Raw genomic sequence first — 57,420 nt, forward strand, 5'->3', positions numbered from 1 at the left:
TCATCGGAGTCGGACGAGGCGCTGCCTGCCCAGCAGGTCCTCGGTCGTGTCCGGCACCCGGACCAGGTGGGCCCGGCCCCGGTGGACGAGGACCTCGGCCGGGTAGCCGTGGCTGAGGAACAGGCCGGGGGAGGCGGTGGGACCGTAGGCGCCCGACCGGCCGATGCCGACCAGGTCGCCGGGGCGGATCTCTGGCAGGGCCGCCTTCTTGACGATGAGGTCGTTGGGGGTGCACAGCGGCCCGGTGACGGAGTACCGGTGCGTGGCCGGGGCCTCGGGCGCGCCGAGGTGGCGTACCGGGAAGTCGCGTTTGACGAAGCTGCCGATGCCCACGGCCGCCATGTGGTGGTTGGTGCCTCCGTCGGCCACGGCGAAGAGTTCGCCCATGGACTCCTTGACCTCGCGGATCCGGACCACGTAGGTCCCGGCCCGGGCGGTCAGGAAGCGTCCGGACTCCATCATCAGCCGGCAGCGGGGGTTGCGTTCGCGGAAGCCGGCGACGACCTCGTGCATCCCCTGGCGCAGCCCGGCCATGTCGGGGTCGCTCTCGCCCGCGAAGTAGGCCACGCCGAGTCCGCCCCCGAAGTCGACGGCCTCCAGGTCGATGCCCAGGTCGGCCGCCAGGGACTCGGCCAGGCCGAGGATGCGTTCGGTGTTGCCCACGACGCTGGCGTGGTCGAGGAACCGCGTCCCCATGTAGGCGTGGACACCGGTGACGCGTACTCCGGTGAGGTCGGCCAGACGGTGTTTGGCGTCGCGGACCGCGGCCTCGTCGATGCCGAACTGCCGGGGTTTGCCGCCCATGGCCAGACCCTGGCCCTTGGCGGTGAAGGACGGGTTCACCCGCAGCATCACGGGGAAGGGCGCCGAGCCGCTCCGCCTGACCAGCGCGTCGACCCGTTCCACCTCCTCGAGTGACTCGCACACCAGCGCCGCGATCCCGGCGTCGACGCACGCCCGCAGCTCCTGGTCGGACTTCCCGGGGCCGAGGAAGATGATGTCCGAGGGCGCCACCCCGGCACGGAGCGCGGTCACGAGCTCGGTGTGCGAGCTGACCTCGGCTCCGGCCCCGAGCGAACCGAGCAGCGCGCAGACGCTGATGTTCGGGTTGGCCTTGAGCGAGTACATGATGTCGACGCCGTCGGGGAGCGCCTGTCTGAGCTGGGTGTGGGACTGTTCGAGTACGTCGGCCTCGTAGACGAAGAGCGGGGTTCCGAACTCCTCCGCCAGTCCGGCGTAGTCGGTCCCGGGGGACTCCGTGGTGTGCACCGTTGACCTTCCGTCGGGTTGGGGTGTCGCGCGCCGTCGGCCGCGCCTACTGCCAGCCGGAGTCGTCGGACTGCCAGCCCGAGTCATCGGCCGCGTTGGTGTACACGGCCGGGGCCTCCGTCGACTGCCCGGAGAAAGGAATTGTGAAGGCTATCGAAAGAATTGCGAAACCCGTGGCGGAGAAGGCGGAGATCCTGGCGGCCATGGTACTTCCCTTCATTTCTTCGGTGTGCCTTGCGATGTGTTCATTATGGGCACCCGCTTTGGCTGAAGTGAAGGATTCGCCGCTGTCCTAAACGGTCCATGGCCCTTTTCGTCCACGGCTCTGTGGGGTTCTGGGCGCCCGTTCGGCTCAGGGGAGGATGCCGTCGATGAGGGGGACCTCGCACCTGAAGAGCTGGTATTCATCCAGTTCAGGGTGGCTTCCGGCGGTCCTGTGCCAGATCCGGGCGGCGGTGTGCTCGGCGTCGGCGAGGCTGCGGGAGCGCAGGAAGAGTCCGATGGTCGGGTCCGTGTCGACCCTTCGGTGCACGCTGACGTGCTCCAACCCGTCTCCTGATTCCGCTGCGCATTCGACCATTTCCCTGACGTAGTCGGGAAAGCGTTCGCGATGGGGGTGGAGAAAGGTCAGGTGGACCAGGTACATGTGTGACCTCGGCTTTATCGACATCCCTGCGGCGGCGAGGGTTTGCGTAGCCCCGGGAGATACGCGCGAATCCCGGTGGGGGGAGGCGCCTTTCGGGGGCGAACGGGGCGCCACCGGGCCGCGGACACCAGTCTTCAGCGCGCTTGCCCGCCCTGACAGTGGCTTGAAGGTCAACGTGCGCAAGGTTTCAGCCAAGGCCACCGTCCCGGGCGCCGGGACCGATGGTGCCGATCGCGGGCCCGACCAGGCCGAATCCGCTTCGAGCGGTAGGCGTACGCTGGGAAGATGCGCACCGAGCCGGTGACCATGTTCCTCTGCGGCGACGTGATGCTCGGACGCGGCGTGGACCAGATCCTGCCGCACCCCGGTGACCCGGCGCTGGAGGAGTGCTACGTCCGGGACGCGCGCGGCTACGTCGAACTGGCCGAGCGGGCCAACGGGCCGATCCCGCGCCCCGTCGACTTCACCTGGCCCTGGGGTGACGCGCTCGGCGTGCTGGAGGACGCCTCCCCGGACGTGCGGATCCTGAACCTGGAGACCAGCGTGACCCGGGACGGGGAGTTCGCGCCGGGCAAGGGGATCCACTACCGCATGCACCCCGACAACCTCCCGTGCCTGGCCGCGGTGCGTCCGGACGTGTGCTCCCTCGCCAACAACCACGTCATGGACTTCGGTCCGCGCGGCCTGGAGGACACGCTCGACTCCCTGTCCACCGCGGGACTGCGCTTCGCGGGGGCGGGGCGCGGCGCGGCGGCGGCCCGCGCCCCGGTGGCGGTGGACCTGGACGGGGGCGGGCGGGTCCTGGTCGCCGCCTTCGGGACCACGTCGACGGGTATCCCGCCGGCCTGGTCGGCGCGTGAGGACCGGCCCGGGGTCCACCTCGTGTCCGAGAACGCGGAACTGGGCGCCCCCGGAGTCGTCGAACGGGTGCGCCGGCAGCGCGGCCCGCGCGACGTGGTCGTCGCCTCGGTGCACTGGGGCACCAACTGGGGCTACGACGTCACGGAGCAGACGGATCTGGCCCACGCGCTGGTCGACGGCGGTGTGGACGTGGTGCACGGCCACTCCTCGCACCACCCCCGGCCGATCGAGGTCTACCGCGACCGGCTCGTCCTGTACGGCTGCGGCGACTTCGTCAACGACTACGAGGGCATCCAGGGCTACGAGCGCTACCGGGACGACCTCCGATTGATGTACCTGGTGTCCGTCGACCCCGGCAGCGGGCGGCTGCTCTCCCTGCGGATGGTGCCCCTGAGGTCACGGCGGATGCGACTGGAACCGGCCTCCCCCCAGGACGCGTGGTGGCTCCAGGAGGTCCTCGACGACGCCTCCCGCGACCTCGGCTCCCGGGTCGTCCCCGAGGGCGGTGGACTCGCGCTGCGGTGGACCTGACCCGTCACACGTGGGTGAGCTCGCCGAACTCCTCCAGGACGCTCTCCCCGGTGTCCACGAAGGCGGCCACGGCCTCCTCCGCCTGCTCCAGTGTCACGTCGAGCCCGGCCGAACCGGTCTGCTCCATCCAGAGCGTGGGCGGCCCCCCGCGCGTGTCCCACATCATCTGGAGGGACTGTCCGCTGCCCAGCCCCCGGAAGATCATGAACGATCCGTCGACCGGGGTGAGCCGGTACATCGCCTCCCGCCACGTGCGGTCGGCCACGTCCGTCGGCGTCTGCCGCCAACCGAGCACCGGCCACCGCTCCTCGCGGTGTTCCAGACGGACCACGGGCGCGCCTCCACCGGTCGTCTGGCCGTCGGGCGCACCCGGGTACCGGGCGGCGGAACCGAACCGGCGCCGCCTCCCGGAGAACCCCCGCCCCGATCGGTGATCAGGGTGTCCAGTTCGTCGCCGAGGACGGTGCTCCGGGTCAGGGCGGAGTAGGGGTCGGTCATGGCGGTGTTCCTTCACACGGACGGCGGTGACGGGGCCGGTCGGCTCCGGGAGGTCGGGCGTTCCCGGCCCCGGCGCGGTTCACGCCGCCCGTGTGGGCACGCGGTCCCGCCACAGCATGGTGGCGGCCGCCGCCGAGGCGAGTGCCAGCAGCGCGAACACGCCCAGGGTGAGCGGCTGCCCCGCACGTGCTCCCAACCACCCCGCCAGGGGATAGGTGAGCAGGAAGCACGCGTGGGAGAGCGCGAACTGGGCGGCGAACAGTGTCGGAAGGGGGTGGGGGCCGCCGGAGCGGCGCAGCAGGCGGCCGGTGGGGGTGAGGACGAGCGACGTACCCGCGCCGAGGAGGAGCCAGCACGCGAGCACCCCCAGCCACGCCGTGGCCCCGGCCGACGCGGACAGCGTGAGGGCGGCGCCCGCCAGCCCGAGGGCGAGGACGAACCCGGCGGGCAGCATCACCGTGCGGTCACCGGCCCTCTCCAGGACCCGGGGCAGCAGCAGGGCCACCGCCATCGACCCGGCGCCGAACGCGCCCAGCGCCAGTGCCACCGCCGACTGCTCCCGGCCCAGACCGTCCCGCACGATGACCACCGTGTTGACGAGGACGACGGCGGTCGCGGACGCCACGGCGAGGTTCATGGCCAGCAGGGCGCGGAGCCGGGGGACGCGCAGGAACGGGCCGACGCCCAGCGGCGAGCCGGTCCGGGCGGGTGCTCCGTCGCCGCGCGTACCGGGCAGGTGTGCCGCGAGGACCAGGACGGACGCGGCGAGGAACCCGGCCCCGGTGCCGAGGAACAGGGTGTCGTACCCCACCACGGTGAGGAGGGCGGCCGCGATGAGCGGACTGGCGAGGCTCTCCAGGTCGTAGGCGAGTCGGGACAGGGAGAGGGCCCGGGTGTAGTCGCCCTCGTCGGTCAGGACGTCGGGGATCGTGGCCTGGAAGACGGGGGTGAAGGCCGCCGAGGCCGTCTGGAGCAGCAGGATCAGCAGGTAGACCTGCCACACCTCGTCGACCAGAGGCAGCCCCAGGGCGCAGACCGCGCGCAGGGCGCTGGCGGTCGCCAGGAAGACGCGGCGGGGGAGCCGGGCGGCCACCGCTCCGACCAGCGGTGACACGCTGACGTAGGCCACCATCTTGATGGTCAGGGCGGTGCCCAGGACGGTTCCGGCGTCGGCGCCCGCGAGGTCGTAGGCGAGCAGGCCGAGGGCGACGGTCGCCAGGCCGGTGCCGAGCAGGGCGAGCACCTGGGCGGTGAACAGGCGGCGGTAGGTCGGATGGGTGAGGACGCGGAGCATGGGCGGGGCTCCCGGGGGTCGGCGACAGTACGGGAAAGTATACGTGCGCACTTGCGCACGTGTCACTCCTTCGACTGTCGTGCGTCCGAGGGCCCGCTGGTCGCTTCGGCGATGCCCGGTCGGCGAACCGGGGAGGGCGCCGTGGACGTCGTTCGCCGTGTGGGGAGTGCGTGTTCGCGGAACACGCCTAGACTGCGCGCATGCCCGATCGTGAGCCGCCCTCCGCCCCGAGCCTGTTCCACGCGCAGCCCCCGGGCCCCGAGCGGCTCACCGTGGCCGCCGACGTCTTCCGGATGCTCTCCGACCCCACGCGCCTGTGCCTGCTCTGGACGCTGGCCCAGGGCGAGGCCGACGTCGGCCAGCTCACCGAGGCGAGCGGAGCCTCGCGGACGGCGGTGTCACAGCACCTGGCCAAGCTCCGCCTCGCGGGCCTGGTGGAGGCGCGCCGCGAGTCCCGGCACTCGATCTACCGCATGCGCGACGGCCACCTGCGCCGACTCGTCCTGGAGGCGCTCAACCACGCCGACCACGTCGTCACCGGTGAGCCGCCGCACGAGTGACCCCGGCCCTGGCGGCGCGCCGGGGCGGCCGCGCGGTCGGCTACCCCCGGTACGGCGGGACGGGGCCGTGCGGCCACGGGTGTTGCTGACGCCGCCTCAGGTCGGCCTTGCGCGACAGGCGCGTGAGCAGGGTGACCAGGAAGATGATCAGGCCGGCGAAGAAGCCGACCATGGGGATGAGGATGCCCGAGACGACCCCCAGGCCGAGCCGGGCGTCCGCGCTCCGGACCACGTCGACGCCGCCCACCGCGTAGGGGGTGGTGGCGGAGCCGCCGCCCCAGACCATGCTCGCCGAGCAGGTGATGCGGTGGGTGCCGGGCTCGCGGGTGTCCAGTGTGGCGACGTACTCCCACTCCCCGTCGTCGGACTGGTACGAGTACCGGTCCGCCAGCAGTTCGAGGCTCTCGCCCGAGGGGGACCGGTGCTCACAGGGGACGACGTCGGTCGACCGGGCCGAGTAGAGCGCCCAGTCACGGGATTCGCCCTCACCGACCTCGAAGGTGGCGGACGACTCGCCGTCGAACTCCGCCTGGAAACCGGGGCTGGGGTTGGGGCGTTCGGGACTGGTGCCGAAGACCAGGATGCAGGTCCCCGCCGCCAGGCAGAGCACGAGAACGGAGGCGGCCACCCAGTACCAGAGCGTGCGCGGTCTGATCTCGGGTGCGGGGGTGTTCGGGGCCGCGGTGGCGCGGGGCGCGGGAGGCGGTACGTGAGGGGTGGACATGTGCCGAATTGTGTCATGGTGGTGTGACCGAAAGTGACCCGAGGGAAGCCGGTCCGCCGCCCCGCCGGTCCTCCGCGCGCGGTGACCGGCCTCGCGCCGGGGCCGGTCGGAGGAGTCACCCCTGGTACGGGGACCGGCCCCGCTCGCCGAGCAGGCGCCGCCTGTGCCGGTTGCGGCGCGCCGCCGTCACGATGAGGATCGGCGCCCCGACCAGCAGTCCGGTGAGCGGCGCACCGAGGATCGAGGCGAAGGCGCCCATGAGGTTGGCGAGGAAGGTCCGTTCGCCGTCCTGGATGTCGGTGACGCCGAAGGCGGTGTCCGCTCCGCCGTCGCACGCGAGCGCGTACTCACCGGCCCCGGCGGTCTCGGCGTCGCCCGCCAGCGCCCAGCTCTCCGACAGTGTGTCGACACTGTGGCTGTAGGGCGGGAAGCCGAACTCGCGCTCCTGGCCGTCGGGGAGGACCAGCACACAGGAGTACCCGTCGGCGTCCCACGGGCTGGCGTACAGCCCCAGCCTCCCGACCCCCTCGTCCAGGGTGAACGTGACCTCGCCCGAGCCCCGCAGCTCCGCCTCGAACTCCGGTGGCGCCAGCATCCGGACCATCATCACCGCGAAACCGGCGATCCCCACGAGAATCCCCAGGGTGATCACCCCCGTGCCGAGGACGTACCACACGCGGCGCGGGCGCAGCTCGCGCGGATCGACCAGCGGTCTTCTCAGTGGGTGTGCGGACATGTCCACTCCTCGTCTCGGTGCCTCCACGGTGGGACGGCGCGCCGCGCGCGGCGGTTCGGCCCGGCGCGTACCCGTCGGAGCGGTGGAGCGGAGGAGGCCGTGATCCCCACGTCCCGGTCCTTCACGGCGCGTCCGAACTCGTCCCCACCGTGCGAGAAGTCGTCCGTTCGGGCCCGGGTTCCCGTGGAACGCGTCGCCCCGAGCGCTCCGGTGACCGGCAGACCGGTCCCGCGCGTGTCCCCCACCCCTTGCCAAGCGCCCCGTGCGCGGTTTCACTCGGGGTGACGGGACGGGCCGCGGCCGCGGCGCGCTTCCCGTCCGGGTGAGGGGAGACAGCGGATGGCCGACGGGTGGATCGCCTGGTCACGGGGGGCCGACCCCGACTCCGTGCGCCGCGACGTGGCCGCGGCCCACGAGCGCTTCACCGACTCCGGGCAGGTCGGTGACCGGGTCCGCGCCGTCGTCGGCGACTCCTGGCGGCGCAGTGTCCGGCACGGCGTCGACCCCGACCGGACGACCCCCCGCGTGGAGCTCACCGGCCACGCCCTGCACGACCACCGCGCCGCCCACCCCCTCGCCCCCGTCATGCCCTTCCTGCGCCGACTCCTCGTGGACGCCGCCCCCGGCCCCCAGATCGTCGCGGTCGGGGACGCCTCCGGCCGACTCCTGTGGGTCGAGGGAGACCACCGGCTGCGTGACAGCGCCGAGGCCATGTGCTTCGTCGAGGGCGCCAACTGGCACGAGCGGTCGGCGGGGACCAACGCGCCCGGCGTCGCGCTCACCCTCGACCACGAGGTCCAGGTCTTCGCCGGCGAGCACTTCGCCCGGGGCGTGCACCGATGGAGCTGTTCGGCGGCGCCCCTGCACGATCCCGACACCGGCGCGCTGCTCGGCGTCCTCGACCTCACCGGGGAGGACCACGTCGCCTCGCCGCACGCGTTGGCCCTGGTCCGCACCGCCGCGGCGGCGGCCGAGGCGGAGCTGCGCGCGCTGCGCCTCGTCGGCCGGGTTCCCCCGCCGTGCCCGGACTCCGGCGCCCCGCTCCCCGGCCGCGCCCGCCTGAGCGTCCTCGGCCGTGACGGCGCCGGACTCGCCCTCGACGGGCGGACCGTCGCGCTCAGCCTCCGCCACGCCGAGATCCTGCTGCTGCTCTCCCGCTGTCCCGGCGGCCTGACCGGCGCCGCACTGGGCGCACGCCTGCACGAACGCGACGCCGCCCCGGTCACCGTCCGCGCCGAACTGGCGCGGCTGCGGCGCCTGCTCGGCCCGGGGTTGCTGGACTCCCGCCCCTACCGCCTGCGCCGCCCGGTGGGGACCGACGTCGACGACGTGCGCCGCCACCTCGCCGCCGGGGACCACCGAAGCGCCCTGGACGCCTACCCCGGCCCCGTCCTGCCGCGCTCCGAGGCGCCGGGCGTGGTGGAGGTTCGCGAGGCCCTCCAAGCCGAGGTGTGCGCGGTCCTGACCGACCACGCCTCCCCCGACGTGCTGCTGGACTGGGCGGAGCGCCCGGGGTGGCGCGACGACCCCCGGGCCGTGGCGGCGGCGCTCGGCGCGGCCCCTCCCGGCACTCCGAGGCACGCGGCCCTGCGCGGGCGGCTCCTCTGGCTCGGCCGCTGACCCGCCGCGCCCTCCGACCGCGCCTCCCCCTCCGGCCACACCGGCGCAACGTACTCGCAACGTCGAGGTGACTAGCGTCACGTCCCGCAGCGGCGGCGCCGGGACCGGACATCGGCGCCGACGGAGACGAGGAGGCAGACATGACGATCTACACACCCCCCGGTGAGCCCGGCAGTGTCGTGGAGTACGCCCCGCGCTACGAGAACTGGATCGGAGGGGAGTGGGTCCGCCCCGTGAAGGGGCGCTACTTCGAGAACCCCACCCCGGTCACCGGCCGGACCTTCACCGAGATCGCCCGCAGCGGCGCCGAGGACGTCGAACTCGCCCTCGACGCCGCCCACGGCGCCGCGCCCGCCTGGGGCCGCACCTCCGCCGCCGAGCGCGCGCTCGTGCTCAACCGGATCGCCGACCGGATCGAGGAGAACCTGGAGCGGCTCGCCGTCGCCGAGTCCTGGGAGAACGGCAAGCCGGTCCGTGAGTGCCTGGCCGCCGACCTCCCGCTGGCGGTGGACCACTTCCGCTACTTCGCCGGGGCCATCCGCGCCCAGGAGGGGCACACCTCCCAGATCGACGAGGACACCGTCGCCTACCACTTCCAGGAGCCGCTGGGCGTGGTCGGCCAGATCATCCCCTGGAACTTCCCCCTGCTCATGGCCACCTGGAAGCTGGCCCCCGCCCTGGCCGCCGGGAACGCCGTCGTGCTCAAGCCGGCCGAGCAGACCCCGGCGTCGATCCTCCTGCTCGTCGAGCTCATCGCCGACCTGCTGCCGCCCGGCGTGGTCAACGTCGTCAACGGCTTCGGCGCCGAGGCGGGCCGCCCGCTCGCCTCCAGCCCCCGTGTGCGCAAGGTCGCCTTCACCGGGGAGACCACCACCGGGCGCCTCATCATGCAGTACGCGTCGGAGAACCTCATCCCGGTCACCCTGGAACTGGGCGGCAAGAGCCCGAACCTCTTCTTCGCCGACGTCGCCGACCGCGCGGACGCCTTCTACGACAAGGCCCTGGAGGGGTTCACCCTCTTCGCGCTCAACCAGGGTGAGGTGTGCACCTGCCCGTCCCGGGCGCTCGTCCAGGGGTCCGTCTACGACCGCTTCCTCGGTGACGCGCTGGAGCGGGTCGGCGCCATCGTCCAGGGGAACCCGCTCGACACCGGGACCATGGTCGGAGCTCAGGCCAGCAACGACCAGCTGGAGAAGATCCTGTCCTACATCGACATCGGGGTCCAGGAGGGCGCCAAGGTGCTCGCCGGGGGCGGGCGCGCCGACCTCGGCGGTGACCTGTCCGGCGGCTACTACGTCGAGCCGACGGTCTTCGAGGGGCGCAACGACATGCGGATCTTCCAGGAGGAGATCTTCGGCCCCGTGGTGTCGGTGACCCGGTTCGACGACTACGCCGACGCGATCAAGACCGCCAACGACACCCTGTACGGGCTCGGCGCGGGCGTGTGGTCGCGCGACGGCAACACCGCCTACCGGGCGGGCCGGGACATCCAGGCCGGACGCGTGTGGGTGAACAACTACCACGCCTACCCCGCGCACGCGGCCTTCGGCGGCTACAAGCAGTCGGGGATCGGCCGGGAGAACCACCGGATGATGCTCGACCACTACCAGCAGACGAAGAACCTGCTGGTGAGCTACTCCGACTCGGCACTGGGGCTGTTCTGATGCCCCTCCCCGCGGACGGTGCGGGGGCGGAGCGGGTGGCGGTCACCGACGAGGCCGCCGCCCTGCTCCGCGACCTGCGCGCCGAGCACGGACCGCTCATGTTCCACCAGTCCGGAGGATGCTGCGACGGGAGCTCGCCGATGTGCTATCCGGCGGGGGAGTTCCGCACCGGCGCGTCGGACGTCCACCTGGGCGACCTGGAGGTCGGCGGGCCCGAACCGGTTCCGGTGTGGATGTCCCGCGCCCAGTTCGAGCTGTGGCGGCACACCCACCTGACGATCGACGTCGTCCCGGGGCGCGGGGCGGGGTTCTCCCTGGAGGCGCCGACCGGGCGGCGCTTCCTCATCCGCTCGCGGCTCATGACCGACGAGGAGGCCGAACGGCTGGCGTGAGCCGGTCACGTCCTCAGGACCGGTCACCCCAGGGGGTTACCGTTCGGGCGCCGGCAGGGTGCTTATGGATAGGGCTGCGCCGTAGGCGTCCGTTGAGGGTGGTGGCGGGCGACGGGCGGGCGAGGCGAGCCGCGTAGCGAGGAACGAGTGATAGGCGCAGCCGAGGATGAAGCATCCCTGCCTCTTCGGGCGCCCGAACACGGGCCAAAGCGAAGCGGAAGCCCAGAAAAGGCACAGACTCAGACCCGGCGGTCCCCCGCCCCGGCGGGGGGACCGCCGCCCCGCCGCTCGGTGATCCGCTCGGCCAGCTCGTCGGTCACCAGCAGGTCGTCGCGGATCCGTCCGGTCCGGTAGGCCACCCGGGCGGCGATGTGCCCCGCCACCGGCACCGTCAGCACCTGGAAGATCCCCACCAGGATCAGCGTGCCCGTGTTGAACACACCGGTCTCCTGCGGGGCGATGCGCAGACCGATCCCGACGAGGACGAGGAGCAGCCCGAGCACCTGGGGCTTGGCCGCCGCGTGCATCCGGGACAGCAGGTCGGGGAAGCGGACCAGACCGACCCCCGCCACCAGGGACAGCGCCGCCCCGGCCAGCAGGCACAGCACCGCGATCCAGTCCAGGACCGCGACCAGTGGTTCGCTCACGCGTTCCTCCCCTTCCCACCGGTGTCCGCCGTGCCTCCGGCGCCTCCCGGTCCCCCGGCGATGGAGTCCCCGGGGTGCTCGCCCAGGTGTCGGCGGGCCACGAACTTGGAGACGCTGACCGAGCTCACGAACCCGATCAACGACAGCACCAGCAGGATCGGCAGCACCGACGGGTCGCGGTTGAACGCCGCGTAGGCGCCGATGCCGGTGAGCGCCGAGGCCACGAGCACGTCGACGGACAGCGCCCGGTCCAGGATGCTGGGACCCAGCATCAGCCGTGCCGTGCCGAGCAGGGCGGCCAGCCCGAGCAGCACGGCGATGGCGATCCACAGAGCGGTCACGCGTCCTCCCTCCCGGCCGCCGTCGCGGCCTCCAGATCGGTGATGTCCCGACCAGTGCCGAAGGCACGCACGATGCGCTCCTCCAGCCGCAGCGTCCCCCGGCGGGCCCGCTCGGTCCCCTCGTCGTCGACCGCGCCGAGGACGTGCACGTACAGCATCCGGTTCGGCTGCTCGACCTCCACGACCACGCTTCCGGGGATCACGGTCAGGATGATCGACGTGAACACGAGCATGAGGTCCGAGTCGGTGCGTAGCCGCACCGCGATCACGGAGCTGCGCACCGGCGGGCCGGGGGCGAACACGTACCGCGTGACCTGGAGGCTGGCCACGACCATCTCCGAAACGACGAACACCAGCAGCCTCAGCGCGCCCAGCGGACGCAGCCGCAGTCCTGGACCGATCGGCGGCAGCGGGAACACCACCGTGACCAGTACCGACACGCCGAATCCCAGCACCGCCAGGCCCAGTGACTCCTCCCGCCACCGGAAGCCGTTGAACAGCAGCATCCACACCAGGGTCATGCCGAGCGCCACGGGCAGCTGCACCTTGCCCAACCGGCGGCGCAGCGCCCGCAGGGCCCGGCCGCCGCCGGCCGCGGCTCCGCCCCGTCGACGCGGTTCCTCCACTGTCATCGGCTGCCTCCCAGCACGGCGTGGATGTACGGAGTGCGCTCGATCAGCTCCATCGCGGTGTCCGAGGAGTAGGCGATGAGCGGACCCGCGAACACGGTCAGGGCCAGCCCCATGGCGACCAGCGCCATCGTGGCGCCGACCATGCTCCGGGGCAGGACCACCGACGTGACCACCCGCGTCGCGGCCCGGGTCGCGGTGTCCTCCAGGCGGGACGAGGGACCGACCGCCTCCTCCGGGCCGAGGGCCGCGGTGGACGTGTCGCCGCCCCCCTCCTCCTCGCTCTCCTCCAGGACCGTGCCCGGTTCGGCGACCACGCCCTCGGCGGGCGCCCGCCAGAACGCGTAGTTCCACACCCGCGCCATGACGTACAGCGTGAGCAGACTGGTCACCACCGATGCCACGACCAGCGCGTACGCCATCGGCGTCCCGGCCTGCACACCGGCCTGGAGCAGGCCGAGCTTGCCGAGGAACCCGGACAGCGGCGGGATGCCGCCCAGGTTCATCGCCGGGATGAAGAACAGCACCGCCAGCACCGGAGCGATCCGCCCCAGCCCGCCCAGGTCGTCCAGCGACGTGGACCCGCCGCGCCGTTCGATCAGCCCCGTGATGAGGAACAGCGTCGTCTGCACGGTGATGTGGTGGGCGACGTAGAACACCGCGCCGGAGAGCCCCAACTCGTTGCCGATCGCCACCCCGAACAGCATGAACCCGATATGACTGACCAGCGTGAAGGACAACAGGCGCTTGATGTCGTTCTGGGCCACCGCGCCCAGCGCGCCCATGATCATGGTGGCCAGGGCGACCCACAGCAGGAGAGTGTCGATCTGCGTCCCGGGGAACATCAGGGTCTGCGCGCGGATGATCGCGTACACACCCACCTTGGTCAGCAGGCCCGCGAACACCGCGGTGACCGGGACGGGCGCGGTCGGGTAGGAGTCGGGCAGCCACGCCGACAGCGGGAACACGGCGGCCTTGATGCCGAAGGCGACGACCAGGATGACCTCCAGCACGAGCCGCAGCTCGGTGGAGACGTCCCACAGCCGCTCGGCCAGCAGTGCCATGTTCACCGTCCCGGTCGCCGCGAAGACGAGCCCGATCGCGATGAGGAACAGCACCGAGGACAGCAGCGACACCACCACGTAGATGGCGCCCGCGCGCATGCGCGGCTGGGTCCCGCCCAGGGTCAGCAGGACGTAGCTGGCGGTCAGCAGGATCTCGAAGCCGACGTAGAGGTTGAACAGGTCACCGGCCAGGAAGGCGTTGGAGACCCCGGCGACCAGGATCAGATAGGTCGGCTGGTACACCGACAGCGGCGCCACCTCGGCCTTGCCCGCCATGCCCTGCCCGATGGAGTACACGAGCACGGCCAGCGTGATGGCCGCGGACACGGTCACGAACAGGGCCGCCAGCCGGTCGGCCACCAGGGTGATCCCGAGGGGAGCCTCCCAGCCGCCGAGTTGGACCGCCAGCGGCCCGAGGGTGTCGGCGCCGACCATGAGCGCGAACCCGATCAGGAGCACCGCCGTGAGCGCGGCGACGCTGACCCACTGCTGGAACCGGGGCCAGCGGGTACCGAGCGCGAGCTTGACCCCGGCGGCGAACAGCGGAAGGACCACCGGCAGCGGGACGAGGTGGTGCACGCTCGAGGCGAAGAGGGTTCCGTCGTTCATCAGTCGTTCCCCTGCAACTCGCTGTCCTCGGCGCGGGCCAGGCGTTCGCGCTCGGCTCGCATGGTCTGGCGCATCCGCCGCCGCTGGGCGCGGACCCGGCGCCGCAGTTCCCGCCACAGCTCGCGCTCGGCGGCCCGGTCGGCGCGGCGGTGCTCCCGCAGCTTCCTGCGGCCCCGGCGGATGCGCCCGCGCAGTTCGGCCACCTGCTCGACCATCGTCTGCGTGCGGTCGGTCAACCGCCGCACGGTCTCCTGGGAGTGCTCGTCGGCGCCGCTCTCCTCGGCGTCGACCTCGAACCGGGCGAGTTCGGCCTGCGCGGCGGCGATCTCCGCCTTGATCCGCGCCTGCTCGGCCAGCTCCTGGGCGTCGGCGGCCGCGATGGTCGCCTGGAGCTCGGCCCGCTGGGCGCGGATGTCGGCGCGCAGACGGCGGCGTTCGCGGCGGAACCGCCTGCGGACGGCGCGGATGCCCTCGCCCCGGACGATCCGGAGGTCCTCGGCGTCGTCCTGGACCTCGTCGTTGCCCTCCAGCTGCCAGCTCCGGTAGGCCATGGCCAGCAGGAACGCGGTGATGCCGAGGGTGATGACGATGGCGGTCAGGATCATCGCCTGCGGGAGGGGGTCGGCCATCTCGTCCGGGTCGGTGAGCCAGAGGATCGGCGGGCCCCCGGCCGCGCCGCCCGCGGCGAGGATCATCAGGTTGACGCCGTTGCTGAGCACGACGAACCCGAGGAGGACGCGGGTCAGGCTGCGCTCCAGGAGGAGGACGACGCCCACCGCGACCAGGACGCCGACGACGAGGACGAGGACGAGACTGGGGGTGTCGTTCACGACGTGACCTCCTCGGCCGGGGACTCGGCCCCGCGTCGGGCGGCCTCCGCGGTGTGCGCGGCGTCCCGTTCGATCTGTTCGTCGATACGAGCGCCGAGACTGCGGAGGATGTCCAGGATCAGGCCGATGACCAGCAGGTACACGCCGGTGTCGAACACCAGGCTCGTGGTCAGGTGCAGGTGGCCCAGGAACGGGACGTGCACGTCCAGGGAACCGCCGGACAGGATGTCGTCGCCGAACAGCGGCCCGGCCAGGGCCATCCCGGTCGACAGGGCCAGCCCCGCGCCGATGAGGGCGCCGGGCTGCACCCAGGCGGTGGCGTACAGCTCGAACCGGCCGCCGGCCAGGTAGCGGACGATGAGCGCGAGCCCGGCCACGATGCCCCCGGCGAAACCGCCGCCGATCGCGGAGTGTCCGGTGAGCAGCAGGTACACGGAGATCACCATGATCACCGGGAAGAGGAAGCGCGAGATCACCTCGAAGATGACCGACCGCCGCTCCGTGGGCAGGGCCTCGGCGCCGGTCAGCCACGTCCACGTGGCGGCGGGCCGGATGTGCGCCTCGCGCGGCGCGGTGCGCAGCCCGCCCAGGTCGATGGACTCACTCCCGACCGGAGGGGCGTGCGGCGCGGTGTGCGAGACGGGGCGGAGCCCGTGGGGGCCGCCGCGCGGCTGGGCGCGCCGGCGCACGAACATCAGGCTGGCCACGCCCGCCGCGGCAGCGCCGAGGACGGAGATCTCGCCCATGGTGTCCCAGGCGCGCACGTCGACGAGCAGGACGGAGACGATGTTCTCCCCGCCGGCCTCGTGGGCGGCGCCGACGAAGCCGGGTGAGACGGACTCGTCCTGGCGTCCGGCGAGGGCGAAGTAGGTCATGCTCGCCACGAGCGCCCCGGTGGCCGCACCGATCACCAGGTTCCACATGCGGCGGCCGCGCAGGGCCGGGGTGGAGAACCGGGCGGGCAGGCGGCGCAGGACCAGGACGAAGACGACCAGGCTCACGGTCTCCACGAGGAACTGCGTGAGCGCGAGGTCGGGCGCGCCCTGGAGGAAGAACAGCACCGCGCACCCGTAGCCGGTCATCCCGACGAGGACGACCGCGAACAGGCGGCGCCGGACGAACAGGACGAACAGGCAGGTGAGGATGATGATCACGGTCGGAATCACCTGCACGGGGGTGTCCCACACCCGCACGGGCGGGGCGGGCAGGTCCCACAGGCGGCCGGTGAGGATCGGCCAGCCCGACACGGCCACCACGGTGACCAGGATCGTGCCGAGGTAGACGGGCAGCGAACCGCGCTGCGTCCCCCCGGTGAGCTGGAGGGCGACGTTCTCCAGGGTGGCGAGCATCCGCCGGTAGATCCGGTCGGGGTCCACGAACGCCGTGCGCACGCCCAGCCGCACCACCCGGTGGCGCAGGAGGAAGAGCACGTAGCCCAGGGCCAGGCAGAGGGCGGACAGCAGGAGCGGGAACTCGAACCCGTGCCACAGGAGCAGGTGGGTGGTCTCGGCGCCGGGCGTCAGGGGGACGGTGTCGGCGTAGGCGGCCAGGAGCGGGTCGAGCAGACCGGAGAACGGGCCGCCGAGCAGGCCGAGCAGGCCGAGGATCACGGCGGGCGCCAGGAACAGCGGCCCGGGCGCGTGGACGGGGGTGCCGGGGACGTTCTCCTTCACCGCGAAGGCGCCCCACAGGAAGCGCAGGCTGTAGGCGACGGTGAGGGTGGACCCGGCGACCAGGCCGACGAGCACGGCGGCGTCGATCGCTCCGCCCCCGGTGAAGGCGCCGAAGGCCAGTTCCTTGGCGGCGAAGCCGACGGCGGGCGGCAGACCCGCCATCGAGACGAGGGCGAGGAGCGCGGTCCAGAACGTGCCGGGCATCGCCGTGCGCAGACCCGAGAGCTCACGCAGATCGCGGGTGCCGGTGGCGTGGTCGATGATCCCGACCACGAGGAACAGCGCGGCCTTGAACAGGGAGTGCGCGACGAGCATCGAGACGCCGGCGAGCGCCGCGGCCCGCGTCCCGGCTCCGAGGAGGGCGACGAGGAAGCCGAGCTGGCTGATGGTGCCGTAGGCCAGGACGAGTTTCAGGTCGAACTGGCGCAGCGCCTTCCACCCCCCGAGCAGCATGGTGAGCACGCCGAAGGCCAGGGCCATGGACTGCCAGACGGCGGCGTCGTGGAAGGCGGGGGTGAGGCGGGCGGTGAGGTAGACGCCGGCCTTGACCATCGCCGCGGCGTGCAGGTAGCCGGAGACCGGTGTGGGCGCGCGCATGGCGGCGGGCAGCCACAGGCTGAAGGGGGTCAGGGCCGACTTGGACATGGCGCCGATCATGATGAGCGCCAGGGCGATGTTGAGGGCGGTGCCGCCGGGCGGCGGGTCGGCGACGATCTCGGAGATGACGAAGGTGCCCGCCGCCCGACCCAGCATGATCAGGCCGACGAACATGGTCAGCCCGCCCGCGGTGGTGACCGTCAGCGCGGTCATGGCGGCGCGGCGGCTCTCCTTCTGCTCGGTGCTGTGCCCGATGAGCAGGTAGGAGAAGACGGTGGTCAGCTCCCAGTACACGAAGAGCTGGATGAGGTCGTCGGCCAGGACCAGGCCGAGCATGGCGGCGGCGAAGGCGGTGAACACGCCCGCGAACCGGCCGAGCCCGGGTTCGGAGTCCTCGAAGTAGCGGGAGCAGTAGACGAGGATGAGCGCGCCGACACCGGCGGCGATGAGCGTCATCACCAGTCCGAGCGCGTCCATGTACAGGCCCAGCCGCAGCGAGAACTGCGGCGCCCACGCGACCGACGTCGAGAGCGCGTCGCCGCGCGTGATCGCGGGGGCCTGGAGGAGGGCCCAGACGGTGGCGGCGCCGGGGACGGCGGCGAGCGCGATGAACGCGCTTCGGCCCCATCGCCGTACGAGCAGGGGGGCGAGCGCCGCAGCGATGAAGTGTGCGACGAGCACGGTGGTCAATGCGTCCCTCCCGGATGGGTCCGGGCCCGCTTGCATCCGGAGCGGACACCCGCCCCGGGGCCGGGGCGACGATTCCGCGGGCGGAGGTGTCGGTTCGGCCTCGGCGGGGCATGGATCATCGTGAAATTGCGTACCTTGGCTATCTAATAGCTAGACTACACAATAATCAAACCGCCGCGCGCGTCCAGGTGTGTGGCCCGCGCCCAGTCAGCGAGGATCGTTTCGTGTCTGACGAGACAGCCGAACCCGGAGTCGAGCCGCCCGACTCCGAAGCACGTGACGCCGAGCCGCCCGACGCCGGACTCGACGAGTTCCAGCGCGCTTGGACCGAACTGATCAACGCCGCGATACACGCCCGTTCCCGCAGCGGCCAGGGACACGAGGAGCTCACGCTGACGCAGGCGCTCCTGATGGAGGCCGTACGCGGCATGGACGAGCCGAGCGTCGGCGCGGTCGCCCGGGTCGTCGGCGTGTCGTCCCCCTCCGCCACTCGCATGATCCAACAGCTCGAGCGCAAGGGCATGATGGCGCGCCGTCGGTCCGAGCGGGACGAGCGCAGCACGGTGGTGCACATCACCGAGGAGGGTGAGCGGATCCTCTCCGTCCGTCGGAGTGCGCTGGAGCTCAAGCAGCGCAAGATGTACGACGCGATCCGGCCGTCGCTGCGGCCGCACGTGGTCACCATCCTGCGCGACCTGCGCGAGGCCCTCGACGACGTGTGAACCCGCCCCGCGGCGCACGATGCCGTGGAGCGGATCACGGGGTCCTGGCCAGGATGTTTCCCCACGTGCCGCCCAGGGTCTGCCGTGGGCAGATCTGCCCCGGGCCGAAACGGTGGAAGTCCCCGGGCGCGCCGCCGCAGGGTGGAACCACCGGCCGGGCGGACGAACGCTCCGCCGACCGGTGGAGGAGAGTTCCATGCTGACCCACGAACGGCCCGTCGCCGAACAGGACGCCGCGGGTGGCGCCTTCGACGACCAGTTGGCCGCCCGCCTGCTGCGCAGCCGCATCGTGCTGCTGGGCACACAGGTGGACGAGACCAGCGCCAACCGGGTGTGCGCCCAGATGCTGCTGCTGGCCGACGAGGACCCCCGGCGTGACATCACCCTCGCGATCAACAGCCCCGGCGGCTCCGTTTACGCGGGAATGGCCGTCTACGACACGATGCGGTTCATCCCCAACGACGTGTCCACGCTGGTGATGGGGTTCGCCGCCAGCATGGGCCAGTTCCTGGCCTGTGCCGGGACGGCGGGCAAGCGCTACAGCCTGCCGCACGCGCGGATCATGATGCACCAGCCCTCGGGCGGGCTCGGCGGGACCGCCGCCGACATCGCCATCCAGGCGGAGAACCTCGCGCACACGAAGCGGACCATGGTTCGGCTCATCGCCGAGCACACCGGTCAGAGTGAGGAGACCGTCGCCGAGGACCAGCACCGCGACGCGTGGTTCACCGCCCAGGAGGCCAAGGACTACGGCTTCGTGGACCACGTGGTGACGTCGGTGTCGGAGTTGTCGGGATCCGGGTTCCGCCTCGGGACCGCGGCGCCCGGGTTCGCGAACCGGATCGGGGGAGAGGACAAGTGAGCGGACGTTACACCGTGCCGATGGTCGTGGAGCGCACTCCCCGGGGCGAGCGGTCCTCCGACGTGTTCAGCCGACTGCTGTCGGAGCGGATCATCTTCCTGGGGACGCCGATCGACGACGACGTCGCCAACGTGGTCATGGCGCAGATGCTGCACCTGGACTACGAGTCGAGCGAGACCGACATCCAGCTGTACGTCAACTCGCCGGGCGGATCGTTCACGGCGCTGACCGCCATCTACGACACCATGCGGTTCGTGCGGGCCGACGTCGCCACGGTGTGCATGGGCCAGGCGGCCTCGGCCGCGGCCGTGCTGCTCGCGGCGGGAACGGCGGGCAAGCGGATGGCGCTGGAGCACGCGCGGGTGCTGCTGCACCAGCCGTCGACCGAGGGGCAGGGGGTCGCCGCCGACCTGGAGATCCAGGCGGAGGAGATCCTGCGCGTGCGTTCGCAGGTCGAGACGATCCTGTCCCGGCACACCGGACAGACGGTGGAGCGGCTGCGGGCCGACACCGACCGGGACAGGATCTTCACCGCCGGACAGGCCAGGGACTACGGACTGGTGGACGGGATCGTCACCACCCGCGAACTGTCGAGCGGGGCACGCCAGGCCGCGTGAGAGGGCCGGGGCCGCGGTACCGTCCGATCCCCGCCGGGCCGGACCCCTCTGGCCCGGCGGGATCGGACTCTTCCGACACGCCGCCGGGGGAGGGGGAGCTACATGGGCGCACTCTCGCGGGCACGGGAACGCCCGGAGGCGGGCGACGTTTCCGTGGCGATGAACGATTTTCGCGACTCGACCGACGCCCCGTCCCCCACGGACCCGGCCTCCTTCGTCGCGGACCGGGCGCGGATCATGGGCTTCGACCGGTCGGCCGAGGCGGGCCGGGGCCTCGCCGCCCGGCCCGACGGCCCGGCCGCGGTGCACGGCGACCGTTTCCGCTGATCCGGAGGCGGTGCCGCTCAGGCGGCCAGGGACATGACCTGAGCCCCGTGCGCGGGCGCGGGAACGGCGGTCGCGCCGGCCCGACGGAAGTCGCCCAGGCCGGTGCCGGTCCGGAACGGGGTCGTCAGGACGGTGCTCTGGTACAGCTCGGCGAGGACGTCGGTGAGGCTCAGGCCCAGGGAGCGGTACACCGCGGCGAGTACCTCGGAGGAGGCCTCCTTGCGGCCCCGTTCGATCTCCGACAGGTAGGGGAGCGAGACCTGGGCGTCCTCGGCGACGTCCCGGAGCGTTCGCCCCTGCTCGGTCCGAGTGCGTCGCAGCAGGTCGCCGATGAGGTCGCGCATGAGCGGCTCACCGCGCTCCGCGGGCTCCCCACGCGTCTCCGGTCGGGGACCCCGGCGGGCCTCGTCCAGGGAGCGAAGGACGGTGTCGGTCATCGGTGCCTCCCGGGGGCGTGCGGCGCTGCTCCGACTCCGAGCGTACGCCGCGCGCGCGGGGCGGGGGAGGGGCCGGGCGCGCTTCTGCCGACGGCAGAAGGGGACACGCCGGACACGGGCTGGATCCGGCCACGCGCGGCCCACGCCTCGGGCAAGGTCCCGCCAAGGGTTGCCCCCGTCGGCGTGCGCGCGGTGTCCATCGGCTGACCAGTGGGAACGAGGGTAAGGGCGTCGACCAGGGAGGGACCCGTGGAGATCACCGGAATCATCAGCGCGATCGTCGTCGGTCTGATCATCGGTGCGTTGGGCCGACTCGTCGTCCCCGGCAAGCAGCACCTGCCGATATGGCTGACCCTGCTCCTGGGCATCGTGGCCGCCTTCGTCGGCGGTTTCCTCGCCAACCTCATCTCGTCCATGTGGTGGTGGGTGCTGATCGTCCAGGTGCTGGTCGCGGCCGTCATCGTCTACCTGGCCGACGGCATGTACGCCAGGAAACCCGGGGGAGCCGCCTGAGCGGCCGCCTCGTCCGACGCTTTTCGAGGCCACCGGCGCCGCGCCGGTGGCCTCGCCGTGTGCTCCGACGGCGGTGACGGGAAAACGGTTCTCGAAGGCCACCACCCGAACCCGTGCGCATGAGTCGTGTTCCGGCGCCTCACCCCCTGGTTCCGAGGGCTGCCTCCTCGCGGGGTGCGCCCTCCCGGTGGCCCGCGCTCCGAGCCGGGCCGCCCCGAGGCGCGACGACCTGGACGACGGACACCGCCGCCACCGCGATCAGGGCCCCGGCCAGCTGGACCGGGGTCAGGGCCTCGCCGAGGACCGCCCAGCCCAGGACCGTCGCGGCCAACGGGCTGCCGAAGGACAGGAAGGACACGGTCACCGCGGGCAGGCGGTCGAGGCCGCGTAGCCACAGGGAGTAGGCCAACAGGGCGCCGACCAGACTGAGGTAGGCGAACCCGGTGAGGTTGGGCCCGGTGATCTGGGTGGGCAGCCCCTCCACGACCAGGGTGGCCGGTGCCAGGAGGAGTCCGGCCGCGGTGAGCTGCCATCCGGTCATCGCCAGGACGCCCACCCCCTGGGGACGCCCCCAGTGCTTGGTGAGCACGATCCCGGTCGCCATGCAGGCGGCGGCCGCGATCCCGGCCAGGACACCCCACGGATTCAGCTCCGCCTCCGGTCCGACGACGAGCAGGCCCACGCCGACGACGCCCAGCACGCAGGCCAGAACGTGGACCGGCCTGACACGGTTGCCGAGGACCAGTGCGGCCAGGACGAGCACCAGCATCGGCTGGACGGACATGACCAGGGCCGCGACGCCGCCGGGCAGGAGGTAGGCGGCGACGAAGAGCAGGTAGAAGAAGACGCCCATGTTGAGCGCGCCGAGGATGAGGACGCGCCACCACCACACACCGCGCGGCAGGACGCGGCAGACGGCGAGGAGGACCAGTCCGGCGGGCAGGGAGCGCATGGCGGCGGCCAGCAGCGGGCGGTCGGGCGGCAGGAGTTCGGTGGTGACGATGTACGTACTGCCCCACACCACCGGGGCGGTCAGCGTGAGTAGGGAGTCGAGGGCGACGCGACCGCGGGTCATCGGGAGGTTCCGGAGGCGAGGAGTTCGGTGGGGAGGTCGTCGGGCAGGGGGGCCGGCCGGAGGCGGCGGACGCCGCGCCGGGGCCCGACCGCCTCGGTGACAGGGGGTCGTGCTCTCATTTCCATAGCGAACCTTTCGATAACGAACCTTTCGATGTCGAAATATTAGGTCGCGAGAGTCCGTCGGGTCAAGCGAGCGGGGCTATGATCGCCGGATGAACGACGCCGTCGACGTTTTCCTCAGCCAGTGGGCACGCGAACGCCCCGACCTGGACGTGTCCTCCATGGGGATCATCGGCCGGATGGGCCGTGCGACGCCGCTGCTCTGGCGCTCCGTCGAGAGGTTCCTCGCCGAGGAGGGCCTGGAGCGGTGGGAGTTCGACGTACTGGCCACGCTCCGCCGGTCGGGCGAGCCCTACTCCCTGACGCCCAAGGAGCTGGTGGCCATGACGATGGTGAGCGGTGCGGCGATGACCAACCGCGTGGACCGGCTGGCCTCCCGGGGGTTCGTGACGCGGCAGGTCGACCCGACGAACCGGCGGAGGACGCTGGTGACACTCGCTCCGGAGGGGCTGGAGATCGTCGACCGGGTGGTGGGCGGACACGTGGCCAACCAGGAGCGGCTCCTGGAGGTGCTGGACGAGGGGGAGCGCGACCAGCTCGCCGTGCTGCTGCGCAAGCTCCTGGTGTCCCTGGGAGACACCCTCGACTAGGCGGTGTTCCTCGGGTCCCCCCGGCACACACGGTCCGGGCGGGGGAGACCGTCGTCCCCACCCGCCCGGAGGCGATCGTCGGCCGCCGGACCTACGGGGCCAGCGGGACCACGGAGGCGAAGGGTGCGTGCGTGGTCAGGCGCTGGGCGATCCCCTCGCGGACCATCCCCTTGGCGGTGGCCACGGCCGAGCCCACCTCGGCTCCCTTGGCCAGTTCGGCGGTGATGGCCGCGGCGAACGTGCAGCCCGCACCGCTCACCCGTTCGTCGCCGATCTTCGGCGCGCGCAGGACCGTGACCTCCTCGCCGTCGAAGTACACATCCACCGCGTCCGGGCCGGGCAGCTCCACACCGCCCTTGGCGACGACGTGGGTGGGACCGAGCGCGTGGATGCGCCGCGCCGCCTCGACCAGGTCGTCCACCGTGTCGATCCGGTCCATGCCCGCCAGGGCGCGCGCCTCGAAGTGGTTCGGCGTGATGACCGTGGCCAGGGGCAGGACCTTCTCGGTGAGCGCCTTGTCGGTGTCCAGAGCCGCGCCGGGCTCCTGGCCCTTGCAGATCAGCACCGGGTCGAGCACCACGTGGCGCCACGGGCGGGCGGCCAGGGAGCGGGAGACCACGTCGATGGTGTCGGGGGTGCCGAGCATCCCGACCTTCACCACGTCCAGGTCGTGGCAGGAGGTCGCCGCCTCGATCTGGTCGGCGATGACGCCCGGTTCGACGGGGACGAAGCGGTGGCCCCACCCGTTCCCGGGGTCGAAGGAGACGATGCAGGTGATCGTCCCCACCCCGTAGACGCCCAGCTCCTGGAAGGCCTTGAGGTCGGCCTGGATCCCAGCGCCGCCGGTGGCCTCCGACCCTGCGATCACGTACGCGCGGTTGGTCATCTGCGCGCACCCTCCTGTCTCGATGTGCCGTTGGCTGTGTCGGGGGCGTACGGCTCCCCGAACCGCGCATATTGCATCACAGGTGCACGCGTCGGTTGGATTCGCGCCTACGGGTCCGCCAGCAGGGCGTCGGTGGCGTCGTATCCGTGGTCGTAGGCGCCGTCCACGGTGTTCTCACCGGTGGTCGTCTCCCCCGCGAAGTACAGGACCCCCGCCACCGGTGCGGCCAGCGCGGCCGGGGCGTCGTGGGCACCCGGCGGGACGTGGAGGTAGGCGCCCCGGCTGTACGGGTCGGCGGACCAGTCGTGATCGGTCCGCCGGGCCGGCCGCAGCCCCCGGTCCCCCACGGCCCGGCGTAGGGCGTCCAGCCCGGTGTCCAGCCGCCGCTCCCGGCCCATGGCGAGGAGTTCCCTGGCGAGGTCACCGGCGGCCCACACAGTGACGACCTCCGGTTCTCCGGCGGTCACACGGGAGAAGACGAACCCCGCCCCGGGGTCCCACGGAAGGGAGTCGTCGTTCTCGGGCAGGACGCGGTGGTCGAACTCGTAGAGGAGCTTGGCGACGACGGCGCCGTCGAGCGCGTCGATCGCGTCGCGGTGGGAGGGCGGGAGCCCCGGCTCGAAGACGACGTCCCCCGACCGCAGCACCCCGATCGGCAGGGTGAGCACACACCGGCGGGCGCGCACCCGGCCGGGACCGTCGGGGAAGTCGACCGCCAGCTCCACGCCCGCGCGCGACCAGCGCACCCGCCGGACCGGAGCGCCGAGGGCGACGGGCAGGCCGTGGGCGAGCGGGAGGAGGAGCCGGTCGTAGCCGTCGGCCACCCGGAAGTGCTCGCGGGAGGCGGACCACCAGTCGAAGTGGCCCTGCTCGTACATCCAGGCCGCGCTCCACCGGTCCAGCGGTTCGCCGTCGATCGCCACCGCGGGCCAGGCGTGCTCGGGCACGCCCACCCGCCGCAGGTACCCGGCGGCGTCCTCGTACGGGCGCGGAGGGGAGCGGAGGTCGATCTCGGGGCCGGCCTCCGACGCGGAGCGCACGCGCTCGGTGGCCGCCCCGGTGAGCTCGACGAGTTCCCAGGTCGAGACGGAGGCGCCGTGGATGAGCCCGGCGCCCAGCTCCACCGGGACGGAGCTGAACGCGTGGTCGGTGTACAGCTGGCCGCCGATCCGGTCGCGCGCCTCCACCACCGCCACCCGCCACCCGTGGTCGGCGAGGTTGCGTGCCGCCGAGAGCCCGGCCATCCCCGCGCCGACCACCACGGCGTCCCAGGCGTCGTCGGGAGCGGTGGAACCGGAGGCCGCCGCGAACAGGGCCCCGCCGCCGAGGAGGAGGCCAGCACGGCGCGTGATCGGAGGGCTGGGCATGGGGCTCCCGGGGGTCGCTGGGGGTGGACCCCACCGTAGGGCTCGGCGGCGGAGACGGTCCACGGGGAGACCATGTCCGCCGCCGCGCACCCCGGACCGGAGCTCGGTCGGGAGCCCCCGGAGGGAAGCTCCGAGGCACGCTCCTCAGACCACCAGGAGTGTCTTCCCGACGGACGTGCGCTCCTCCAGCCCGGCGTGCGCCTCGGCCGCGCGCTCCAGGGGGAGCGTGGTCCCGATCCTCGGCGTGACGCGCCCCTCCGCGGCCAACTCCAGGACGCCCCGGGTCAGCTCGCGCTTGTGCGACGGCGAGTTGCCCTCCAGGTCGAGGAGTCCGGTGACCGTCACCTTCCGGCGCTCGGCCTCCTCCTCGTCGACCGCGGCGAACGAGCCGGACGCGGTTCCGTAGCTGATGAAGCGGCCCCCGTCGGCGACGGCGCCGAAGGCCGCCGCGCCCAGATCGCCGCCGGCCCCGTCCAGGACCACGCGCGCGCCCTCCCCTCCGGTGAGCGCGCGCACCTCCTCGACCCAGCCCGGCTTCGAGTAGTCGACGGTCGCGTCGGCGCCCAGGGAGCGCACGAGGTCGAGCTTGCGCTCGCCCCGGGCCGCGCCGACGACGTGCGCCCCCGCGGCACGCGCCAGCTGGACGACCAGGCTGCCCGCGCCGCCCGCGGCCGCCGCGACCAGGACCCAGGTGCCGGGCTCGAACCGGGCGGCCCCCTCCAGCAGCTTGGCCATGGCTCCGTCGTGCAGCAGGGACACGGCGTGGGTCGGGTCGAGACCGTCGGGCACCCGGATGAGCCGCTCCTCGGGGGTCGCCGTCCGCTCGGCGTAGCCGTCGGTCGGGATGATCTGCCCGCTCCCGGGGTTGCCCCGTCCGGTCTCGGCGATCACCCGGGTCCCGATCCACGCGGCGTCCACGCCCTCCCCCACGGAGGAGACCGTCCCGGCCACCCCGGAACCGGGCGTGTAGGGGAGGGGAACCGGGAAGAAGTCCTGTCCCCATCCCCGGCGCAGGAGGGTGTCGAGGAACAGGATGTCGGCGGCGGTGACGTCGATCACGACCTCCCCGGGGGCCGCGACGGGGTCGGGCACCTCCTCGGTCGCCAGTACCGCGGGGCCGCCGAACTCCCTGACTCGGACCGCACGCATCGTCATCGCTCCTCAGATCGGTTGGCGCCGCTTCCCGCGGCGCGGAACCCACTCTCTTACCTCAAGTTAAGTTGAGGTCAAGTGGTCGGAGTCTCCGGGTTCCCTCAGGGGCGTCCCGGCGGACGGCGGGCTGGCGTGAATAAAAATATGTCGCTAATATTTTTTCATGGCACGGACAGCGGACCACGAAGGACGGCGGCGCCAGGTCGCTGAGGCGCTCATGCGCACGGTGGCGGACCGCGGGCTGGCCAGGACGACCCTCGCGGACGTCGCCGACGAGGCGGGCGTCTCCGTGGGGCTGGTGCAGCGCTACTTCCGCACCAAGTCCGACCTCCTGCGGTTCGGGGTGCGGCACATGTACCAGCGCGCCGAGGAGCGCTTCCGCGCGATCGACGGGAAGGGCACCTACCGCGAGCTGCTGTACCGCTTCGCCGAGACCCTCCTGCCGCTCGACGACGAACGCCGTCTGGAGCTGACCGTCTGGCTGGAGTTCCTCCCCGCGACCCTCACCGACCCGGAGATGGCGCGCCTGCACCAGGACACGACCGCGGCCCTCGTCGCCGGCATCGCCCACGGTTTCGAGGACGCCGCGCGACGCGGGGACCTGCCGGAGGGGATCGACGCGCGCGGTGAGGCCACCAGGCTCGTGGCCTTCGTCGACGGCCTGACCCTGCACCACCTCGTCACCACGCGGGAGTTCCCGGCGGAGGAGATCCGCGACTCTCTGCGCACCTACCTCGACCGGCTTCGCACTGCCCCTGGGAGCCCCGACCACGCGTCCGAGCACCACGAAGGGGACCGGCATGACCAGTGACGTCCGACCGACCCGACCGGCCGACGACCGAGCGGGACCGGGCACGAGGATGCCGCTGCTCGACGTCCTGCGCGGGCTCGCCATCCTGGGCACCCTGGCCACCAACGTGTGGATCTTCACCGCCCGGGGCGGCGAGGGCGTCATGCTCCACGAGACCGACATGCTCAGCCCGATGGGCGCCTACCTGGCCGACCCGTCGGCCGCCGGCCTGGCCCAGGGCGTCTTCCTGCTCGTCTCCAACGGCAAGTTCCTGTCCATGCTCACCCTGCTGTTCGGGGTGGGCCTGGCCATCCAGTACCGCTCGGCGGCACGGCGGGGCGGACGCTGGCCGGGACCCTACGTGTGGCGGGCGCTCTTCCTGTTCACCGAGGGCCTGGTGCACTTCACCCTCGTCTTCGCGGCCGACGTGCTCATGGGGTACGCCGCCGTGTCCGTGGTGGTCGCCTGGCTGCTCACCCGGTCCGACCGGGCGCGGGGCGCCGTGATGTGGACGGCGCTCTCCCTGCACCTGGCGTTCGTCGCTCTGGTGACCGCCGTCATGCTGGCCGACACGCCACCGGAGGGCACCGGAGTCCCCGACCGTGTGGCGGCCCTGTACGCGGAGGGCGGTTACCTCGACCAGGTGGCCTTCCGGATCGACCACTTCCTCCTGCTGCGCCTGGAGCCGATCGTCACCTTCGGGCTGCTGCTGTTCATGTTCCTGCTGGGCGTGCGGCTGTTCCGGGCCGGGGCCCTCGGCGCCGACGGCACCGGCCGCCGCCTCCGGGCGCGCATGCTCGTGTGGGGGATCGGCGTGGGCGTGCCGCTGAACGTGGCCACGTCGCTGGCCGGACCGGACCTGTTCCTCGTCGATCGGTACGTGGCGGCCCCACTCGTCGCGCTCGGCTACATCGGCGCCGTCGGCTGGATCCTGGACCGGGTGAATCCCCGGGGCCGCGTCGTCGGGGCGTTCTCCTCGCTGGGACGGACGGCGATGTCCGGCTACGTGACGCAGAACGTCGTCTGCGCGCTGCTGTGCTACGGGTTCGGCCTGGGGCTCGCCGCTCGTTTCGAGGCGTACGGCCCGTGGTGGGTGATGGGCCTCTGGGCGGCGGTGTCCGTCCTGCTCCTGGTGGGGTCGACACTGTGGCTGCGAAGGTTCCCGGCGGGTCCGCTGGAGGCCCTGCAGAAGGCGGTGCTGTCCCGGGCGCCCGGTCAGCGCGGCGCCGCCGCCCTCCACGGCCGGTTCGGTGACCGGACCTCCTAGACGACGCCGCCGTTGGTCCGGACGTTCTGTCCGTTGACCCAGCGGCCCTCGGGGCCGGTGAGGAAGGCGACGACGTTCGCGATGTCCTGGGGGTCGCCCAGCCGTTCCATCGGCGACTGGTTGGCCAGCCGCTCGATGGTGGCCTCGTCCTTGCCGTCGAGGAAGAGCGCGGTCGCGGTCGGGCCGGGGGCGACGGAGTTGACCGTCACGTCGCGACCGCGCAGTTCGCGGGCGAGGATCAGCGTCAGCGCCTCCACCGCCCCCTTGCTCGCGGCGTAGGCGCCGTAGGTCGGGAACTGGAGGCCGACGACGGAGGTGGAGAAGTTCACGATCGCGCCGCCGGATCGCACGCGGCGGGCGGCCTGTTGGTTGATGACGAAGGTGCCGCGGATGTTGGTGCGGTGGAGTTCGTCGAGCTCGGCGAGGTCGAGGTCGACGATCGTGGACAGCCGCATCCGCGCCGCCGCGTGCACGACCGCGTCGACGCCGCCGAAGGCGCGCTCGGCCTCGTCGAACAGCCCGGCGACCGCGTGCTCGTCGGCGACGTCGGCCTGGACGGCGATCGCCCGGCCGCCGCCTCCGGTGATCTCGGTGACGGCGGCGTCGGCCTCGGCGGTGTCGTTCGCGTAGCCGATGACGACGGCGTCCCCGCGGGCGGCGAGTGCGGTGGCGGTGGCGCGGCCGATGCCTCGGGAGGCGCCGGTGACGACGGCGACGCGGGTCTTTTCTGCGCTCAAGGTCGTTCCCCTCGGTGATGCACCGTGCCGATCCGGGGCCGTCCTCGGGACGACACGGGTGTTATCGGTGATTTCACTATCCAGGGAACGATGATAGCAAGATGGGCTATCGACGATACTGCTTTTCTGATTTCGTTGATGTCGACATTCGGATCCGCGACACCCTCACCCGACGGGATAGGAGCGCAGACACTCCTCATAGCCGGGCAGCGCACCGCTGGCGGCGATCTCGGCCAGGGAGGGGGCGGCCGCGTCCCGGTCGGACCTGATCGGCGGCTCCGCCAGGTCCCATGGGAGACCCAGCTCGGGGTCGAGCGCGTCGACGTCGATGATCGTGCCCGGCACGTACTCCCGGGTGCACAGGTAACTGACGCAGGTGTCGTCGGTGCGCGCCACGTAGCCGAGCCCGAGGCCGTCCGGCAGGTACAGGGCGACCCCGGCCTCCGCGTCCTGCTCGACCGCCTCGTGGTGGCCGAACGTCGGCGAGCCCACCCGCAGGTCCACGACCATGGTCAGCGCCGCCCCCCGGACACAGGTGACGATCTTGCCCTGGCCGGGCGGCAGCGTGGTGGCGTGGATGCCGCGCATCGCGTTGCGTCGGGTCACGGTGTGGTTGACCTGGCGGATGTCCACCGCGTGTCCGGTGGCCTCCCGCAGCGACTCGTGGCGCAGGCTCTCGTAGAGCCGACCGCGCGAGTCGGGGATCGGCTCCGGAACGATCCGGTAGGCGTCCCGGACGCTGGTCTCGGTGATGATCATTCTTGGCCCCCGCTGATCGGTGGGTGCGGTCGGGTGGGCGGATCACTCCGCCGAGGGCAGCAGTCCCTCGATGGCGTCCGCGGCCGCGGACGGCCCGCCCGCGCGGCGGATCTCCTCGCGCAGCCAGTCGATCCGCTCCAGGACCCCGTCGTCGCCCAGCACGCTCAGGGCGGTCTCCCGCAGCCGTTCGGCCGTCACCTCGCCGATGGGCAGTTGGGCGCCGAGGCCGAGCTCGGCGATGCGGCGCGCGGTCGCGCGCGGTTCGGGCATCACCGGGAGCGCCACGATCGGGACCCGGTGGGTGAACGCCTCCATCGCCGTGCTCATACCGCCGTGGTTGACCAGCAGGTCGGTGTGCGGGAACACGTCACCGAGGGGGACGAAGTCGTGCACCCGCACATTGTCCGGGACCGGTCCGACCTCCTCCGGACGCAGGCCGCCGCCCAGCACGAGGAGGACGTTCCAGGGTTGGTCCCTGAACGCCTCGACACAGGTCCGGAAGAACTCCGGGCGCTCGTTGTAGAGCGTGCCGAGGCTGACCACCACCAGCGGCCGCCCGTCCTCGGGCGGGCTCCACGTCCCGTGGAAGGACACCCCGGCGGCGCAGGGGCCGACGAAGTGGTGCTGCTCGTCGAACGTCTCGCCCGCGTACTGGAAGACCCGGGGCATGTAGAACAGGCCGGGCCCGCCGTGGACGGCGTCGCTGAACGCGCCCAGGTCGTCGGTGGCTCCGTGTGACTGGAGCGCCTTGCCGATCCGGCCGAACAGGTCGAGCAGCCGCGGGTCCTCCGGCGTTTCGTTGGAGTCCACCGGTGGGTGCAGCGCCCAGTGCTCGTTGGCGGCGTAGGTGGGGGTGCTGCGGATGACCGGCACCCCCCAGCGGTCCGCCAGCAGCCGACCGGTCCAGAACGAGGACGGGTCGTTGACGACCACGTCGGGAAGGTCCGCCGCGAAGTGCTCCTCCAGCACGGGCATCGTCTCACCGGTCATGTCCAGGAGCCACTCCAGGACACGGAGGTACTCGTCCTCGTCCGTGTACTCGTCGGCCTCCTGGCGCGGCACCATGTCGGCCATGAACCGGTCGTGGTCCATGGGGTAGGTGACCACGTCGGCCCCGGCCCGGACCGCCCGGCCGGAGAGCTGTTCGGGCAGCGCGTAGGTCACCCGGTGGCCCCGGGCCACCAGTTCCTCCGTCACCCCCAGGGTCGGATTCACGTGTCCGGCGACGGGGAGGATGAAGAATGCGATGTGAGCCATGCCAGACCCTTCGTGGGGTGCCGAGGTGTGCGGACGGCCCCGGACGGTCCGGGGGACCCCAGCCGAAGCCGGGAACGGATGCTACGAGGCGCCCCGGGGTCGGACAAGGCCGATCTGACATAGTGCGGCGGGCTCCGGAGGGCGGGCGCGGGCGGCCCCCACCCCGTAATTGACAAAGTGACCGGCCAACCGTGGCACCGCGCCCGGCGCGGGGCGCAGACTCGGCGAGCAGCGCCGCTCCACTGGCGCGACGACCGCCGAGAGGACCGCATGATCATCCCTGCTTGCCGCGTCTGCGACAACCGTGAGCTAATCCCGGTGCTCGACCTGGGAGAACAGGCCCTGACCGGGGTCTTCCCGCGCAGTCGGGAGGAGGTCGTCCCCGAGTTCCCCCTGGAGCTGGTGAAGTGCTCGCCATCGGGCTGCGGGCTGGTTCAGCTGCGACACACCCCCGACCCGGGGCTGATGTACGGGGAGGGTTACGGCTACCGCTCCGGCATCCGGCCGTTCATGGTCGACCACCTGAGGGGAAAGGTCGAGTCGGTGCGCCGACGCGTCGAACTCGGCGCCGGCGACATCGTCGTCGACATCGGCAGCAACGACGCCACCCTGCTCAGGAGCTACCCGGACGCGGGGCTGCGGCGGGTCGGTATCGACCCGACCGGCGGCAAGTTCCGCGACAGGTACCCCGACGACGCCGAGCTGATCGTCGACTACTTCTCCCGCGACGTCTTCACCGAGCGCTTCGGAGACGAACGCGCCCGGGTGGTCACCTCGATCGCGATGTTCTACGACCTGCCTGACCCCCTGGCGTTCATGCGCGACGTCCGCGACATCCTCGCCGACGACGGGGTCTGGCTGATGGAGCAGAGCTACCTGCCCTCCATGCTGGAGGCCGACGCCTACGACATCGTCTGCCACGAGCACCTGGAGTACTACGCGCTGCGGCAGATCGAGTGGATGGCTGAGCGAGTCGGCCTCACCGTCCTGAGCGCCGAGATCACCGACGTCTACGGGGGCAGCCTCTGCGTGACGCTGGCCAGATCCACGTCACCGCACACCGTGGACGAGAATGGGCTGGACCGCGTCCGCGCCCTGGAGAGCCAGGCTAAGATCGACACCATGGCCCCCTTCGAGACCTTCGCGCGGCGGGTCGAACACCAGCGGGACGCCCTGCGCTCCTTCCTCGCCGACTCCCTCGACGCGGGCCGGCTCACCGCCGGGTACGGCGCATCGACCAAGGGCAACGTGATCCTCCAGTACTGCGGGATCACCGAACGCGAACTTCCCTGCGTCGGCGAGGTCAGCCCCGAGAAGGCGGGGCGCTTCACCCCCGGCACGCGCATCCCCATCGTCTCCGAGGAGGAGGCCAAGGCGATGCGGCCGGACCAGCTGCTGGTCCTCCCGTGGATCTACCGGAAGGGTTTTGTCGAGAGGGAACGGGACTTCCTCGCCTCCGGCGGACGGCTGGTGTTCCCGCTCCCCGAGCTCGACACCGTGTGAGCGCGCCGATGACGTACGCGGACGCGCGGGGCCACCGGCCACGGATCGTCGTCCTGGGCGCCTCCGGTTTCGTCGGCTCCGCCGTCACCGCCGAACTCGCCCGCCTGCCGGTACGGCTGCGGCTGGTGGCCCGCGGACGGAGCCCGGTCCCGAAGGACCCGGTCGCCGACGTGGAGGTGTGCCGGGCGGACCTGTCCCTGCCGGGACGGGCGGCCGAGGCGGTCGGAGGCGCCGACGCGGTGGTGCACCTGGCGGCGAGCATCGGCGGTCACAGGTCCTGGCGCGAGGCCGACGAACGCACCGAGCGCCTCAACGTCGGCCTGGCCTGGGACCTGGTCGCGGCACTCGGCCGCACCGGGGACGCCGCCCGTCCACCCACGGTGGTCTTCACCAGCACGATCCAGGCAGGAGACGAGCGGCCGCCCGTGCCCGGGACCTACGCCGCGCAGAAGGCCGCCGCTGAGCGGGTCCTGCTGACGGCGCACGCGGAGGGCCGGATCAACGCGACGGTGCTGCGGCTGTGCACCGTCTTCGGCGCCAGCCCGCTGGGCGGCGCCACCGGGCGGGGCGTGGTCTCGGCGATGGCCGGCCGGGCGCTGGCCGGGCAGCCGCTCCCGCTGTGGCACGACGGGTCGGTCGAACGGGACCTCCTCGACGTACGGGACGCCGCGTCGGCGGTGGCCGCCGCGCTGGGGCACGCCGACCGGCTGGGCGGGAGCGCCTGGACCGTGGGGACGGGGCACGGCCACCGGCTCGACGAGGTCTTCGGCGCTGTCGCCGAGGCCGCGGCCGAGCGCACCGGACGTCCACGGGTCGCGGTGGTCCCGGTGGAGCCGCCGGAACACGCGGACGCGGGCGACTTCCGGACCCCGGACTCCGACCCCTCCGCGTTCGTCGCGGCCACCGGGTGGCGCCCCAGAGTGCGGCTCGGGGACGGGATCGCCGCCGTGGTCGGCGCACTGGCCCGTACGGGGCCGGAAGGAGCGGGGAAGGGAGCCGACCGAGCGTGACCGGAGACGGGAGGACAGAGATGTACGTACCGCTGGGGCGCAGCGCGACCCGGGTCAGCCGCCTGTGGCTGGGAACGGTCAATTTCAGCGGGCGGGTGCCCGACGACGAGGCGCGGCGGCTGATGGACGCGGCCGTCGACCGGGGCGTCAACTGCGTGGACACGGCCGACATCTACGGTTGGCGGGTCCACAAGGGGCACACGGAGGAACTCGTGGGCCGGTGGTTGTCCCGACGGGGCCGCCGGGACGACGTGCTCGTGGCGACCAAGGTCGGTGAGCCGATGGGGGAGGGGGTCAACGACCGCGGACTCTCCGCCCGCCACATCATCGCCTCCTGCGAGGCGTCGCTGCGGCGGCTCGGCGTGGACCACATCGACCTCTACCAGCTGCACAGGATGGATCGCTCCGCCCGGTGGGAGGAGGTCTGGCAGGCCCTGGACCAGCTGGTGGCCAGCGGCAAGGTCCGCTACGTCGGGTCCTCCAACTTCGCGGGATGGCACATCGCGGGCGCACAGGAGCACGCGGCGCGTCGCGGGTCCCTGGGCCTCGTCACCGAACAGTGCCTGTACAACCTGGCCGTTCGGCACGCCGAGCTGGAGGTGCTGCCCGCCGCCCGCTCCTACGGCCTTGGCGTCTTCGCCTGGTCCCCGCTGCACGGCGGGATGCTCGGCGGCGCCCTGCGGAAGCTGGCCGAGGGCACCGCGGTCAAGTCGGCCCAGGGGCGCGCCCAGCGGATGCTGCCCCGGCTCCGGGAGTCGGTCGAGCGGTACGAGCGATTCTGCGCGGACGCGGGCCTGGACCCGGCCGAGGCGGCCCTGTCCTGGCTCCTGTCACGCCCGGGGATCAGCGGGGCCGTGATCGGCCCGCGCGACACCGGGCAGCTGGACTCCGCCATGCGGGCGCTGGAACTGGAGCTGGGGGAACGGGAGCACGAGGAGCTGGCGGCCGTGTTCCCACCGGTCGGCGCCGGTGGAGAGGCACCGGAGGCGTGGCAGGGGTGAGGCGATCCCTGACCGGCCGCGCGCCCCCGACTTCCGGGAGCCACGGCGCTCCCAGCGGCCGGACGCCGCGCACGACCCTGGAACCGATCCCGTCCGAAAGGATGCTTATGCCCGCCACAGACCACACCGGCAACACCGACGGCGACGCCACCGCCCCGACCGGTATCGCCGACGCCCTGGACACTGAGACACCGGACAGCGGAGCCGAGCACGACCTGAGTCCAGTCAGTCCGGCCTCCCTCGGCGCGGACCGGGACGAGGCCGAACGCGTGGTGCTGGTGGGCGTGTGGTCCACTGGCACGGCGGAGGAGGCCGAGCGCTCCCTGTCCGAACTGGCCGCGCTCGCCGAGACCGCGGGGGCACGGGTGGTGCACGGTCTCACCCAGCGCCGGTCCAGCCCCGACCCCGCGACCTTCATCGGCTCCGGCAAGGTCGCCGAGCTGGCCGACCTGGCGGAGAGCGCCGACGCCGATACCGTCGTGTTCGACGGTGAGCTCTCACCCGCGCAGCTGGCGCGCCTGAGCGAGCGCCTCCAGGTCAAGGTGATCGACCGGACCGCCCTGATCCTCGACATCTTCGCCCAACGCGCCACCTCCAGGGAGGGCAAGGCCCAGGTGCGGCTCGCGCAGATGCGGTACATGCTGCCGCGGCTGCGCGGTTGGGGGCAGTCGCTGGCGCGCCAGAGGGGCGGCGGGGGCGGCGGCGGTCTGGCCAGTCGCGGCCCCGGTGAGACCAAGCTCGAAACCGACCGGCGCCGCCTGCGTGACGACATGGCCGAGGTCCAGCGGGAGATCGAGCAGCTGCGGGTCGCCCGCGACCTGCGCCGTCAGCGCCGCGAACGCAACAGGGTCCCCTCGGTCGCCCTGGCCGGCTACACCAACGCCGGGAAGTCCTCGCTGCTCAACCGCCTCACCGGAGCCGAGGTCCTGGTGCGCAACGCCCTCTTCGCCACGTTGGACCCCACCGTGCGCCGGGTGGAGACCGACCGGGGACGCGGCTTCACACTCACTGACACCGTCGGTTTCGTGCGTCGGCTGCCCCACCACCTCGTCGACGCCTTCCGGTCCACCCTGGAGGAGGTCACCGAGGCGGACCTCATCCTCCACGTGGTCGACGGCTCCCACCCCGATCCGCTCGACCAGATCGCGACGGTCCGCGCGGTGATCGCCGACATCGGTGGTGCCCGTGTGCCGGAACTCGTGGTGGTCAACAAGGCCGACGCCGTCCCGGAGGAGGCACTGCGCCCCCTGCTCGCCGCCGAATCCGACACCGTGGTGGTCTCCGCCCGGACCGGTGAGGGCGTCGACGCCTTGCTGGAGCGGATCGTGTCGACGCTGTCGGAGGCCGACACCGAGGTGGCGGCGCTGCTGCCCTACGACAGGGGTGACCTCCTCGCCCGGATCCACGACGAGGGGGAGGTCCTGGCCGAGGAGCACACCGGGGACGGCACCCGCGTCACCGCGAGGGTCCACGACGCGCTCGCCGCCGCGCTGGAGCCCTACGCGGGGTAGGGCCGCGGCCGCCTCGGGCCCGCTCTCCTACGGGGGGCGGGCCCGAGGCGCGGAAGAGGTCGGCCCACTGCCGCGGCGTGACGTCCTTGACCCGGAGACCGGAGGGGACGCCGGCCGCCCGCAGCCAAGCGGCGTTTCCCCGACCGCCCACCGCGCGGGCGGCCTGCCCGACGGTCAGCTGGCCGGTGTTGAAGAGTCCGTCCACGAACCGCTGGTAGGCGACGCGCTGTCGCCAGGGGACCAGCGGTTCGGGCAGGGGCGACACCAGCAGGGTCTCGGTGTCGGTGCGGGGGGCCGGGCGGAAGTCGTGGCGAGGGAAGCGCAGTCCGCGGCGGAACCCGTACCAGGGGGCCCACTGCGCGTTGAACAGGTTGCCGCCGTAGCCGCCGACGCGTTTGCGGGTGTACTCCTCCTGGAGGAGGAAGACGCCCTCCAGGAAGCGGTCGGGGCCGAGTTCCAGGCAGCGGCGGAGCATCGTGGTCCCCGTCCCGAAGGGCAGGTTGCCGATGAACCGCATCGGTCCCTTGGGCGGACGCCAGTCCAGGAAGTCGCGGTTGACGACGGTGAGGTTCGGCAGGGCCCGTTCCCTGAGGTGCCGGACCCAGTGGGGGTCGATCTCGACCGCGGTGAGGGGGCGGTCGGGGACGACCAGTTCCCGGGTCACGCGTCCGGAGCCGGGGCCGATCTCGATGAGGGCGGCCGCCCGGTCGTCGACGCCGTCCATCTGCCGGGCGAAGCGCCGTGCCACGGCGGCGGACCGGAAGAAGTTCTGCCCCCACTCCCGCCTGGCCGTTCCCCGCCCCGGCCGGCCGTGTGGCTGCGGATTCCCGGTTCCTCCGCCCTGGCCGTCGTGCTCGGCGGGCCGTTGCGCCGAGGTCCGGTGCCGTGTTCCGGGGCGGCTCCCGCCGCTCCGGCCACGGGCTCCTCCGTGCGGTTGGGTGCGACGGAACGTCAAGTTCCTTCCTTCCAGAGAAAGGGAACGTCGGTATTTTTCGCCCGCGTCATGCTGCCATCCCTTTTGTCGGCTGTCCACTGGAGTCGGCGGCCCCGGTTTCCCCGTTCGCATTCCGTTGGCCGGGCAGCGGTCGGGTATTTCCGGTGAACGCCCTGGTGAGTCCGCCAAGTTTCGCCCGGGGTGGTTTGTGTAAGCGGGAGATAAACGCGAGGAACTGGTAGAGGTGCTCGGTTCCAGGGCGGTCGGGACCGTCACCTGACATCATCCGGATTCCGATCACACGCGCGTCACACGCGACCGCTGATCCGGTCCGGAACCGAGGGGCGGTGGTCCCGCACCCCCGTGCGGAGGGGGAGAGCGGACGCGGTGTGCGCCGTGGCGGTGAATCACGGGCCGATTACCCCGCTGTACTGCTCAAACGTTGCAGGTTTCCGATGCTCGCCCGGGTTCGCCCGTGGGAAAACACGGTGGTCCGCCGTGGAAAAGGGCCGTGCTCGCGACCCCTGGGCGCTCCGAAGCGTCCGTTCTCATCGCCCTCGACCGGTGGTGCGACCACCGGTCGAGGGCGATGAGAACGGACGGAAAGGCCCGGCTGCGGTGCTCCGGGCACACCCCACGGATATCCGTCCGGCGCCGTGCCTTCCAGAGCGGTGGAACGTCCCCGGAAGCATCGTGAAATGGGTCGTCGGCGCACCTGGGGTCGGAGCGTGGCGCTCGGAAGGGTGGAGGGCGCCAAGGCCCCGGACCCACAGCGGGCCATCAGCCCCGTGAGGAGCGCCGTTGACCTCCACCGCACCCGCCATCACCGGACCGGCCGCGTGGGCGGCGGACCGCGACACCCCCGCGGCCGACTCGGACATCGGCCCTGACGCCTCCCTCGTCTCGGAGGTGCTGTCCGCGCTGCGCCGCAGCGATCAGCGGCACAAGGGCGGCATGTACGTGCGCGGACTGCTGACCGTCCCCGGCCGCAAGACCATGCGCGGCCTGGCCGCCCACACCGGGGAGCACGCGGCCGAGCAGAGCCTGCACCACTTCATCAGCTCTTCGACCTGGGACTGGTCCCGACTGCGCGTCCGGCTCGCCCGCCGGCTGGAGCGTGACCTCGGGCCGCGTGCCTGGGTGGTGCGCCCCATGGTGGTCCCGAAGGCCGGGACGCAGTCGGTGGGGGTCGAACGCCGCTACGTCCCCCACCTGGGGCAGGCCGTCAACTGCCAGCACAGCTGGGGGCTGTGGTTCGCCGCCGACCACGGTTCGGCCCCCGTCAACTGGCAGCTGTCCCTCGGCGACGACTGGCTCGGCGACGACGACCTGCGCCGACGCGTCGCGATCCCCGACGAACTGCGCGTGGCCTCCCCCGACGCCATCGCGGCCGGGGTCGTGGCGCAGGCGGCCGGCTGGGGGCTGACCCCCAGACCCGTGGTGATGGACGCCAGGGAGGTGGCCCCCGCACCCGTCATCCGCGCGCTGTCCGCGGCGGGGCTGCCCTTCATGCTGCGCGTCAGCGGCGGCACGAACCTGTTGGCGCCCGAACTGTCGGGGGGCGCCCGGACGGTGGCGGCCACCGCCGAGCGGTTGGCCGGACTGGTCCCGTCGCGGCGGCGGCCGGTGGAGTGGGTGGACCCGGTCGGCCCCCCGATCACCCGCACCAGCCTGCTGTCACTGCTGCCGGTGCACTGGCCCAGACTCTCCCCGGTGCCCGGTCCGTCGTACCGGGGACCGGTGTCGGACACCAGGAGAGGACGGCCCCAGACCCCGCCGCTGACCCTGGTGGCGGAGTGGCGCCCGAACCGGCCGAGGCCCACCGAACTGTGGGTGACCAACATGGGCGGCGCGGGGCGGGGCACGCTCCTGCGGCTCGGCAAGCTCACCCGCCGCGTGGCGGCCGACTTCCGTGACATCGGCCGGGACGTGGGGCTCCAGGACTTCGAGGGCCGTTCCTACCACGGGTGGCACCGGCACGTGACCCTGGTGTCGCTCGCCCACGCGACGCGTCTGCTCGACGCTAGTGGCCCGGGGGCCGCAGCGCTTGCCGTGTCCTCTGGAGGTGGAGGGCGAGGCGCAGCTCCAGCGCCTGGTCGGGGCTCTGCCAGTTCCGGTCGAGCAGCTGGGTGACGCGGTCCAGACGGCGTGCGACGGTGTTGGGGTGCACGTGGAGGACCTCCGCCGCCCTCGTGGGGCTCTCCGCGCACTGGAAGTAGACCTCCAGCGTCCGCTGGAGGTTGGTCCGCCGTTGGGCGTCGTAGGTCAGGACCGGGCCCAGGACGTCCTCGACGAACGCCGCCACCTCGTAGTCCTCGGCGGCCAGGATCCCGAGGAAACCGAGGTCGCGGGGTCCGGCCCCGCTCCCGGTCCCGCCGAGTGAGACGAGCGCGTCGAGGCAGCGCACCGCCTCGCGGTGCCGGACCGCCAGCTCTTCCGGTCTCCGCAGCGGACCCACCGCCGCCGCCGTCACCGGGGTCTGGAGGATCTCGCCGAGTTCGGCGGAGACCGTGCGGGCCGTCTCCCCCGGATCGTCGCCGGGGAGCAGCAGCACGGCGTGGTCGTCACCAGGGACCGACAGCCCCTGACGGTGGTGGGCGAAGGGGGCGGCCCAGCAGCGGTCCGTGGGCGGCTCCTCGGTCCGGGCCGCGACCAGCACGTGCGGCCGGTTCAGCCGCGCCGACAGACGCCTGGTCCCCCGGGCGTCGTGCGCGGTCGCCCCCTCGCCGTGGACCAGGGACGCCAGGAGGTGGTCGTCGCCGGGGTCCGGCGGCCCGGAGCCGCGCCGTGTCAGCAGGAGGGCGCTCACCACACCGCCGACCATCGCCAGGAACCCCTCGCGTGCGAGGTCGTCGCCCTCCGCGGGGCTGAACAGCAGCCAGCCGAGGTGCTCGTCGGGTCCGTTGAGCGGGACCGTCCAGGACCCTCCGGGCAGGGGGAGCGGCCGGTCCAGGGTCCGCGCGCGCAGGCAGGTGCGCTCCAGGTCGGGGGAGTCGCGCACCGAGAGTCTCCCGGTCCGCGCCAGCAGGGTGCCGGAGGGGTCGCGGACGGCCACCGCGCTGCCCGACTCCCGCACGATCCGGGTCAGGAGGGTCTCCAGGTCGGCCCCGGACAGCACCATGTCCAGCAGTTCCCCCTGCATGTCCGCTGTGCGGCGCGCCTCCTCCGCCTCGGCCCCGGCCGCGCGGGCGAGGCGCTCCAGTTCGGCGCGTTCGTTCTGGGCGCGCTCCCACGACCGGGCCCGGCTGGCGGCCGCCGAGGTCAGGTCGGCCAGGGAGGTGATGAGGGAGATCTCCTCCGGGGAGAAGTGGTGCACCTGGCGTTCGGCCACGCACAGCAGACCCGCCCAGGCGTCGTCCACCCGCAGCGGGACCGCCAGGATGGCGTGCAGACCCTCGGCGCGCACCACCCGGTCGGTGGCCGGGGTGCGCTCGATTCGGGGGTCGGTGGCGTAGTCGGCGGTCCAGACGGGACCCTCCGGCCGGTCGTCCCCGCTCAGCAGGTGGTGTTCGTGCGGGCTCCGCGCGCCGTTGGTGAGGACGGTGGTTCCCCCGGCCGAGGCCATCACGGGGTCGCCGCCCGCGCGGAGCACGTACGCGTGCGCCATGTCCATGTTGACCAGCATCCGGGCGCGTCGGGTGACCAACCGGAGGGTGGTCTCCAGGTCGGGTGAGAGGGCGAGGTCGCACGCGATGTCGACCAGGGCGGCGAGGTCGGCCTCGCGTCGGCGGCGCCGGGCGGTGGCGACCTGGACGGACAGGGCCAGGCTCCGGGCCCGGCCCAGCCGTTCGACGGCGGACGTGCTCGCGCCCCGGGCCTGAGCCTCGTGCACCAGGTCGTCGTAGCTGCGGGCGGGGGCGTCGCCGGCGAGCAGTTCGAGGAAGGGGAGGAGGTCGGGGCCGCCCGCCGGATGTCCCTTGTTCCGGGTGCCGGCGACACCCCCCTGAGCCGGTGTCCCACCGAGCGCCGTGCCCCCCTGCGGCAGCATCGATTTCCTCACTCCCCCACGGTCGACGGGTTTCTTTATGCGATGTCCAATGGCGAAATAGTACCTTTCGGTAGATAAGAGTCAAGGAAGATTTTTGCTGTGAAGGCCGTGTGAAGACAAGGTTTTATAATCGTTTTCATTTCTTTTCGTTGTTGCCGTTTGGTCGGCTTTTGTCTTCACGTTTTGGCTGTTCAGTGTGGTCGTTCTCGCTTGTTTGGGGGTGTTGGGGGCGTGCGGTTCCCGGTGTGGAAACGGGGTCCGGGTGCCGTGTGTCACTTTCTCTTTCTCCGTCGTCGGAAGCGGGCGTCGGCTGCGGTTCCCGGTCGGCTCGGAAGGCGGCGAGGGAATCCGAAACGGCCGAGTGCAGCAGCCGCCACGACGCTGTCGCGGCGGTGAGCTGACTCCGGGTCAGCTCCTCCGCGACACGGTGGAGGTCGACCCCCCGGCTCTCCGCCCGCCGGGCCGTCCGACACGCGGTCGGCAACTCGTCGGAGAGGTTCTCCGGACCCGATACGCCCTCACGCAGGAACGCGGCCATCGCCCCCGCGTCACCGCCCACGGAGGTGCCCCAGCCGACGACCAGCTCGGCGCCGGCACCGCCCGTCCGCGGCCCCGCGACCAACCGGCCGTCCGCCCCGGTTCCCGTGACCGACCAGGACAGCTCCCAGGGGCGGGCGCCGTCCGCGGCCAGCGAGCTCCACCGGGGATCCGCCAGCCCGGCCTCGTACGCGTGGTAGGCGAACCGGGCGTAGGCCAGCAGCGATCCGCCCACACCGTCCCACGGGGCGTCGGCGCCCCCGTCGGCGCCCGAGGGAAGGATCCTCGCGACGGCCTCCCCGAGCAGCCGCAGCGGGACGCTCACCACGCAGCGGATCCCGGACAGGTCACGGCCGACCGCGCGTGCTCGCTCCAACCCGTCGAGGAAGGCCGCCGCCGCCTCCGCCACGGCCGCGGCGGACGCCGCACCGGAGATCTGCACCCCGATGCCCTCCGCCAACAGCTCCTCGGCGGCCCCGGCCGTCCGCGGACCCGCCGCCAAGTCCAGCAGGAGGTTGGGGCGGTCCACCTCCCAGCACAGTGCCCGGGCCTCCGCCAACAGCAGGTCCCGTCGCCACGACCACCAGGGCGGAACCGGAAGGGCCGCGCAGCCGCTGCCGACCTCCTCCCGCTCGAAGGCCGGGCGCAGGGCCTCGCACACCCGCCTGGCGTCGTACGTCAGCAGCCGGCGTACGCCCTCGGCGTCGTCCACGCCCCGCAGCGCCAGGTCGCGCAGCTGACTCGTGTAGGCGTCCCCCCACCGGACACCCTCCGCCACCGGGGCGGGGTGGATGGCCGCGCCGCTGATCCCCCAGCGCCGCGCGGCGTCGGTGAGCTCTCCGGAGACCGCCGATCCGCGGTCCACCCCCTCAAGCCGCAACGCGATGCCCTCGGCGGTCAGCCTGCCGAGCACGTCGGCCATTCCTCCTCCATTCCCTCGTTCACGGACCGGGCGGCCCTGCGGGCGCCCGCAGGGCGACGCTGGTCAGGACCAGGCCGTCGCGCACACTCCACTCGCCGGTGAGCACGTCCAGGGTCAGATCGCCCACGACCGCCCAGGGCGGCGTCAGGCGGGCGGAGAAGGTGCGGGCGCGCGGACAGATCCGCAGCGAGGCGTCCCGGAAGTCCAACCGCCGGGCGGCCAGCGGGTACCACGCCTTGTACACCGACTCCTTGGCACTGAACAGCAACCGGTCCCAGCGGATCCCGGGTTCGGCCTCGGACAGCTCCCGCAACCGGACACGCTCCTCCGGCAGGGTCACGGCCTCCTCCACCCCGTCGGGCAGGGCGGCGTGCGGTTCGGCGTCGATACCCAGGGCCAGCCAGCCCCCGGCCCGGCCGACCGCCGCCGCCCGATACCCCTCGCAGTGGGTCAGGGAACCCACGACCCCCCGGGGCCACAGCGGTTCCCCCCGCGTGCCGCTGAGCACCGGGCCGGGGGCGGCGCCCAGGTCGGCGAGCGCCCGGTGGGCGCAGACCCGCGCGGTGGTGTACTCACGGCGCCTGCGCTCCACCGCGTCGCGCACGGCGTGCCTCTCCCCGGGCAGGAGCAGCGACTCCGGGAACTCCCCGCGGGTGTCCGCGGAGCACACCCCCGGGGGGAGAATCTCCTCGATCACGCCACGTCACACTGCCACTTCTTCACGTGCCGCCGGTACCGTCCGGAAACGGTCGATCGCCGTCGCGTGGCGCGCCCGCGTCTCGTGGTCGGTGACCCCGAGCCCCTCCTCCGGGGCCAGGCACAACACCCCCACCTTGCCGTGGTGGAGGTTGTGGTGGACGTCGTAGGCGGCTTGGCCGGCCTCCGCCAAACGGTAGGTCCTGGACAGGGTGGGGTGGATCCTGCCCTTCATGATGAGCCGGTTGGCCTCCCACGCCTCCCGGTAGTTGGCGAAGTGGGTGCCGATGATGTTCTTCAGCGACATCCACAGGTAGCGGTTGTCGTACTGGTGTTGGTACCCGGAGGTCGAGGCGCAGGTCACCACCGTGCCGCCCTTGCGCGCGACGTAGACGCTGGCGCCGAAGGTCTCCCGCCCGGGGTGCTCGAAGACGATGTCGACGTCCTCCCCGCCGGTCAGTTCGCGGATGCGCTTGCCGAAGCGCTTCCACTCGCGCGGATCCTGGTTGTGCTCGTCCTTCCAGAACCGGTAGCCCTCGTCCCTGCGGTCGATGATCGCCTCGGCGCCCATGGCGCGGCAGATCTCGGCCTTCTCCGGGCTGGAGACCACGCAGACGGGGTTGGCCCCGCCCGACAGCACGAGCTGGGTCGCGTAGGAGCCCAGCCCGCCGCCCGCACCCCAGATGAGGACGTTGTCGCCCTGCTTCATCGCGGCCCCGTTGCGCGAGACGAGCTGCCGGTAGGCGGTGGAGTTGACCAGGCCGGGGGAGGCGGCCTCCTCCCAGCTCAGGTGCCGGGGTTTGGGCATCAGCTGGTTGGACTTGACCAGGGAGATCTCCGCGAGGCCGCCGAAGTTGGTCTCAAAGCCCCAGATGCGCTGCTCGGGGTCGAGCATCGTGTCGCCGTGCCCCTCGGCCGACTCCAGCTCCACGGACAGGCAGTGCGCGACCACCTCGTCGCCCGGCTTCCAGGCGTTGACCCCGGGCCCCGTGCGCAGGACGACGCCGGACAGGTCCGAACCGATGACGTGGTAGGGCAGGTCGTGGCGGGCGGCCGGGGCGGAGCGGCGGCCGTACCGTTCGAGGAAGGTGAAGGTCGGCAGCGGCTCGAAGATCGACGACCACACGGTGTTGTAGTTCACCGAGCTGGCCATGACCGCGATCAGCGCCTCGCCGGGGCCGAGTTCGGGCACCGGGACCTCGTCCAGGTGCATCGAGGTGCGCGGGTCCTTGTCCTTGGTGTCCAGGCCCTCGAACATGCCGACGTCCTCCCGGCGCAGCGTGACGGCGCGGTGGGACTCGGGCAACTCCAGCGCGGCGAACTCCTCGGCCGGGGGACGGTCGTCGGCGGTGATCGCCTCAAGGATGTGCTTCACGTGTGGCTCCTCACGTTCGGTGGACGGCCACGAACAGGCCCCGACCCGAGGGGCCGCCGGGAGTGAACTCCGCGGACAGGCCGGCCCTGGCGAAGGCGTGTTCGTACTGCTCTCGGGGGAAGAGCGTGATCCGATGGGTTTCCTCGTGGTGGCTGACTCCCGTCCCCGGCGCCGCGACGAGGTAGTGCACCTCGATCCGGGTGGCCCCGTCCTCGCGGGTGGAGTGGGAGACACGGGTGATGGTGGTGCCGTCGGCCTCGACGGTGCTCGCTCCGACGAAACCCGGGGTGAAGGCCTCGGGGAACCACCAGGGTTCGAGCACGACCACACCGCCCGGTTCGAGGTGGGCGGCGAACCGGGCGATCGCCTGGTCGAGCTCGCGCTGGTCGGCCATGTGCCCGATCGAGCTGAACATGCAGGTGATGGCGGAGAACCGGCGGGCGAGGGAGAAGTCGCGCATGTCACCCGGGTGCAGGACGGCGTCCGGGTTGCGGCGGCGGGCGATGGCGAGCATGTCCGGGGACAGTTCCAGGCCCTCCACGGTGGTGAAGTGCTCGGACAGGTGCCGTAGGTGCATACCGGTGCCGCAGGCCACGTCGAGCAGGCTGTCGGCCCCCGGGGCGTGTCTTCTGACCAGGTCGGCCAGGTCCGTCGACTCCCGGCCGTAGTCCTTGCCCTTGCCCTGGTGGACCAGGTCGTAGAGCTCGGCGGCGTCTCCGGTGTAGCCCAGGGGGCCGGAGGCGTCCTCACGTCGCTCGGCGACCAGGCGTTCGAGCGGGGACACGAGTTCGGCGGGTGTCGGCTGGGCGAGCATCTCCGAGCGCAGCTTCCGGGCGCTGTCCGCCATGTCCCGGTCCGACAGGGCGCGGGCCACGGCGTCGCGCAGCGTCCGCGCGTCCAGCTTCTCCGGGGGGATCGACACTGCGGCCCCCGCCTCCTGGAGCTGGAGCCCCTTGAGCGGGGCGTCCCACAGGGCGGCGACCACGACCTGCGGCACGCCGTGCAGGGTGGCGGTGAAGCACGTGCCCGCCCCGCCGTGGTGGACGACCGCCGAACAGGTCGGCAGGAGGGCGTCCATCGGCACGAAGTCGACCACCCGGACGTTGTCCGGCAGCGGTCCGGCGTCGGCCACCTGGCCGCTGTCCAGGGTGGCGACGATCTCGGCGTCGAGGTCGCCGAGCCCGGCCAGCAGCTCGCTCACCTGGACGGCGTCCCTCCCGTAGGTCTCCCGCGCGGACACGCCGAGGGTGAAGCACACCCGGGGGCGCTCGGGCTCGCGCACCACCCAGTCGGGCAGCACTGAGCGGCCGTTGTAGGGCACGAACCGGAAGGGGATCACCCGACCGTCCGACGGAAGACGCAGGCTCTCCGCCGTCGGGTCGAGTGTCGCGTGCCCGTGGAGCAGCTCCTCGACGACCGCCGCGTTCGCCGTGTGGCCGTGCCGCTCCAGCGTCCACCCCAACCACTCGGCGATGGGGTCCTCGCGTCGGGAGGGGGGCTGTTCGGCCGACAGCGCCAGGAACTGGCGCCGGGCGTTGCCGACGACGTCCGGTCCCCACAGCACCCGGGCGTGCGCGGCACCGCTGACGTGCGCGGCGATCGGTCCAGCGAACGTGAAGGGTTCCCAGACGACCAGGTCGGGACGCCAGGAGAGGGCCAGGGCGACGGTGTCGTCGATGGTCGCGTCGCTGTTGAGGGGAGAGAAGCACAGCGCCGACATGACCGTCTGCTGGCCGAGCGCGTGCTCGTGGGAGATCGGCCCGCCCCGGGTCTCGGCGAAGTCCAGGCCCTCCTGGTAGGGGCCGAGGTCGCCGCCGATCTCAGCGATCAGCTCCATGAGGGCCTCGTCGTCCCCCACGGGGACGGCGGTCAGCCCGGAGGCGGTGATCGCCTCGGTCAACGCGGGCGGGGCGGCCACCCGCACCTCGTGTCCGGCGGCCTTCAGCGCCCATCCGATCGGAACCAGGTTGTGGTAATGCGTGTTGTGCGCGAAGCACGTCAACAGCACGCGCATGGGTGCGTTCCTTCCTGCTCTGACCGGGCCCGCCGGTCCGGTCGCCGTCATCTGCCGTGCTCCGCGCCGGTCGGGTCGACCGGCAGCTCGCCGAACGCCCGCAGCACCGGGGACCGGCGCCTGCGCACGGCCGGACCGGCGGCGGCCGGTGCGGGCAGGCGCCGGACCAGGGCCCGCAGACCCGCCTCGGCCGCCGTCCGCACGAACGGACCGGCGGGGTGCGCGCCCGTGGACCACCCGACGGACACGGGGCCGCCGGACCGCGCGCGGCGCACGAGGTCGAACCCGCCGTCCGGGGTGTCGCCGGTGTCCCGGTTGGCGGCCGCGACGAGGACGACCAGCCGGGCTCCCGCGGACAGGTCCGCTCCGGCGATCCGTGTCGCCTCGCGGACCCGCCAACCCTCCAGGCGCACCGGCGGCGCCCAGTGGAGCGTCTCGGCGACGGCCGCGCCGGCCAGGTCGGGGTCGGCCGCCAGAGCGGCCCACAGCCCCGGCCGCTCCAGCAGCTCCGTCACCGTGTTGCACAGCAGCACCGCGGTCGGCTCGGCGGCCGCCACGGCCAGGGCACGGACCGCCGTCACCGTGTCGGAGTCCGTTCCCGGGACGCCCAGGGCCTCGGTGAGCACCGATCCCAGCTCGGTCTCCGCCGACACGCGCAGACGCTCGTCCGCCAGCGTCTGGGGGCACCACCGGGCGTCCAGGGCGTGGCGGCACCCCGTGAGGGCCGCCTCGAACGCCGGGCGGAGGGGCCCGGGCACGTCCAGCCACACCCCGACCATCCGGGCGGCCAGCCGCCGGGCGAGCGGGCCGAGGTCGAGGGTGCCGTCCGGGAGGTCGGCCAGCACCCCCTCGGCCGCGCCGAGGGCCCGGTCGGCGGGGAGCGCGGTCCCGGCCGCTCCGGCCCGGGCCTCGGCCCCGTCGCCGTGGGTGAGCGCGGTGAGGGCGTCGTCGGCCGCCACGGCCTCGGCGGTCCGGCGGCTGCCGGTCACCCAGGTGTCGAGCAGGGCGCTGTGGAACAGCGGCCCGTGTTCACGCACCCGCTCCTCGTGCGGCAGCGGGTCGGCCTCCCCGGCCCGCAGCACCAGGCCGTACGGGTCGCCCTGGCTGCCGGCGAACCACTGCGCCGCCCGATCCAGTTGGAGCCGCCGACCGGTGCGCGCCGATTCTCGTTCGACCGTCCTCACGGGTTCTTCCTCTCTCCTCGACGTCGTGTGGGGCCGGACACCCGACCCGGTTCCGGGCGGGCCAGGTCCGCGAGCCAGCCGCGGACGACCCGGGCGGTGGCGGGAGCGTGCTCGGCCATCATCGTGAAGTGGTTGCCGGGGACGTCGACGGTCGTGTGCGCCCACTCCCAGCGGGACCGCCAACCGTCACCCCCGCCGGGCCACCGGTCCATCGGCTCCGAGGCGCGCAGGTGCAGCACCGGGGCGCGGGTCGGTTCGGGCACCCAGTCCAGGAGCAACCGGTGGTACGCGCCCATGGCGGTCAGCCGGTTCTCCTCCAAGGGGACGTCCGAACGGCGCGTGGCCCACTCGACGATGCGGTCGCGCCAGACACCCATCGCGCCCGGTTCGGCGGGCGTGTAGACGTCCGCGAGCACCAGGCCGAGGGGGCCGCGCCCGCGCTCCTCCAAGTACCGGGCCAGGGCGTGGGCCATGTTGGCGCCCGCCGAGTGGCCGATCAGCACGAACGGCCGGTCACCCGCGCGGTCCGCCAGCGCCTCGGCCTGCGCCGCCAGCACCGCCGACAGCCCGCTCGGCACCGACTCCCCGGGCAGGAAGCCCGGTTGCGGCAGCGCGACCATTCCGCCGCCCCGCCCGGCGCCGTCCGCGGACCCCTCCAAAGCCCGGGCCAGAGCCGCGAACTCGGCTGGCCCGGAGACCGCGGCCGTGCCCGCGCACCCCACCAGGAGCGGGAGAGCGGACTCGGGTTCGTCCCGAGGGGAGCCCAGCCACACCGGGGTGACCGGCTGCTCCGCCGCCGTGGCGAAGGACGGGCGGAACCGGGAGGCCTCCGCCAACAGGTCGACCGCCTCCGCGACCCGGCCGGTGCGGGCGGCCTCGCGGTAGAGGGCGGCGAAGGACCCCTCCGACCCTCCGACCCCCGGCGGCCCGCCCGGGGACCGGGCGGCCTCCACCAGGTCGGCCAGGTGCTCGGCGAGCTCCGCCGGACGGTCCTTGTCGAACAGCAGACCGGTGGACAGCTCCACCCCGGTGGCGGCGGTCAGGGCACGGCGCAGCCGTACCGTGGCCAGGGAGTCGAACCCCATCTCCAGGAAGCGGCCGTCGGGCGACACCTCGGCGGGGTCAGCGAGCCCGAGCACCGCGGCCGCCCGCTCCCGCACCAGGTCGCGCAGGGTCGCGCGCAGCGCCTCCGGGGCGAGGCCGGTCAGGGCCGCCGCGGGCGCGCCCTCCCCGGCTCCGGCCCCGGTCGGCTCCTCGGCCGGGGCCCGCTCGGCGCGACCGCCGTCGGAGGACCGCCCGCGGACGAGCCCCGCCACCAGCGGGCTCGGCCGGAGCGCGGTGAACGCCTCCCCGAAGACGGGCCAGTCGGTGTCGGTGACGGTCAGGCAGGTCTCGTCCGAGGCGATGGCCGCGAACAGCAGGTCGAGCGCGCTCTCCGGATCCAGGGGACGCATCCCCCGCCGCCGCAGGTACTCCGCCCCCTCCTCGTCGGCGCCCATCCCGCCGCCGCCCCACACGCCCCAGGCGATCGAGGTGGCCGGGAGGCCGTCCGCCGCGCGCCGCCGCGCGACCGCGTCGAGTGCGGCGTTGGCGGCGGCGTAGGCGCCCTGCCCGGCGCTGCCCCACACCCCGGCTCCGGAGGCGAAGAGGACGAAGGCGTCCAGCTCGAGCGGGCGCGTCAGCTCGTCCAGGACCGCCGCCCCCTCGGCCTTGCCCGCGTACACCTCGGCGAAGTGGTCAGGACCGGTGCGCGCCAACGGGGTGACCTGCGGCAGGCCCGCGGCGTGGAAGACCGCCGTGAGCGGGCTGTCCGCCGGGACCTCGGCCAGGACGCGGGCGAGCCCCGCGCGGTCGGCGGCGTCGCACGCGGTGATCGTCACCTTGACGCCCAGAGCGAGGAGTTCGGCCTCCAACGCGGCGGCGCCCGGGGCGTCCGGTCCGCGGCGGCCGGTGAGCACCAGGTGCTCGGCTCCGGCCGCGGCGAGTCGGCGGGCGACCCGGGCGCCCAACGCCCCGAGCCCGCCGGTGACCAGCACCGTGCCGCGCGGCCGATACCCGGACCGCCCGGCGGCCTCGCTCCGCCGCGCCCTGGTCAGGCGCCGCCCCCATCCGGTCGCGTCGCGGACCGCGATCTGGTCCTCCGGGCCGCCGAGCCGTGCCGCGGCCGCCCGCCAGTCCGCCGGATCCGGTTCCGCCGGCAGGTCCACCAGTCCGCCCCACAGGTCGGGGTGTTCGAGCGCGGCGACCCGGCCCAGCCCCCACAGGGCCGCGCCCGCCGGGTCGGGGCGCTCGGGGTCCGTCACGGCGACCGCGCCGAGGGAGAGGCACCACAGGCGCACCCGGACCGGCCCGTCCGCCGCCGCCCGCGTCAGGGACAGCGTCGCCAGCACACCGGCGGGCACCCCGGCGAACCCGGGGTGGGGCCGGTCGTCCGCCGAGAGCAGCGACAGCACCCCGGCCTCCGCCTCCGGTGCGGCGCCGCACCGGCGCGCGGCCTCGGCGAAGGCGCGCAGGCGCTCGGCGAGGAACGCCTGATCCACGGCGGTCGCGTCCACCGGCAGCCCGACGACCTCGGCCCCGACCTCGGTCAGGGCGCGCTCGGCGTCGGCGAGGAGGCGCTCGCCCCGCCCCCCTTCCGGGTACACCACCAGCCAGCGCCGCGCACCGACGTCGCCCGGGGACGGCGGCCGCTCCCAGGAGACCCGGTACCGCCAGCCGTCGGTGTCGTGAGCCTTCCGCCCCGGCGCGAGCCAGTGGCGCCGGTGCTGGAAGGCGTAGCCGGGCAGGTCGACGTGGCGTGCGCCCCGCCACGGCCCCTCGGCGTACATCGCCTCCCAGTCCACCGGCGTGCCCCGGGTGTGCGCGGCGGCAGCGGCGGACAGCACCGACAGCGCCTGCGCGCCGTCCCCCGCGAACGCCGCGTCGCCCCGCGGCCCGCGCAGGGTCGGCAACAGCGCCACCCGGTCGTCCTCCAGGCACTCCTCGGCCATGCCGCACAGGACACCGTCCGGGCCGACCTCGACGAACGTGCGCGCTCCGAACGCGTGCGCCGCCCCGACGGCGTCGGCGAACCGCACCGGCTCCCGTACCTGGCGGACCCAGTACTCGGCCGTGCTCATCTCGCCGGGGCGGATCGGCCGCCCGGTGACGGTGGAGATGATCGGCAGGGTCGGCTCCCGGTAACGCAGGGCGGCGGCCACCGTCCGGAACCTGGCGAGCATGGGCTCCATCAGCGGGGAGTGGAAGGCGTGGCTGACCCGCAACCGCCGCGTGCTCCGCCCCCGCGCGGCCAGCTGGTCCGCGACCTCGGCGACCGCCTCCTCCGCCCCGGAGAGCACCACCGCCCCGGGGCCGTTGACCGCCGCGACGCACACGTCGTCCGCGCGGTCCGCCAGCAGCGCGCGGACCTCCTCCTCACCGGCGCGCACCGACACCATGGACCCGCCCGGGGGCAGCTCCTGCATCAGCCTGCCCCGGGCGGCCACCAGCGCGCAGGCGTCGTCGAGGTCGAACACCCCCGCCACGTGCGCGGCGGCCAGTTCGCCCACGGAGTGCCCGAGCAGCGTGTCGGGCCCCACCCCCCAGCTCTCCAGCAGCCGGAACATCGCCACCTCCACGGCGAACAACGCGGCCTGCGCGTACCGCGTCCGGTGCAGGAGCCCGGCCTCCGCGCTGTCGGGACCGGCAGCCAGCAAGGGGCCGAGCGGCCGGTCGAGCAGCGGGTCGAGCCGCCCGACCACCTCGGCCAGGGCCCGAGCGAAGACGGGGTGGGTCCGGCACGGTTCGTCGGTCATCCCGGCCCGTTGACTGCCCTGCCCGGTGAACAGGAACGCGGTCCGGGCGTCCCGGTCGCGGACCCCGCGTACCACTCCGGGGTGGGCGCGGTCCTCGGCCAGCGCCGTCAACGCCCCGGTCAACTCCGCCCGGTCCGTGCCGAGCAGCACCGCGCGGTGCTCGTGGTCGGCTCGCGTACCCGCCAGCGACAGGCCCACGTCCCGGGGGTCGGTGTCCGGGTCGGCGGCCAGGTGGGCCAGCAGCCGCCGGGCCTGGCCCCGCAGCGCCGCCCCGCCCCGGGCGGAGAGCGTCCAGGCCAGGGGGGCGCCGTCGGTCGTGGCGGGCCGCGGGGCCTCCTCCGCGCCGCCGTCCGGCGGTGTGACGGGGGCCTCCTCGACGAGGACGTGGGCGTTGGTCCCGCCGACCCCGAACGCGGACACCCCGGCGCGTCGGGGGCGGTCGCTCCGGGGCCAGGCGACCTCCTCGGTCAGCAGCCGGACGGTCCCTGCGGACCAGTCGACGTGTTCGGTGGGGGTGTCGGCGTGCAGCGTGCGGGGGAGGGCCTGGTGCCGCAGCGCCTGGACCATCTTGATCACCCCGCCGATCCCGGCGGCGGCCTGCGCGTGTCCGATGTTCGACTTGAGCGACCCCAGGCGCAACGGTCGGCCGGCGGGCCGGTCCGCGCCGTAGACGGCGTGCAGCGCGTGCGCCTCGATGGGGTCGCCCAGCGGTGTCCCGGTGCCGTGCGCTTCGACGGCGTCGACGTCGGCGGGGCGGAGCCCGGCGTCGTCGAGTGCCTGCCGGATGACCCGCTGCTGGGCGGGTCCGTTGGGTGCGGTCAGGCCGTTGCTCGCCCCGTCCTGGTTGACCGCCGAACCCCGCACGACGGCCAGGATCCGGCGTCCGTCGCGCCTGGCGGTCGAGAGCCGCTCCAGGACGAGCACGCCGACCCCCTCGGCCCATCCGGTCCCGTCGGCCCCCGCGCCGAACGCCTTGCACCGGCCGTCCGGGGCCAGCCCCCGCTGGCGGGAGAACTCCACGAACGCCGACGGGTCCGCCATCACCGCGACCCCGCCCGCCAGGGCGGTGCCGCACTCGCCGCGGCGCAGGGCCTGCACGGCCAGGTGCAGTGCCACCAATGACGACGAACAGGCCGTCTCCACGGTCATCGAGGGGCCCTCAAGGCCCAGCGTGTAGGAGATCCGACCCGACATGACCGCGTCGGCGCTACCGGTCAGCAGGTAACCCCGGGACTCCGCCGGGGCGGCCCCGGGGTCGGCGGCGTACGATCCGTGCGCCGCCCCGACGTACACCCCGGTGCGGCTGCCGCGCAGTGAGCGCGGATCCGTCCGCGCGTGCTCCAGGGCCTCCCAGGAGGTCTCCAGCAGCAGCCGCTGCTGGGGATCCATCACCAGGGCCTCACGCGGCGAGATCCCGAAGAAGGCGGCGTCGAAGTCGCCCGCCCCGTCGAGGAACCCGCCCTCACGGCAGTACGTGGTGTCCTCCGACTCCGGGTCGGGGTCGTACACCGAGGCCACGTCCCAACCCCGGTCGGTGGGGAAGGGGCCGACCGCGTCCCCGCCCCGGGCCACGAGGTCCCAGAGCCCGTCGGGGGAGGTGACGCCCCCGGGGTAGCGGCAGGCCATGCCGACGACGGCGATCGGTTCGCGGGCGGCCTCCTCCAACTCCCGGTTCCGTCGCCGGAGCCGCTCGGTCTCCCTGACCGAGGCCCGCAGCGCCTCCGTCAGCTTCTCGGTGGGTGTGGCCGTGGATCCCTCGGGGGGTGTGGCCATGATCTGCTCCTTACCTGGAACGCCGGACCGCGAACGGGTACGTGTGGGCGCGCCGCCCGCCTCCGGAACGGGGCCGGTCACCTGTCCGACCCCCCGAGCACCATCCGCACCAGCGCGTCACCGTCCAGGTCGTCGAGACCGTCCAGGGCCTCGGGGCCGTCCGGACGCTCCTCCCCGCCGTGCCCGTCGCCGCCGGGGCGCTCCGCGTCCGGCTCGGCGAGCCGCAGCAGGGGGTCGAGCAGCCCGGCCTCCCGCAGCCGTTCCAGCGGCACGTTCGCCAACGCCGCCCGCACCCGGGCCTCCTCCGGATCCGCGGGCCGACCATCGGCGGGAGCCATCAGCTCCGCCAGGTGGTCGGCCACGGCCGCGGCGGTCGGGTGGTCGAACACCAACGTCGGCGGGAGTTTGCGTCCGCAGGCCCGGCTCAGCCGCCCCGACAGCTCCACGGCGGTGACCGAACTGAACCCCAGGTCCTTGAAGGACTGGTCCGGGCCGACTTCCTCGGGGCCCGCGTGCCCGAGCACGAACGCGACGTCCCGGCGCACCGCGTCGAGCAGCCGTTCCCGGCGCTCCCGCGCGGGGGCGGCGGCGAGTGCGTCGGCCTCAGACGGTCCGCCCGCCTCCCCACCGGTCTGGGCAGCGGCCTCCGGACCGGCGAGTTCGCTGATGAGCGGGCTTGGCCGAAACGCGGTGAACCCGGTGGCGAACCGGGACCAGTCCACGTCAGCCACCACGACACAGGTGTCCGCCACCGCCTGGCGCAGCGCCGACAGGGCCTCCTCCGGCGCCATGACACCCAGCCCCCGACTGCTGAGGAAGTCCTCTCCGGCGCCCTCGCCCATGCCACCGCCACCCCACAGGCCCCAGGCGACCGACGTCGCGGGGAGTCCGGCGGCGCGGCGGCGCTCGGCCAGGGCGTCCAGCGCGGCGTTGGCGGCACCGTAGGCGCTCTGCCCGCCGCTGCCCCAGACGGCGGCGCCCGAGGAGTAGAGCACGAACGCGTCCAGCTCCAGCCCCAGCTCCCGGGTGACCTCGTCCAGGTGGCGCGCACCGGCCACCTTGCCCCCGTAGACCTCGGCCATCGTCGTCTCGTCCAGGGTCAGGAAGTCACCGGAGTGCGGGACGCCCGCCGTGTGGAAGACCGCGGTCGGCCGATGCTCGGCCAGGACGGCGCGGACGGCGGACCGGTCGGCCATGTCACAGCCGACGACCGTGACCGCCGTGCCTGAGGTGGACAGCCGCTCGACGAGGTCGACGGCCTCTGGGGCGTCGAGGCCGCGGCGGCTGGTGAGTACCAGGTGTTCGGCCCCGTGCTCCGCGAGCCAGTGGGCCAGATGCCCCCCGAGCGCCCCCGTCCCACCAGTGACCAGGACCGTGCCGCGCGGACTGTACCCGCGCCGCGCAGTGGCGGGGGAGGCCGGGGTGAGCCTGCGTCCGTACGCGCCCGAGGACCGGACTGCGACCTGGTCCTCCCCGGTCGAGGTGAGCGCGCGCGCCACCCGGGCCCACGCGCGCTCGTCCGGTTCCGGGGGCAGGTCGACGAGACCGCCCCACAGCGTGGGGTGTTCCAGAGCGATGGTCCGGCCGAGGCCCCAGACTTCGGCGCCCGCCGGTCGAGGGGTCTCGCCGGGGGAGACGGCGACCGCCCCGCGGGTGAGGGTCCACAGCCGGGCGGTGCACCCCGCGTCGAGGGCCGCCTGCGCGAGCAGGGTCGTTCCCAGGGTCGCCCGGTTCAGGTGGGGGGACCCGGGGAGCGGTCGTTCGTCGTCCGCGAGGAGGGAGAGCACGCCGTCCCACCGTCCCCCCAGCCGGACGGCGAGCCCGTCCCGGCCGGTGGTGAGGGGGTCGATCACCAGCGGCTCGACCCTCGCGCCGTGCTGGGCGAGCGCTGTGGCGGCCTGTTCGCCCCAGGCGCGGCCCTCGGCCGTCTCCGGGACGACGAGCAGCCAGTCTCCGTGGAGACCGGGACCGTTCGAGCGGTCGGGGAGTGGTTTCCAGGTGGTGCGGTAGCGCCAGGTGTCGGGTCCGGTGGTGGGTGTGGGTGTGTGGGTGGGTTGGGGGGTGAGCCAGTGGTGTTGGTGTTGGAAGGGGTAGGTGGGCAGGTCGGTGGTGTGGCCGGTGGGGGTGAGGTGGGTCCAGTCCAGGGGGGTGCCGTGGGTCCAGGTGGTGGCCAGGGAGGTGAGTAGGCGGGTGGGGGTGTCGTCGTCTCTGCGCAGGGTGCCGGTGGTGTGGGCTGTCAGGTCGTGTTGTTCGGCGGTGTGCTCGATGGCGTGGGTGAGGACGGGGTGGGCGCTGGCCTCGATGAAGCGGGTGTGGCCCTGTTCCAAGAGGGTGGTGACCGTCGAGGTGAACTGCACGGTCTGGCGCAGGTTGCGGTACCAGTACCCGGCGTCGAAGGAGGGGTTGTCCTCGACGGTGGAGTGGAACGGGATGCGCGGGGCCTTGGGGGTGATGTGGGCCAGGGCGGTGGTCAGCTCATCCTGGATGTGTTCGACGTGGCTGGTGTGGGAGGCGTAGTCGACGGGGATCTGGCGAGCCTGGATGTTCTGGTGGGTGCAGTGGGTGACGTAGTCGGTGACGGCGTCCAGATCCCCGGCCACGACGGTGGAGTGGGGGCTGTTGAGGGCGGCGATCTCCAACCGTCCGTTGTAGGCGGTGAGGTCGATGGCCTGGACGGGGAGGGGGATGGAGGCCATGCCTCCGTGTCCGGCCAGGTGGGTGGCGATGATGCGTGCTCGTTTGGCGACCACGGCGGCGCCGTCGTCGAGGGAGAGGGCTCCGGCGACGGTGGCGGCGGCGATTTCTCCTTGGGAGTGGCCGATGACGGCGTCCACACGTAGGCCGAGGGTGTGCCAGAGGTGGGCGAGGGAGACCATGACGGCCCAGGTGGCGGGTTGGACCACGTCGACCCGGTCCAACGACCGTCCCTCGGTGAGGGTTTCGATCAGGTCCCAGTCGGTGTGCGGGGCCAGGGCACGCGCGCACTCGTGGAGGTGTTGGGCGAAGGCGGGTTGGTCGGCCAGGAGGTGTGCGGCCATGCCGGTCCATTGGGTGCCTTGGCCGGGGAAGACCAGGACCTGTTTGCCGTCAGTGGTGGTGGTGTTGGTGACCACGGCGGGGTCGGGTTCGTCTGCGGCCAGGTGTCGTAGGTGGGTGGCCAGGTCTTGGGTGGTGTGGGCGAGGACGGTGGCGCGGTGGTCGAACACCGTGCGGTGGGCCATCGTGTGGGCGATGTCGCCCAACCCCATGGTGGGGTCGCGGTCGATGGCGTCGGCCAGCCGGGACGCAGCGTCGGTCAACGCCTTCGGGGTGCGACCCGACAACAACACAGGAACAGGCCCGGGGAGGTCGACACCGTCCACGGCCTGGTTGGTGTCCGGTGCCTGTTCGATGATCAGGTGGGCGTTGGTGCCGCTGACCCCGAACGAGGACACCGCCGCACGCCGTGGCCGATCGCTTTCGGGCCAGGACACCGGGTCGGTGAGCAGTGTGATCTCACCGTTGGCCCAGTCGACGTGGGTGGTGGGTTCGTCCGCGTGCAGGGTTTTGGGCAGTTGACCGTGGCGCAGGGCCTGGATCATCTTGATGACCCCGCCGACTCCGGCGGCGGCCTGGGTGTGCCCGATGTTGGACTTGAGCGATCCCAGGTAGAGGGGTTGCTGGGGGTCGCGGTCGTGTCCGTAGGTGGCCAGAAGGGCTTGGGCTTCGATGGGGTCGCCCAGGCGGGTGCCGGTGCCGTGCGCTTCCACGGCGTCCACGTCGGCGGGTCGGAGTCCGGCGTTGGCCAGGGCTTGGCGGATGACGCGTTGTTGGGCGGGGCCGT

General features: G+C 73.1%; 49 protein-coding genes (2 of these 49 cut by a window edge). 18 read left to right on the forward strand and 31 right to left on the reverse strand.

Translation table 11 applies throughout. The annotated features are described in order from the left end of the window. Positions 1–4, reverse strand: the 5' end (the start) of a protein-coding gene (locus KIK06_RS25550) for a holo-ACP synthase (RefSeq protein ID WP_017600773.1). Its footprint begins 419 nt before the window's first position; the window shows 4 of its 423 coding nt (coding positions 1–4); it begins with the start codon at positions 2–4; its stop codon lies off the left edge, out of view. After that, positions 1–1,269: a type III PLP-dependent enzyme gene (locus KIK06_RS25555; protein ID WP_268645436.1), complete on the reverse strand. Its 1,269-nt coding sequence runs from the start codon at positions 1,267–1,269 to the stop codon at positions 1–3. The genes KIK06_RS25550 and KIK06_RS25555 overlap by 4 nt, the downstream gene beginning before the upstream one ends. Positions 1,270–1,315: 46 nt before the next feature. Next, complete coding sequence (locus tag KIK06_RS25560; protein WP_268645437.1) at positions 1,316–1,474, reverse strand: hypothetical protein; 159 nt, start codon at positions 1,472–1,474, stop codon at positions 1,316–1,318. A 147-nt stretch (positions 1,475–1,621) separates the two neighbouring features. Next, positions 1,622–1,816: a hypothetical protein gene (locus KIK06_RS25565; RefSeq protein WP_268645438.1), complete on the reverse strand. Its 195-nt coding sequence runs from the start codon at positions 1,814–1,816 to the stop codon at positions 1,622–1,624. Between the two features lie 384 nt (positions 1,817–2,200). On the opposite strand from KIK06_RS25565, the gene KIK06_RS25570 reads away from it, so the two are divergent. Next, positions 2,201–3,307, forward strand: coding sequence for a CapA family protein (locus KIK06_RS25570; RefSeq protein WP_268645439.1), 1,107 nt, complete (start codon positions 2,201–2,203; stop codon positions 3,305–3,307). Between the two features lie 4 nt (positions 3,308–3,311). On the opposite strand, the gene KIK06_RS25575 is transcribed toward KIK06_RS25570, so the two are convergent. Together KIK06_RS25575 and KIK06_RS25580 are read right to left on the reverse strand one after the other, a co-directional pair. Continuing rightward, positions 3,312–3,638 (reverse strand): hypothetical protein, encoded by a 327-nt coding sequence (locus tag KIK06_RS25575; protein WP_268645440.1) that lies wholly within the window; start codon positions 3,636–3,638, stop codon positions 3,312–3,314. A 246-nt stretch (positions 3,639–3,884) separates the two neighbouring features. Next, positions 3,885–5,099 carry an MFS transporter gene (locus KIK06_RS25580; protein WP_268645441.1) on the reverse strand — a complete coding sequence of 405 codons (1,215 nt, stop codon included), beginning with the start codon at positions 5,097–5,099 and terminating at the stop codon, positions 3,885–3,887. A gap of 200 nt (positions 5,100–5,299) precedes the next feature. On the opposite strand from KIK06_RS25580, the gene KIK06_RS25585 reads away from it, so the two are divergent. Then, positions 5,300–5,659, forward strand: coding sequence for an ArsR/SmtB family transcription factor (locus KIK06_RS25585; protein WP_017600764.1), 360 nt, complete (start codon positions 5,300–5,302; stop codon positions 5,657–5,659). Positions 5,660–5,699: 40 nt separating this feature from the next. Here the strand turns inward: KIK06_RS25585 and KIK06_RS25590 are convergent, their stop codons facing one another. Further along, complete coding sequence (locus KIK06_RS25590; RefSeq protein WP_268645442.1) at positions 5,700–6,383, reverse strand: hypothetical protein; 684 nt, start codon at positions 6,381–6,383, stop codon at positions 5,700–5,702. A gap of 115 nt (positions 6,384–6,498) precedes the next feature. Beyond that, entirely contained in the window at positions 6,499–7,119 is a 621-nt protein-coding gene (locus tag KIK06_RS25595; RefSeq protein WP_268645443.1) for a hypothetical protein, read from the reverse strand. A gap of 339 nt (positions 7,120–7,458) precedes the next feature. Between KIK06_RS25595 and KIK06_RS25600 the strand changes: the two genes are divergently transcribed. The 3 genes from KIK06_RS25600 (at position 7,459) to KIK06_RS25610 (ending at position 10,795) form a co-directional block, all read left to right on the forward strand. Continuing rightward, positions 7,459–8,739, forward strand: a complete 1,281-nt coding sequence (locus KIK06_RS25600; protein WP_268645444.1) for a GAF domain-containing protein — start codon at positions 7,459–7,461, stop codon at positions 8,737–8,739. 140 nt (positions 8,740–8,879) lie between these two features. Further along, complete coding sequence (exaC, locus tag KIK06_RS25605; RefSeq protein WP_268645445.1) at positions 8,880–10,403, forward strand: acetaldehyde dehydrogenase ExaC; 1,524 nt, start codon at positions 8,880–8,882, stop codon at positions 10,401–10,403. Further along, positions 10,403–10,795, forward strand: a complete 393-nt coding sequence (locus KIK06_RS25610) for a DUF779 domain-containing protein (RefSeq protein ID WP_268645446.1) — start codon at positions 10,403–10,405, stop codon at positions 10,793–10,795. Before exaC ends, KIK06_RS25610 begins: the two co-directional genes overlap by 1 nt. A gap of 239 nt (positions 10,796–11,034) precedes the next feature. Here KIK06_RS25610 and mnhG read toward each other — a convergent pair whose 3' ends face one another. The 6 genes from mnhG to KIK06_RS25640 are packed head-to-tail and all read right to left on the reverse strand — an operon-like array spanning position 11,035 to position 17,866. After that, on the reverse strand, positions 11,035–11,442 hold the full coding sequence (mnhG, locus tag KIK06_RS25615) for a monovalent cation/H(+) antiporter subunit G (RefSeq protein WP_268645447.1): 408 nt from the start codon (positions 11,440–11,442) through the stop codon (positions 11,035–11,037). After that, entirely contained in the window at positions 11,439–11,783 is a 345-nt protein-coding gene (locus KIK06_RS25620) for a monovalent cation/H+ antiporter complex subunit F (RefSeq protein ID WP_268645448.1), read from the reverse strand. The genes mnhG and KIK06_RS25620 overlap by 4 nt, the downstream gene beginning before the upstream one ends. Continuing rightward, positions 11,780–12,415 carry a Na+/H+ antiporter subunit E gene (locus tag KIK06_RS25625; RefSeq protein ID WP_268645449.1) on the reverse strand — a complete coding sequence of 212 codons (636 nt, stop codon included), beginning with the start codon at positions 12,413–12,415 and terminating at the stop codon, positions 11,780–11,782. Before KIK06_RS25625 ends, KIK06_RS25620 begins: the two co-directional genes overlap by 4 nt. Further along, positions 12,412–14,085: a Na+/H+ antiporter subunit D gene (locus KIK06_RS25630; RefSeq protein WP_268645450.1), complete on the reverse strand. Its 1,674-nt coding sequence runs from the start codon at positions 14,083–14,085 to the stop codon at positions 12,412–12,414. The genes KIK06_RS25625 and KIK06_RS25630 overlap by 4 nt, the downstream gene beginning before the upstream one ends. Beyond that, positions 14,085–14,915, reverse strand: a complete 831-nt coding sequence (locus tag KIK06_RS25635; protein ID WP_268645451.1) for a Na(+)/H(+) antiporter subunit C — start codon at positions 14,913–14,915, stop codon at positions 14,085–14,087. The genes KIK06_RS25630 and KIK06_RS25635 overlap by 1 nt, the downstream gene beginning before the upstream one ends. Further along, positions 14,912–17,866: a Na+/H+ antiporter subunit A gene (locus tag KIK06_RS25640; protein WP_268646186.1), complete on the reverse strand. Its 2,955-nt coding sequence runs from the start codon at positions 17,864–17,866 to the stop codon at positions 14,912–14,914. The genes KIK06_RS25635 and KIK06_RS25640 overlap by 4 nt, the downstream gene beginning before the upstream one ends. A 233-nt stretch (positions 17,867–18,099) precedes the next feature. On the opposite strand from KIK06_RS25640, the gene KIK06_RS25645 reads away from it, so the two are divergent. From KIK06_RS25645 to KIK06_RS25660, 4 genes are all read left to right on the forward strand, one after another. Continuing rightward, positions 18,100–18,597: a MarR family transcriptional regulator gene (locus KIK06_RS25645; protein ID WP_268645452.1), complete on the forward strand. Its 498-nt coding sequence runs from the start codon at positions 18,100–18,102 to the stop codon at positions 18,595–18,597. Positions 18,598–18,793: 196 nt separating this feature from the next. After that, complete coding sequence (locus KIK06_RS25650) at positions 18,794–19,459, forward strand: ClpP family protease (protein ID WP_017600750.1); 666 nt, start codon at positions 18,794–18,796, stop codon at positions 19,457–19,459. Continuing rightward, entirely contained in the window at positions 19,456–20,076 is a 621-nt protein-coding gene (locus KIK06_RS25655) for a ClpP family protease (RefSeq protein WP_268645453.1), read from the forward strand. Before KIK06_RS25650 ends, KIK06_RS25655 begins: the two co-directional genes overlap by 4 nt. A gap of 102 nt (positions 20,077–20,178) precedes the next feature. Beyond that, on the forward strand, positions 20,179–20,403 hold the full coding sequence (locus KIK06_RS25660; protein ID WP_268645454.1) for a hypothetical protein: 225 nt from the start codon (positions 20,179–20,181) through the stop codon (positions 20,401–20,403). 17 nt (positions 20,404–20,420) lie between these two features. On the opposite strand, the gene KIK06_RS25665 is transcribed toward KIK06_RS25660, so the two are convergent. After that, positions 20,421–20,840, reverse strand: a complete 420-nt coding sequence (locus tag KIK06_RS25665; protein WP_017600748.1) for a helix-turn-helix domain-containing protein — start codon at positions 20,838–20,840, stop codon at positions 20,421–20,423. Positions 20,841–21,089: 249 nt separating this feature from the next. On the opposite strand from KIK06_RS25665, the gene KIK06_RS25670 reads away from it, so the two are divergent. Further along, positions 21,090–21,353 carry a GlsB/YeaQ/YmgE family stress response membrane protein gene (locus KIK06_RS25670; protein ID WP_268645455.1) on the forward strand — a complete coding sequence of 88 codons (264 nt, stop codon included), beginning with the start codon at positions 21,090–21,092 and terminating at the stop codon, positions 21,351–21,353. A 139-nt stretch (positions 21,354–21,492) separates the two neighbouring features. On the opposite strand, the gene KIK06_RS25675 is transcribed toward KIK06_RS25670, so the two are convergent. Further along, complete coding sequence (locus tag KIK06_RS25675) at positions 21,493–22,428, reverse strand: EamA family transporter (RefSeq protein WP_268645456.1); 936 nt, start codon at positions 22,426–22,428, stop codon at positions 21,493–21,495. A 214-nt stretch (positions 22,429–22,642) separates the two neighbouring features. On the opposite strand from KIK06_RS25675, the gene KIK06_RS25680 reads away from it, so the two are divergent. Beyond that, positions 22,643–23,140, forward strand: a complete 498-nt coding sequence (locus KIK06_RS25680; protein ID WP_017600745.1) for a MarR family winged helix-turn-helix transcriptional regulator — start codon at positions 22,643–22,645, stop codon at positions 23,138–23,140. A 91-nt stretch (positions 23,141–23,231) separates the two neighbouring features. Here KIK06_RS25680 and thiD read toward each other — a convergent pair whose 3' ends face one another. The 3 genes from thiD to KIK06_RS25695 all read right to left on the reverse strand — a co-directional run bounded on the left by thiD (position 23,232) and on the right by KIK06_RS25695 (position 26,542). After that, positions 23,232–24,026, reverse strand: a complete 795-nt coding sequence (thiD, locus tag KIK06_RS25685) for a bifunctional hydroxymethylpyrimidine kinase/phosphomethylpyrimidine kinase (RefSeq protein WP_268645457.1) — start codon at positions 24,024–24,026, stop codon at positions 23,232–23,234. A gap of 107 nt (positions 24,027–24,133) precedes the next feature. Continuing rightward, positions 24,134–25,393: a flavin monoamine oxidase family protein gene (locus KIK06_RS25690; RefSeq protein ID WP_268645458.1), complete on the reverse strand. Its 1,260-nt coding sequence runs from the start codon at positions 25,391–25,393 to the stop codon at positions 24,134–24,136. Between the two features lie 144 nt (positions 25,394–25,537). Further along, positions 25,538–26,542, reverse strand: a complete 1,005-nt coding sequence (locus tag KIK06_RS25695) for a zinc-binding dehydrogenase (protein WP_268645459.1) — start codon at positions 26,540–26,542, stop codon at positions 25,538–25,540. Between the two features lie 166 nt (positions 26,543–26,708). Between KIK06_RS25695 and KIK06_RS25700 the strand changes: the two genes are divergently transcribed. After that, on the forward strand, positions 26,709–27,356 hold the full coding sequence (locus KIK06_RS25700) for a TetR/AcrR family transcriptional regulator (RefSeq protein WP_026127987.1): 648 nt from the start codon (positions 26,709–26,711) through the stop codon (positions 27,354–27,356). After that, complete coding sequence (locus tag KIK06_RS25705; RefSeq protein WP_268645460.1) at positions 27,346–28,602, forward strand: DUF418 domain-containing protein; 1,257 nt, start codon at positions 27,346–27,348, stop codon at positions 28,600–28,602. Before KIK06_RS25700 ends, KIK06_RS25705 begins: the two co-directional genes overlap by 11 nt. On the opposite strand, the gene KIK06_RS25710 is transcribed toward KIK06_RS25705, so the two are convergent. From KIK06_RS25710 to KIK06_RS25720, 3 genes are all read right to left on the reverse strand, one after another. Then, the gene (locus tag KIK06_RS25710; RefSeq protein ID WP_268645461.1) at positions 28,599–29,339 is read right to left on the reverse strand and encodes an SDR family oxidoreductase; all 741 of its coding nucleotides are present in this window, start codon (positions 29,337–29,339) and stop codon (positions 28,599–28,601) included. The two genes, KIK06_RS25705 and KIK06_RS25710, sit on opposite strands and share 4 nt — an antisense overlap. A gap of 165 nt (positions 29,340–29,504) precedes the next feature. Then, positions 29,505–30,098 carry a dTDP-4-dehydrorhamnose 3,5-epimerase family protein gene (locus KIK06_RS25715; RefSeq protein WP_268645462.1) on the reverse strand — a complete coding sequence of 198 codons (594 nt, stop codon included), beginning with the start codon at positions 30,096–30,098 and terminating at the stop codon, positions 29,505–29,507. 42 nt (positions 30,099–30,140) lie between these two features. Further along, the gene (locus KIK06_RS25720; RefSeq protein WP_268645463.1) at positions 30,141–31,355 is read right to left on the reverse strand and encodes a macrolide family glycosyltransferase; all 1,215 of its coding nucleotides are present in this window, start codon (positions 31,353–31,355) and stop codon (positions 30,141–30,143) included. Between the two features lie 270 nt (positions 31,356–31,625). Between KIK06_RS25720 and KIK06_RS25725 the strand changes: the two genes are divergently transcribed. From KIK06_RS25725 to hflX, 4 genes are all read left to right on the forward strand, one after another. Then, on the forward strand, positions 31,626–32,858 hold the full coding sequence (locus KIK06_RS25725) for a class I SAM-dependent methyltransferase (protein WP_026127986.1): 1,233 nt from the start codon (positions 31,626–31,628) through the stop codon (positions 32,856–32,858). 8 nt (positions 32,859–32,866) lie between these two features. After that, entirely contained in the window at positions 32,867–33,868 is a 1,002-nt protein-coding gene (locus tag KIK06_RS25730) for an NAD-dependent epimerase/dehydratase family protein (protein WP_268645464.1), read from the forward strand. Positions 33,869–33,888: 20 nt separating this feature from the next. Continuing rightward, the gene (locus KIK06_RS25735; protein ID WP_017600734.1) at positions 33,889–34,869 is read left to right on the forward strand and encodes an aldo/keto reductase; all 981 of its coding nucleotides are present in this window, start codon (positions 33,889–33,891) and stop codon (positions 34,867–34,869) included. Between the two features lie 107 nt (positions 34,870–34,976). Further along, positions 34,977–36,380, forward strand: coding sequence for a GTPase HflX (gene hflX / locus KIK06_RS25740; protein WP_268645465.1), 1,404 nt, complete (start codon positions 34,977–34,979; stop codon positions 36,378–36,380). Here the strand turns inward: hflX and erm are convergent. Continuing rightward, on the reverse strand, positions 36,325–37,335 hold the full coding sequence (gene erm, locus KIK06_RS25745) for a 23S ribosomal RNA methyltransferase Erm (protein ID WP_268645466.1): 1,011 nt from the start codon (positions 37,333–37,335) through the stop codon (positions 36,325–36,327). The two genes, hflX and erm, sit on opposite strands and share 56 nt — an antisense overlap. A gap of 780 nt (positions 37,336–38,115) precedes the next feature. Between erm and KIK06_RS25750 the strand changes: the two genes are divergently transcribed. Further along, entirely contained in the window at positions 38,116–39,447 is a 1,332-nt protein-coding gene (locus tag KIK06_RS25750) for an IS701 family transposase (protein WP_268645467.1), read from the forward strand. Here the strand turns inward: KIK06_RS25750 and KIK06_RS25755 are convergent. The 8 genes from KIK06_RS25755 to KIK06_RS25805 form a co-directional block, all read right to left on the reverse strand. Further along, positions 39,338–41,302 carry a helix-turn-helix domain-containing protein gene (locus KIK06_RS25755; RefSeq protein ID WP_268645468.1) on the reverse strand — a complete coding sequence of 655 codons (1,965 nt, stop codon included), beginning with the start codon at positions 41,300–41,302 and terminating at the stop codon, positions 39,338–39,340. The two genes, KIK06_RS25750 and KIK06_RS25755, sit on opposite strands and share 110 nt — an antisense overlap. Positions 41,303–41,438: 136 nt before the next feature. Beyond that, on the reverse strand, positions 41,439–42,761 hold the full coding sequence (locus KIK06_RS25760) for a hypothetical protein (protein ID WP_268645469.1): 1,323 nt from the start codon (positions 42,759–42,761) through the stop codon (positions 41,439–41,441). A 19-nt stretch (positions 42,762–42,780) separates the two neighbouring features. Then, positions 42,781–43,458, reverse strand: coding sequence for a 4'-phosphopantetheinyl transferase family protein (locus tag KIK06_RS25765; RefSeq protein ID WP_268645470.1), 678 nt, complete (start codon positions 43,456–43,458; stop codon positions 42,781–42,783). A gap of 6 nt (positions 43,459–43,464) precedes the next feature. After that, a complete protein-coding gene (gene ccrA, locus KIK06_RS25770; protein WP_017600726.1) occupies positions 43,465–44,832 on the reverse strand; it encodes a crotonyl-CoA carboxylase/reductase in 1,368 nt (455 codons plus the stop codon). A 10-nt stretch (positions 44,833–44,842) separates the two neighbouring features. Then, positions 44,843–46,846, reverse strand: coding sequence for an activator-dependent family glycosyltransferase (locus KIK06_RS29285; protein ID WP_327084664.1), 2,004 nt, complete (start codon positions 46,844–46,846; stop codon positions 44,843–44,845). A 47-nt stretch (positions 46,847–46,893) separates the two neighbouring features. Further along, on the reverse strand, positions 46,894–48,030 hold the full coding sequence (locus KIK06_RS25785) for a hypothetical protein (protein WP_268645471.1): 1,137 nt from the start codon (positions 48,028–48,030) through the stop codon (positions 46,894–46,896). Next, on the reverse strand, positions 48,027–53,597 hold the full coding sequence (locus KIK06_RS29290; protein WP_327084665.1) for a type I polyketide synthase: 5,571 nt from the start codon (positions 53,595–53,597) through the stop codon (positions 48,027–48,029). The genes KIK06_RS25785 and KIK06_RS29290 overlap by 4 nt, the downstream gene beginning before the upstream one ends. A gap of 77 nt (positions 53,598–53,674) precedes the next feature. Then, positions 53,675–57,420: the 3' portion of a type I polyketide synthase gene (locus KIK06_RS25805; protein ID WP_268645472.1), read on the reverse strand. 943 nt of this gene lie beyond the right edge of the window; the window shows 3,746 of its 4,689 coding nt (coding positions 944–4,689); its start codon lies off the right edge, out of view; the stop codon is at positions 53,675–53,677.

Origin of the sequence: Nocardiopsis sp. EMB25, from assembly GCF_026797795.1 — a bacterium.
In the GTDB taxonomy this organism is placed as follows: domain Bacteria; phylum Actinomycetota; class Actinomycetes; order Streptosporangiales; family Streptosporangiaceae; genus Nocardiopsis; species Nocardiopsis lucentensis.

Bases quoted from the DNA above. Each gene is read 5' to 3' on its own strand.
- hflX (WP_268645465.1), top strand. From the start codon at position 34,977: ATGCCCGCCACAGACCACACCGGCAACACCGACGGCGACGCCACCGCC.
- KIK06_RS25730 (WP_268645464.1), top strand. From the start codon at position 32,867: ATGACGTACGCGGACGCGCGGGGCCACCGGCCACGGATCGTCGTCCTG.
- KIK06_RS25580 (WP_268645441.1), bottom strand. From the start codon at position 5,099: ATGCTCCGCGTCCTCACCCATCCGACCTACCGCCGCCTGTTCACCGCC.
- KIK06_RS25625 (WP_268645449.1), bottom strand. From the start codon at position 12,415: ATGACAGTGGAGGAACCGCGTCGACGGGGCGGAGCCGCGGCCGGCGGC.
- KIK06_RS25610 (WP_268645446.1), top strand. From the start codon at position 10,403: ATGCCCCTCCCCGCGGACGGTGCGGGGGCGGAGCGGGTGGCGGTCACC.
- KIK06_RS29290 (WP_327084665.1), bottom strand. From the start codon at position 53,597: ATGGCCACACCCCCCGAGGGATCCACGGCCACACCCACCGAGAAGCTG.
- KIK06_RS25690 (WP_268645458.1), bottom strand. From the start codon at position 25,393: ATGCCCAGCCCTCCGATCACGCGCCGTGCTGGCCTCCTCCTCGGCGGC.
- KIK06_RS25735 (WP_017600734.1), top strand. From the start codon at position 33,889: ATGTACGTACCGCTGGGGCGCAGCGCGACCCGGGTCAGCCGCCTGTGG.
- KIK06_RS25700 (WP_026127987.1), top strand. From the start codon at position 26,709: ATGGCACGGACAGCGGACCACGAAGGACGGCGGCGCCAGGTCGCTGAG.
- KIK06_RS25660 (WP_268645454.1), top strand. From the start codon at position 20,179: ATGGGCGCACTCTCGCGGGCACGGGAACGCCCGGAGGCGGGCGACGTT.
- KIK06_RS25650 (WP_017600750.1), top strand. From the start codon at position 18,794: ATGCTGACCCACGAACGGCCCGTCGCCGAACAGGACGCCGCGGGTGGC.
- KIK06_RS25570 (WP_268645439.1), top strand. From the start codon at position 2,201: ATGCGCACCGAGCCGGTGACCATGTTCCTCTGCGGCGACGTGATGCTC.
- KIK06_RS25585 (WP_017600764.1), top strand. From the start codon at position 5,300: ATGCCCGATCGTGAGCCGCCCTCCGCCCCGAGCCTGTTCCACGCGCAG.
- KIK06_RS25675 (WP_268645456.1), bottom strand. From the start codon at position 22,428: ATGACCCGCGGTCGCGTCGCCCTCGACTCCCTACTCACGCTGACCGCC.
- KIK06_RS25665 (WP_017600748.1), bottom strand. From the start codon at position 20,840: ATGACCGACACCGTCCTTCGCTCCCTGGACGAGGCCCGCCGGGGTCCC.
- KIK06_RS29285 (WP_327084664.1), bottom strand. From the start codon at position 46,846: ATGCGCGTGCTGTTGACGTGCTTCGCGCACAACACGCATTACCACAAC.
- KIK06_RS25600 (WP_268645444.1), top strand. From the start codon at position 7,459: ATGGCCGACGGGTGGATCGCCTGGTCACGGGGGGCCGACCCCGACTCC.
- KIK06_RS25695 (WP_268645459.1), bottom strand. From the start codon at position 26,542: ATGCGTGCGGTCCGAGTCAGGGAGTTCGGCGGCCCCGCGGTACTGGCG.
- exaC (WP_268645445.1), top strand. From the start codon at position 8,880: ATGACGATCTACACACCCCCCGGTGAGCCCGGCAGTGTCGTGGAGTAC.
- thiD (WP_268645457.1), bottom strand. From the start codon at position 24,026: ATGACCAACCGCGCGTACGTGATCGCAGGGTCGGAGGCCACCGGCGGC.
- KIK06_RS25760 (WP_268645469.1), bottom strand. From the start codon at position 42,761: ATGGCCGACGTGCTCGGCAGGCTGACCGCCGAGGGCATCGCGTTGCGG.
- KIK06_RS25720 (WP_268645463.1), bottom strand. From the start codon at position 31,355: ATGGCTCACATCGCATTCTTCATCCTCCCCGTCGCCGGACACGTGAAT.
- KIK06_RS25560 (WP_268645437.1), bottom strand. From the start codon at position 1,474: ATGGCCGCCAGGATCTCCGCCTTCTCCGCCACGGGTTTCGCAATTCTT.
- KIK06_RS25590 (WP_268645442.1), bottom strand. From the start codon at position 6,383: ATGTCCACCCCTCACGTACCGCCTCCCGCGCCCCGCGCCACCGCGGCC.
- KIK06_RS25725 (WP_026127986.1), top strand. From the start codon at position 31,626: ATGATCATCCCTGCTTGCCGCGTCTGCGACAACCGTGAGCTAATCCCG.
- KIK06_RS25705 (WP_268645460.1), top strand. From the start codon at position 27,346: ATGACCAGTGACGTCCGACCGACCCGACCGGCCGACGACCGAGCGGGA.
- KIK06_RS25715 (WP_268645462.1), bottom strand. From the start codon at position 30,098: ATGATCATCACCGAGACCAGCGTCCGGGACGCCTACCGGATCGTTCCG.
- KIK06_RS25755 (WP_268645468.1), bottom strand. From the start codon at position 41,302: ATGCTGCCGCAGGGGGGCACGGCGCTCGGTGGGACACCGGCTCAGGGG.
- KIK06_RS25630 (WP_268645450.1), bottom strand. From the start codon at position 14,085: ATGAACGACGGAACCCTCTTCGCCTCGAGCGTGCACCACCTCGTCCCG.
- KIK06_RS25595 (WP_268645443.1), bottom strand. From the start codon at position 7,119: ATGTCCGCACACCCACTGAGAAGACCGCTGGTCGATCCGCGCGAGCTG.
- KIK06_RS25680 (WP_017600745.1), top strand. From the start codon at position 22,643: ATGAACGACGCCGTCGACGTTTTCCTCAGCCAGTGGGCACGCGAACGC.